49 protein-coding genes, 2 pseudogenes and 1 riboswitch (2 of these 52 running past the window's edge) are annotated in these 57,671 nt (G+C 43.2%); of the genes and pseudogenes, 31 read left to right on the top strand and 20 right to left on the bottom strand.

The window, feature by feature from the left end; translation table 11 throughout:
* The 4 genes and pseudogenes from PYW33_RS07250 to PYW33_RS07235 all read left to right on the top strand — a co-directional run.
* Positions 1–131, top strand: partial view of an IS4 family transposase gene (locus PYW33_RS07250; RefSeq protein WP_004282307.1) — the 3' portion only. It extends 1,174 nt beyond the left edge of the window; 131 of the gene's 1,305 nt are visible here — the last part of the coding sequence; its start codon lies beyond the left edge, outside the window; the stop codon is at positions 129–131.
* A 34-nt stretch (positions 132–165) separates the two neighbouring features.
* Positions 166–319: pseudogene (locus tag PYW33_RS07245) on the top strand (hypothetical protein); the annotation flags it as partial.
* A gap of 357 nt (positions 320–676) precedes the next feature.
* Positions 677–1,442: pseudogene (locus PYW33_RS07240) on the top strand (IS5-like element ISAba31 family transposase).
* Positions 1,443–3,086 (top strand): ATP-dependent nuclease, encoded by a 1,644-nt coding sequence (locus tag PYW33_RS07235; RefSeq protein WP_004647018.1) that lies wholly within the window; start codon positions 1,443–1,445, stop codon positions 3,084–3,086. It begins immediately after the preceding pseudogene.
* Positions 3,087–3,109: 23 nt separating this feature from the next.
* Here the strand turns inward: PYW33_RS07235 and uca are convergent, their stop codons facing one another.
* The 4 genes from uca to PYW33_RS07215 all read right to left on the bottom strand — a co-directional run bounded on the left by uca (position 3,110) and on the right by PYW33_RS07215 (position 9,378).
* Positions 3,110–6,730 carry an urea carboxylase gene (gene uca / locus PYW33_RS07230; protein ID WP_016807119.1) on the bottom strand — a complete coding sequence of 1,207 codons (3,621 nt, stop codon included), beginning with the start codon at positions 6,728–6,730 and terminating at the stop codon, positions 3,110–3,112.
* A 4-nt stretch (positions 6,731–6,734) separates the two neighbouring features.
* Positions 6,735–7,385 carry an urea amidolyase associated protein UAAP2 gene (locus PYW33_RS07225; RefSeq protein WP_004647022.1) on the bottom strand — a complete coding sequence of 217 codons (651 nt, stop codon included), beginning with the start codon at positions 7,383–7,385 and terminating at the stop codon, positions 6,735–6,737.
* 11 nt (positions 7,386–7,396) lie between these two features.
* A complete protein-coding gene (locus PYW33_RS07220; RefSeq protein ID WP_004647023.1) occupies positions 7,397–8,134 on the bottom strand; it encodes an urea amidolyase associated protein UAAP1 in 738 nt (245 codons plus the stop codon).
* A gap of 29 nt (positions 8,135–8,163) precedes the next feature.
* Positions 8,164–8,277, bottom strand: a riboswitch (guanidine-I (ykkC/yxkD leader).
* A gap of 207 nt (positions 8,278–8,484) precedes the next feature.
* On the bottom strand, positions 8,485–9,378 hold the full coding sequence (locus PYW33_RS07215; RefSeq protein ID WP_004647024.1) for a LysR family transcriptional regulator: 894 nt from the start codon (positions 9,376–9,378) through the stop codon (positions 8,485–8,487).
* Between the two features lie 292 nt (positions 9,379–9,670).
* Here PYW33_RS07215 and PYW33_RS07210 point away from each other — a divergent pair, with 292 nt between their 5' ends.
* A complete protein-coding gene (locus PYW33_RS07210; protein WP_004647026.1) occupies positions 9,671–10,381 on the top strand; it encodes an HAD family hydrolase in 711 nt (236 codons plus the stop codon).
* A gap of 81 nt (positions 10,382–10,462) precedes the next feature.
* Here the strand turns inward: PYW33_RS07210 and PYW33_RS07205 are convergent, their stop codons facing one another.
* From PYW33_RS07205 to PYW33_RS07190, 4 genes are all read right to left on the bottom strand, one after another.
* The gene (locus PYW33_RS07205; RefSeq protein WP_004280391.1) at positions 10,463–10,813 is read right to left on the bottom strand and encodes a hypothetical protein; all 351 of its coding nucleotides are present in this window, start codon (positions 10,811–10,813) and stop codon (positions 10,463–10,465) included.
* A gap of 258 nt (positions 10,814–11,071) precedes the next feature.
* A complete protein-coding gene (locus PYW33_RS07200) occupies positions 11,072–12,238 on the bottom strand; it encodes a fatty acid desaturase family protein (protein ID WP_004647028.1) in 1,167 nt (388 codons plus the stop codon).
* Between the two features lie 42 nt (positions 12,239–12,280).
* A complete protein-coding gene (locus PYW33_RS07195) occupies positions 12,281–13,303 on the bottom strand; it encodes a flavin reductase family protein (RefSeq protein ID WP_016807072.1) in 1,023 nt (340 codons plus the stop codon).
* A 298-nt stretch (positions 13,304–13,601) separates the two neighbouring features.
* Entirely contained in the window at positions 13,602–15,239 is a 1,638-nt protein-coding gene (locus PYW33_RS07190; RefSeq protein ID WP_004647030.1) for a long-chain-fatty-acid--CoA ligase, read from the bottom strand.
* A gap of 379 nt (positions 15,240–15,618) precedes the next feature.
* Here PYW33_RS07190 and PYW33_RS07185 point away from each other — a divergent pair, with 379 nt between their 5' ends.
* Positions 15,619–17,040 carry an aminotransferase-like domain-containing protein gene (locus PYW33_RS07185; RefSeq protein WP_004647031.1) on the top strand — a complete coding sequence of 474 codons (1,422 nt, stop codon included), beginning with the start codon at positions 15,619–15,621 and terminating at the stop codon, positions 17,038–17,040.
* A 49-nt stretch (positions 17,041–17,089) separates the two neighbouring features.
* Here the strand turns inward: PYW33_RS07185 and PYW33_RS07180 are convergent, their stop codons facing one another.
* From PYW33_RS07180 to PYW33_RS07170, 3 genes are all read right to left on the bottom strand, one after another.
* Positions 17,090–18,439: a DcaP family trimeric outer membrane transporter gene (locus PYW33_RS07180; protein ID WP_004647032.1), complete on the bottom strand. Its 1,350-nt coding sequence runs from the start codon at positions 18,437–18,439 to the stop codon at positions 17,090–17,092.
* Positions 18,440–18,547: 108 nt separating this feature from the next.
* The gene (locus PYW33_RS07175; RefSeq protein ID WP_004647033.1) at positions 18,548–19,921 is read right to left on the bottom strand and encodes an MFS transporter; all 1,374 of its coding nucleotides are present in this window, start codon (positions 19,919–19,921) and stop codon (positions 18,548–18,550) included.
* Between the two features lie 231 nt (positions 19,922–20,152).
* Complete coding sequence (locus PYW33_RS07170) at positions 20,153–21,064, bottom strand: LysR family transcriptional regulator (RefSeq protein WP_004647034.1); 912 nt, start codon at positions 21,062–21,064, stop codon at positions 20,153–20,155.
* Positions 21,065–21,179: 115 nt separating this feature from the next.
* Here PYW33_RS07170 and PYW33_RS07165 point away from each other — a divergent pair, with 115 nt between their 5' ends.
* The 12 genes from PYW33_RS07165 (at position 21,180) to pcaD (ending at position 32,402) form a co-directional block, all read left to right on the top strand.
* Complete coding sequence (locus tag PYW33_RS07165; RefSeq protein WP_004647035.1) at positions 21,180–22,289, top strand: muconate/chloromuconate family cycloisomerase; 1,110 nt, start codon at positions 21,180–21,182, stop codon at positions 22,287–22,289.
* 13 nt (positions 22,290–22,302) lie between these two features.
* Positions 22,303–22,593 (top strand): muconolactone Delta-isomerase, encoded by a 291-nt coding sequence (gene catC, locus PYW33_RS07160; RefSeq protein WP_004647036.1) that lies wholly within the window; start codon positions 22,303–22,305, stop codon positions 22,591–22,593.
* 154 nt (positions 22,594–22,747) lie between these two features.
* Complete coding sequence (gene catA / locus PYW33_RS07155; RefSeq protein ID WP_004647038.1) at positions 22,748–23,668, top strand: catechol 1,2-dioxygenase; 921 nt, start codon at positions 22,748–22,750, stop codon at positions 23,666–23,668.
* A gap of 71 nt (positions 23,669–23,739) precedes the next feature.
* Positions 23,740–25,128: a benzoate 1,2-dioxygenase large subunit gene (gene benA, locus PYW33_RS07150; protein ID WP_004647039.1), complete on the top strand. Its 1,389-nt coding sequence runs from the start codon at positions 23,740–23,742 to the stop codon at positions 25,126–25,128.
* Positions 25,125–25,616 carry a benzoate 1,2-dioxygenase small subunit gene (gene benB / locus PYW33_RS07145; protein ID WP_004647040.1) on the top strand — a complete coding sequence of 164 codons (492 nt, stop codon included), beginning with the start codon at positions 25,125–25,127 and terminating at the stop codon, positions 25,614–25,616. Before benA ends, benB begins: the two co-directional genes overlap by 4 nt.
* 90 nt (positions 25,617–25,706) lie before the next feature.
* Positions 25,707–26,723 carry a benzoate 1,2-dioxygenase electron transfer component BenC gene (benC, locus tag PYW33_RS07140; protein ID WP_004647041.1) on the top strand — a complete coding sequence of 339 codons (1,017 nt, stop codon included), beginning with the start codon at positions 25,707–25,709 and terminating at the stop codon, positions 26,721–26,723.
* Between the two features lie 17 nt (positions 26,724–26,740).
* Positions 26,741–27,526 carry a benzoate diol dehydrogenase BenD gene (gene benD / locus PYW33_RS07135; protein WP_004647042.1) on the top strand — a complete coding sequence of 262 codons (786 nt, stop codon included), beginning with the start codon at positions 26,741–26,743 and terminating at the stop codon, positions 27,524–27,526.
* 58 nt (positions 27,527–27,584) lie between these two features.
* On the top strand, positions 27,585–28,805 hold the full coding sequence (benE, locus tag PYW33_RS07130) for a benzoate/H(+) symporter BenE (RefSeq protein ID WP_004647043.1): 1,221 nt from the start codon (positions 27,585–27,587) through the stop codon (positions 28,803–28,805).
* Between the two features lie 37 nt (positions 28,806–28,842).
* Positions 28,843–29,514, top strand: coding sequence for a 3-oxoacid CoA-transferase subunit A (locus tag PYW33_RS07125; RefSeq protein ID WP_004647044.1), 672 nt, complete (start codon positions 28,843–28,845; stop codon positions 29,512–29,514).
* A gap of 19 nt (positions 29,515–29,533) precedes the next feature.
* Positions 29,534–30,190 carry a 3-oxoacid CoA-transferase subunit B gene (locus PYW33_RS07120; protein ID WP_004647046.1) on the top strand — a complete coding sequence of 219 codons (657 nt, stop codon included), beginning with the start codon at positions 29,534–29,536 and terminating at the stop codon, positions 30,188–30,190.
* A 133-nt stretch (positions 30,191–30,323) separates the two neighbouring features.
* Complete coding sequence (pcaF, locus tag PYW33_RS07115; RefSeq protein ID WP_004647047.1) at positions 30,324–31,529, top strand: 3-oxoadipyl-CoA thiolase; 1,206 nt, start codon at positions 30,324–30,326, stop codon at positions 31,527–31,529.
* A gap of 93 nt (positions 31,530–31,622) precedes the next feature.
* The gene (pcaD, locus tag PYW33_RS07110; RefSeq protein WP_004647048.1) at positions 31,623–32,402 is read left to right on the top strand and encodes a 3-oxoadipate enol-lactonase; all 780 of its coding nucleotides are present in this window, start codon (positions 31,623–31,625) and stop codon (positions 32,400–32,402) included.
* A 74-nt stretch (positions 32,403–32,476) separates the two neighbouring features.
* Here the strand turns inward: pcaD and PYW33_RS07105 are convergent, their stop codons facing one another.
* Positions 32,477–33,364 (bottom strand): DMT family transporter, encoded by an 888-nt coding sequence (locus PYW33_RS07105; RefSeq protein WP_004647049.1) that lies wholly within the window; start codon positions 33,362–33,364, stop codon positions 32,477–32,479.
* Between the two features lie 145 nt (positions 33,365–33,509).
* Entirely contained in the window at positions 33,510–33,953 is a 444-nt protein-coding gene (locus PYW33_RS07100) for a GNAT family N-acetyltransferase (protein WP_004647050.1), read from the bottom strand.
* 406 nt (positions 33,954–34,359) lie between these two features.
* Between PYW33_RS07100 and PYW33_RS07095 the strand changes: the two genes are divergently transcribed.
* Positions 34,360–35,427, top strand: coding sequence for a zinc-binding metallopeptidase family protein (locus tag PYW33_RS07095; RefSeq protein ID WP_004647052.1), 1,068 nt, complete (start codon positions 34,360–34,362; stop codon positions 35,425–35,427).
* Positions 35,428–35,617: 190 nt separating this feature from the next.
* On the opposite strand, the gene PYW33_RS07090 is transcribed toward PYW33_RS07095, so the two are convergent.
* Together PYW33_RS07090 and PYW33_RS07085 are read right to left on the bottom strand one after the other, a co-directional pair.
* Positions 35,618–36,787, bottom strand: a complete 1,170-nt coding sequence (locus PYW33_RS07090; RefSeq protein WP_026055775.1) for a thiolase family protein — start codon at positions 36,785–36,787, stop codon at positions 35,618–35,620.
* A gap of 83 nt (positions 36,788–36,870) precedes the next feature.
* The gene (locus PYW33_RS07085) at positions 36,871–38,652 is read right to left on the bottom strand and encodes an acyl-CoA dehydrogenase C-terminal domain-containing protein (protein WP_004647054.1); all 1,782 of its coding nucleotides are present in this window, start codon (positions 38,650–38,652) and stop codon (positions 36,871–36,873) included.
* 499 nt (positions 38,653–39,151) lie between these two features.
* On the opposite strand from PYW33_RS07085, the gene PYW33_RS07080 reads away from it, so the two are divergent.
* Entirely contained in the window at positions 39,152–39,757 is a 606-nt protein-coding gene (locus tag PYW33_RS07080) for a TetR/AcrR family transcriptional regulator (RefSeq protein ID WP_004647055.1), read from the top strand.
* 93 nt (positions 39,758–39,850) lie between these two features.
* Here PYW33_RS07080 and PYW33_RS07075 read toward each other — a convergent pair whose 3' ends face one another.
* The 4 genes from PYW33_RS07075 to cysK form a co-directional block, all read right to left on the bottom strand.
* On the bottom strand, positions 39,851–40,045 hold the full coding sequence (locus tag PYW33_RS07075) for a heavy-metal-associated domain-containing protein (protein WP_004647056.1): 195 nt from the start codon (positions 40,043–40,045) through the stop codon (positions 39,851–39,853).
* Between the two features lie 49 nt (positions 40,046–40,094).
* A complete protein-coding gene (gene cueR, locus PYW33_RS07070) occupies positions 40,095–40,502 on the bottom strand; it encodes a Cu(I)-responsive transcriptional regulator (protein WP_026055776.1) in 408 nt (135 codons plus the stop codon).
* The gene (locus tag PYW33_RS07065) at positions 40,502–43,201 is read right to left on the bottom strand and encodes a heavy metal translocating P-type ATPase (RefSeq protein WP_004647059.1); all 2,700 of its coding nucleotides are present in this window, start codon (positions 43,199–43,201) and stop codon (positions 40,502–40,504) included. The genes cueR and PYW33_RS07065 overlap by 1 nt, the downstream gene beginning before the upstream one ends.
* Before the next feature lie 186 nt (positions 43,202–43,387).
* Positions 43,388–44,386: a cysteine synthase A gene (gene cysK / locus PYW33_RS07060; protein WP_004647060.1), complete on the bottom strand. Its 999-nt coding sequence runs from the start codon at positions 44,384–44,386 to the stop codon at positions 43,388–43,390.
* Positions 44,387–44,667: 281 nt separating this feature from the next.
* On the opposite strand from cysK, the gene PYW33_RS07055 reads away from it, so the two are divergent.
* From PYW33_RS07055 to PYW33_RS07005, 11 genes are all read left to right on the top strand, one after another.
* On the top strand, positions 44,668–44,985 hold the full coding sequence (locus PYW33_RS07055) for an ArsR/SmtB family transcription factor (RefSeq protein ID WP_004647061.1): 318 nt from the start codon (positions 44,668–44,670) through the stop codon (positions 44,983–44,985).
* A 214-nt stretch (positions 44,986–45,199) separates the two neighbouring features.
* Positions 45,200–46,948 (top strand): SulP family inorganic anion transporter, encoded by a 1,749-nt coding sequence (locus PYW33_RS07050; protein ID WP_004647062.1) that lies wholly within the window; start codon positions 45,200–45,202, stop codon positions 46,946–46,948.
* A gap of 328 nt (positions 46,949–47,276) precedes the next feature.
* Positions 47,277–48,473: a serine/threonine transporter SstT gene (gene sstT / locus PYW33_RS07045; RefSeq protein WP_004280414.1), complete on the top strand. Its 1,197-nt coding sequence runs from the start codon at positions 47,277–47,279 to the stop codon at positions 48,471–48,473.
* A gap of 42 nt (positions 48,474–48,515) precedes the next feature.
* On the top strand, positions 48,516–49,190 hold the full coding sequence (locus PYW33_RS07040; protein WP_004647063.1) for a YoaK family protein: 675 nt from the start codon (positions 48,516–48,518) through the stop codon (positions 49,188–49,190).
* 15 nt (positions 49,191–49,205) lie between these two features.
* Positions 49,206–49,742, top strand: a complete 537-nt coding sequence (locus PYW33_RS07035) for a DUF2058 domain-containing protein (RefSeq protein WP_004647065.1) — start codon at positions 49,206–49,208, stop codon at positions 49,740–49,742.
* A 165-nt stretch (positions 49,743–49,907) separates the two neighbouring features.
* Positions 49,908–51,182, top strand: coding sequence for a mechanosensitive ion channel family protein (locus PYW33_RS07030; RefSeq protein ID WP_004647066.1), 1,275 nt, complete (start codon positions 49,908–49,910; stop codon positions 51,180–51,182).
* Between the two features lie 226 nt (positions 51,183–51,408).
* Positions 51,409–53,262 (top strand): ABC transporter ATP-binding protein, encoded by a 1,854-nt coding sequence (locus tag PYW33_RS07025; protein WP_004647067.1) that lies wholly within the window; start codon positions 51,409–51,411, stop codon positions 53,260–53,262.
* A gap of 449 nt (positions 53,263–53,711) precedes the next feature.
* Positions 53,712–54,740, top strand: a complete 1,029-nt coding sequence (locus PYW33_RS07020; RefSeq protein WP_004280421.1) for an AraC family transcriptional regulator — start codon at positions 53,712–53,714, stop codon at positions 54,738–54,740.
* An 82-nt stretch (positions 54,741–54,822) separates the two neighbouring features.
* Positions 54,823–55,197 carry a glycine cleavage system protein GcvH gene (gene gcvH / locus PYW33_RS07015; RefSeq protein WP_004647068.1) on the top strand — a complete coding sequence of 125 codons (375 nt, stop codon included), beginning with the start codon at positions 54,823–54,825 and terminating at the stop codon, positions 55,195–55,197.
* A 242-nt stretch (positions 55,198–55,439) separates the two neighbouring features.
* Positions 55,440–56,615: an MFS transporter gene (locus tag PYW33_RS07010; protein ID WP_004647069.1), complete on the top strand. Its 1,176-nt coding sequence runs from the start codon at positions 55,440–55,442 to the stop codon at positions 56,613–56,615.
* 76 nt (positions 56,616–56,691) lie between these two features.
* Positions 56,692–57,456 (top strand): IS5 family transposase, encoded by a 765-nt coding sequence (locus PYW33_RS07005; RefSeq protein ID WP_004645258.1) that lies wholly within the window; start codon positions 56,692–56,694, stop codon positions 57,454–57,456.
* Positions 57,457–57,549: 93 nt separating this feature from the next.
* Here the strand turns inward: PYW33_RS07005 and PYW33_RS07000 are convergent, their stop codons facing one another.
* Positions 57,550–57,671, bottom strand: the 3' portion of a protein-coding gene (locus PYW33_RS07000) for a PilT/PilU family type 4a pilus ATPase (protein ID WP_004647070.1). The gene runs 1,075 nt beyond the window's last position; 122 of the gene's 1,197 nt are visible here — the last part of the coding sequence; the start codon falls outside the window, past its right edge; it ends in the stop codon at positions 57,550–57,552.

Below are 57,671 nucleotides of genomic sequence, written 5' to 3'. Positions count from 1 at the left end.
CCAAACATTTAGCGCAATTATTTGAACAATCTAAAATATTTGTATTACCTGAAAAAAGGCAAAGGCAATGTCCGCGAGTAGTGAAAATTAAAGCACAAAAATATCCAAGAAAATGCCAGTCAATTTCTTAACTGACTGGCATTACCCATATTTGGGGGGCTTTTTATGACAGAAAAATTATATTATTGGGCTGAAAATTTAGATGACTATAGCTCTGACAATGATGTTGAATATGATGAAATTATTGAGATTAAAAGACTAAATTTTTTCATTGGAAAAAATAATGCAGGGAAAAGTAGATTTTTACGTAAATTATTTCAAACAACAATGGATTTTGCAAAATTTCAAAAATATGATTTAACAATAGAAATTAATAATCTCTGTAAATATTTAAATGCAACAAAATTTAGAAGGCCAACTCGACATGGTCAAGACAACTCATGGAGTTCTAATGGTACATCACCTGTAAATGCCAATGAAATATTTCAAATAACCTCAGAAATTCAATTTATTAATAGCTGTAAATTCAATTTTGATTCTGTAAAAGATTTAGTTGCTCAAACTAAATCGAAAATTTCTAATTACAAAGAAGAATCTAGGGTGTGTTGACACTTTTAGCTTAAAAAAATAGCGAAGTAGTAAAATCAAATCGCCAAACCCAATGTTACTATTCGCTATGCCTCGTACCATGCTGACAGATCAACACTGGCAAAAGTTGAAAGTTATTCTGCGTAATTTATCCATTCACCACAACTCAAATTTACGCAATTTTATTGAAGCTATTCTCTATAGAATTAGAACAGGCTGTCCGTGGCGAGATATTCCTTCCTGTTTTGGTCATTCAAACTCTATTTTCAAACGTTTTAATCGTTGGTCAAGCAGCGGTAAGTTACTTAGATTATTCAAATTACTAGCCTCATGCCCCGATATGGAGTGGATTTTTATTGATGGCTCTCATGTACGTGCTCATCAACATTCTGCCGGCATAGCGAATCAATCTATTTCTAAAAGTGCAGGAGGAAACTCCTCAAAAATACATTTGATTGTTGATGCACATGGCAATCCTATTGATTTCATGATTACCGATGGAACCACACATGATGTTAAAGTTGCGCCTGATTTAATATCAACATTAGATTTAAAAGAGACAAAAGTGGTATGTGCAGATAAAGGCTATGATTCAGAACCACTGCGTGAACAGATCAGGAAAACAGGGACTAAAGCGAATATACCAAAGAAAACAAATAGCCAATCAAACAATGACCATATGGACTGGTATTTATATAAAATCAGGCATTTAGTTGAAAATATGTTTTGTAGATTAAAGCAATTTAGAGGAATAGCTACTCGATATGACAAGCTCAAAAGAAATTATCAAAGTTCTGTTGCTTTAGCCTGTATATTTTTATGGCTACCTTTATAGGGTTAATTATGAACAGTAAATGTCAACAGACCCTAGTAATTCTAAAGAAAAATTAGAAGATTTATTTTCGAAAATAGATAATAAAATTGCAAGAATTGAACTACAAGAAAATTTTAAACATGGGAAATTATATATTCCTATATTGAGAGGGATGCGCCCTGTTACCAACCTTGAAAATAAACAACCTTACATTGAGCGTGCCCAAAAAGATTATTTTTCGGATACAACTCAATTTAATTCTGAAAATATTATTACAGGTGAATGTCTATACCATGAACTTAAAATCCATTTGTTAGGCGAGCCTGAACAACGAGATTTAATCAAAAGTTATGAAGAAAAACTAAGCCAATATTTTTTTGATAATGAACTTGTTTCACTCATACCTAAACACGATCAAGATGTTGTGAATATTAAAATTGGAAAAGATAAACAATTTCCTATCTCTCAATTAGGTGACGGCCTGCAACAAGCAATTATTTTGACATATGAAGCCTACATAAAAAGCAAAGATAACGAGGGTTACCCAGAACCGCACGCATTTTTTATAGAAGAACCTGAACTTCACATGCATGCTGGTATGGTTCGTCAATTGATGAATTTCTACTTAAACGAAACACCTCATTATTATTTCTTTACAACGCACTCAAACCACTTACTCGATATGGCTGATGAATCTGATCAAGTCATGATTCAGAAATTTGTAAAGCAACCCAAAGTAGATAATCCAAGTAAATTTGATTTTAAAATTCATCGTTGTGACAGAGATCGTGACTTACTTGCTTCATTAGGTGTACGTCCTTCTTCTATTTATTTGGCTAACTGTACGATTTGGGTGGAAGGCATTACAGATCGACTGTATATCACTAAATATATGCAGAAATATTTAGATGTATTAAAACAAGAAGAAACTTTAGTGGTTGAAGGAAAACCTAATAATTTAGATTTATATAAATTTAGGTCATCAGATATTCAAAGATTAATGCCGAATTACCATTACACATTTGTAGAATATGCTGGTAGCAACTTAACGCATTGGGATTTTAGTGACGAATTTACTGATCATTTAGATGATTGCGGTATGAACGCTCTCTTAACTTCTAGTAGTGTGTTTCTTATAGCTGATGGTGATATTAAAACTAAAAATAAAGGCATGAGAGCTACAAGTTTAGAAGAAAAACTAGGAGAAAAGTTTTTCCTTTTAGAGTGTAAAGAAACTGAAAATACCCTGCCATCAAACATTATTTATCATGCTTGCCGTATTAAATTTTTAGGCTTAAATGGTGCTTTTCAGGATGATGAGACAAAAAGAAATGCTCTTTCCAATCATCTATCCATGGATGGTATGCAAGCAGATACCAAAGAAGGTTTTGATATTGTCACTCTAATAGAAGAACATGATTATTTTCATGCAAAAAATGGTATTGGTAAAATTCTTGATGACCAAATTAGAGTGGGTAATCCTAGAACCACTGATGACAAGCCTAAAAAATGTTTTTCTGATCAATCAGGCACTATTAAAGAAAAACTTAAATTTTGTCGCTTAGTTCTAACGGTTATGGATCATGTTGAATGGGAATTAACCGAATCTGCCAAAGAACTATGTAAAAAAATTTTCGAACACATTATTTCTGAAAACCCTTTACCAAATAAAAAGACCGCTTAAGCGGTCTTTTTATTCCTATCTCATCAAGCCACTGGCGCCAACGTAAACAACACCTGCCCCGTTTTTACCGTCTGCCCTTTTTCAATGGTAATTGCATCCACACGCATACGCTCAGGTGCCATAATTGGTATCTCAATCTTCATCGCTTCAATCACAGCTAAGGTCGCACCTTCTTCCACAATATCGCCTGACTGACATTCAATTTTCCAAATTGAACCTGGCATATGCGATTCCACCGCACAACCACCTTCAGGCACTTCAACACCTTCGCCATCATCCACAGCATCTAGACTTTCAGAGACATATTCCGCAAGACCTGCTTCATGCCAGCGACGGCGCTCTGCATCAAAGTTGGCTTGTTGCACCGCTTTAAATGCCGAAATAGATTCTTGGTTTTCAGTTAAGAAGTCGTTGTATTCTTTTAGATTCAATACACCATCTTCAATGCGTAATTTTAAACGCCCTGCTTTAAAGTCCTCACGCATCTGCATCAGTTCAGCCTCAGACACTTCATAAAACTTAATTTGGTCAAAGAAGCGCAGTAACCACGGCATACCTTGCTCAAAATCAGGGTTTTTACGGTAGCGTGACCACATTTGCGAAGTACGACCGACAAACTGATAGCCACCCGGACCTTCCATACCGTAGACACACATATACGCACCGCCAATACCCACAGCATTTTCAGGTGTCCATGTCCGTGCAGGGTTATATTTGGTGGTGACCAAACGCTGGCGCGGATCAAGTGGCGTTGCCACAGGCGCACCCAAGTACACATCGCCCAAGCCCATGACCAAATAACTGGCGTTATAGACCACATCTTTCACAGCTTGTTTGTCTTTTAAGCCATTAATACGACGGATAAATTCGATATTGTCAGGACACCACGGTGCATCAGGTCGCACAGTTTGCATATAGCGTTCTGTTGCGAGTTGGGTTTGTGAATCTTCCCACGCAAGCGGTAAATACACGGTGCGTGATGGCACTTGCATCTTGGTCACATCAGGCAGTTGTTCTTCTGCGACTTGAAGCATACGCAATAAATCAATTTGATCGAGCTGAGTCGAATCAAAATGAATTTGCAGTGAACGAATACCCGGTGTCAGGTCAATAATGCCTTGAATATTTTGATCTTTGACCCATTGCATCAGCGCATGAATACGGAAACGTAGGTTTAAATCTAAAACCAATTCGCCATATTCAACGAGCATATAGTTATTGCCCGCAGGGCGATACACCACATCAGGAGTGCCATTTTGACCTTTTAACGTATCTAAAATGGCAGATTTCAGTGTGCTGATTTCAGGATAGAACGATTCATCAAAGGTGACTGCTTGTGTATCTTGAGCAGTTAATTGCGCATGATATTTTTCATTCAGCAATTTGGCTTGATGGTAGCTCACAGGCACAAATTTAACTTTATCACCGGCTTTGAGCTGACCCAATTTCCATAATTCAGAATTGATCACCACCGCAGGGCACACGAAACCACCTAGGCTTGGACCATCAGGCCCAAGAATAATTGGCATATCACCAGTGAAATCGATCGCCCCAATGGCATAGGCATTGTCATGAATATTGGATGGATGCAGACCCGCTTCGCCACCGTCCTGACGAGCCCATTCTGGTTTTGGACCAATCAAACGAATTCCGGTACGGCTGGAGTTGAAGTGAATTTCAAACTCGTTGGCAAAGAAGGTATCAATGTCGTTTTTGGTAAAGAAATCAGGCGCACCATGTGGACCGTACATCACCGCAATTTCCCAAGAATTGGAAAATGTTGGGATTTGATCTTCTATTAAGGCTTTCACGTCATCAGATGTAAATGCCGTGATTGGAAGCATATCGCCAATCAGTAAATTACGCCCCGCATGACCGCCAAACTGACCCAAGGTAAAAGTCGCTTGTGAGCCTAAATATTCAGGCACATTCAGACCACCTTTAATGCCGATATAAGTACGGCAACCTGTGGCGATCTTGCCACATTTGAGTACCTGACCTTTGCGCACATTCACAGTCTGCCACATCGGGACAGACACACCATCCAACGTCGATGGCATATCACCACCTGCCAATACAATTTGACTATCACAATGGAATTTTAAGCTTGGGCCTTGCAAGGTACATTCGAGCCCTGCGGTATTTGGTGCATTGCCTAACAGTTGGTTCGCAACATTTAAAGACAGCGGATCAATCGCACCTGATGGCGGAACACCAACATCCCAGTAACCTAAACGTCCTGTCACATCTTGCACGGCGGTTTGAATGCCCGCTTGTAGCACTTCAATTTTTTGAGTTTTCCACTCAAAGGTATTTAAAAAACGTGTGGTTTGCGTACCGGCTTTAAAGACATTGCAGTCGATAATGTTTTGTAGATATTCAAGGTTGGTTTCAATGCCCGCCACTTGGGTTTTAGCGAGCGTAACTGTCATGGCTTGAATTGCAGAATCACGATCATCCGCAGTCACAATAATTTTGGCAATCATCGGGTCATAGAAAGATGAGACGTTTGAACCTGTTTCTACCCAAGTTTCATTACGCGCGTTGGCATCGAACTCAACATGCGTCAAAAGTCCTGCACTTGGTTGGAAGTTTTTGATTGGATCTTCGGCATAAAGACGCACTTGAATCGAATGACCTTGCGACTCAAGTTTTGATGTTGGTGCAACCCAATCGCCACTGCCTAAGGTCACCATCCATTCCACAAGATCGACACCAAAGACTTGTTCAGTAACGCCATGTTCCACTTGTAGACGGGTATTCACTTCCAAAAAGTAGAATTCTTGTGTGTCAGTATCCATCACAAATTCAACCGTACCTGCCGAGCGGTAGTTCACCGACTGCATCAATTGAATCGCGACATTTTGGATATAAGCACGTTGTTCATCATTCAGATGTGGTGCAGGCGTTTCCTCAATCACTTTTTGGTTACGACGTTGTACCGAACAATCACGCTCACCGAGTGCTAAGATTAATCCATTGCCATCACCAAAGATTTGTACTTCGATATGACGGGCATTTTGTACAAATTTCTCGAGATATAAACCTGCATCTTTAAAGTTGGCTTGCGCTAAATAAGACACGGTTGCATAAGCTTCTTTCAGCTCCTCCGCATTCCACACCAAACGCATGCCAATACCACCACCACCTGCGGTACTTTTCAGCATCACAGGATAGCCAATACGTTCAGCTTCAAGCAGGGCTTCAGCTTCATCAGCCAATAATTGGCTACCTGGCAATAACGGTACATTGGCTTGAATCGCCAATTCACGTGCAGTGTGTTTCAGACCAAATGCTTTCATTTGCTCGGCATTTGGGCCCAAGAACACAATGCCTTGTGCTTCACAGAGATTACAGAATTCGGTATTTTCAGACAGGAATCCATAGCCCGGATGAATCGCTTGCGCACCGGTATGTTTGGCCACTTCTAAGATTTTATCGACATTCAGATAGCTTTGGCTTGCAGGTGCATCACCAATAAAGACCGCTTCATCAGCTAAAGTCACATGCAAGGAATCACGATCTGCTTCCGAATACACCGCAACCGATTGGATGCCTAATTTTTTAAGGGTACGGATGACACGACAAGCAATTGCACCACGGTTGGCGATGAGAACTTTATTAAACCCATATTTTAAAGTCATAGTCTTATACCTCGCCTTCACGGACAATCAGTTGAATTTTTGTTGGGTTATAGGCATTACATGGGTTATTCAGTTGTGGGCAGTTTGAGATCAACACAATCAAATCCATCTCAGCTTTAATTTCCACATATTTGCCCGGTGCAGAAATCCCATCATCAAATTTCAGGTGACCATCTGAAGTTACAGGTACATTCATAAAAAAATTAATATTTGGACCGATATGGCGCACATTCAGACCATGCTTTTTCGCAATCGGATGTTGTGACAATGCAATCATGAAATTGTTACGGCAACTGTGCATTGGATATTTATCATGCGCATAACGGACTGTGTTACTTTCACATGAACATGCACCGCCTAAAGTATCGTGGCGACCGCAGTTGTCATCATGAATACTCACAATTTTATTGCCAAAGTTGGTATATAAAGTCGTACCTTTTTCTAGATAAATTTGACGGTTCATCGCCAAAGTATCGGTTGCGCTATAACGCTCTTCAGGGTTATGTGCGGAAATAAACAAAGTATCCACCGCTTGATTACCTTCAAGATCAACAATACGGAAATACTGGCCTTTTTTGACTTCACACATCCATGCTTCACCGGCAGGACAAACTTCGCTAAGTACTGATTTTTCTAGATTTACGAGTGCAGTCATGATCATTCCCCTTAAGCAGTTAAAGCGTAGTAGCGGTTATTATTTTGAAACGCACGCTGATTTTGCGGGCATGAGTCACGGCAGACATCGGTGTCGCCTAAAGGCAGTGCTTTAAAGAGTGAGAGCTGAATATCGGCTGGTGCATATTCATTAGAATTGTCGAGTGCATGTGGTGCGCTGGATAAAAACACCAAACAATCCATTTCAAAGCGTAGTTCAATCACTTGATCGGTATTATCAGATACGACATAAGACAAGTTGCCGTTGTCATCCGGTGCAACTTTTGAAAATAGGTTTAAGGTATTACTCAGATCCGTCGCAGATAAACCAAATTTGGTCATCTCTAAAAGTAGGCTGTCTTTAGCATTGCGGTACATGTCGTTGCGGGCATCCTGGAAGGTCTTCGTACCAAACTGTGCTCCAATTTGCGGTGCGGTACTTGGCGCACAAAAGGCATCATTCCAACCGTGGTCATCTTTGACAATCGAGATCATCGCACGTCCTAAATCAGACGCTAAAATATGCCCTGTACTTAAAAATGCCGTGTGTTGTGCTTTTAAGCTGTCTGGCATGTTATAGGCTTCAAGCTTGTCTTCGCTATTTACACAAAACAGTGAAACATTGGCATTCGCGCCTAAAGATTTGAGTTGTAAAACTGCGCCACGCTGAATGCGTGCTGACCAGTGGTGTCCACCCGGTAAACGTTCAGTCCAGAGGACTTGATCTTCGTGATAAGTTATTGTGCTCATTTGCATCCATCCCAATCTTTTTACGGTTTACCTCCCGGGCTTTTATCCCTCCGTGTAGCTTGGGTTTGAACAAACCTAGCCGTGAACTCTCGGTCGCAGACCTACATGAATGTTCATGTATCGGAACCCTAGATCACTTTATGATGATGTAGATAGATGCAAAGGACGTGCCAAACTGGTAATACTATTTTTTATATTCGTAATACTTTTTTTTGAGATGGAACTGATTACTTCAGGTGCAAGGCTCTGAAAAAGGCATCAAGATGTACCAAAATAAAAAAATCCCGGCTTGTACCGGGAATTGTAAAATCTAGAGATGAGAACTCAATCAAACTATTTAAGCGGTAGAGTTATTTACTTAAAATCTCATGCAGCATATTACGTAACCATTGATGACTGGTTTTATGATGACAAGACATATGCCAATACTGCTTTACGGAATAGGTCGGGAAAGCAATCGGTGCCTCAAAAATCTTGAGATTGCCACGTGATAACAGGACTTCACTCAAATAATAAGGCACGGTCGCAATCGCATCGGTTTCCTGTACCACCAGTCCTACCCCGAGATAACTTGGCAGACGCATTAGAATGTCACGCTTGAGTTCCAGATTCAGCAATTCATTTTCAATATGGTAATGCCCCATCCCGGCATCAATATCAATATGGGTTTCACGTAAATACTCTTCTGTCGTGATGCTGTCACCGGTCAGGCGCGGATGGTCTTTCGCCGCGATCACCACATAATATTGCTCAAACAGTTTCTGCTGATAAAAGCCATTCTCCAGATTTGGCAAGAAGCCCAAAGCCAGATCAATCTCACCATTGGCCATTTGATAACTGGTTTCCGAGGTAATCGGACGCACATTCAGACGGATATGGGATGCATGCTGTTTCAAATACTGGGAAATTTTCGGCAATAACACCAGATGCGATACATCGGTCATCGCCAATGTAAAGCGCTGCTGTGAAGTGACCTGATCAAAATTGATCGTAAAATTATTGATTGCTTCAACTTTGCTCAGTGCTTCGCTGACCAAGGGAAAGAGCTGTTTGGACAGGTCTGTCGGCAGCATTTCATTGCCAATACGTAAAAATAAAGGATCACCATAATGCTGGCGAATTTTATTCAGCAGATTGCTCACCGCAGGCTGGCTCATATCTAAATGATCGGCTGCCTGGGATACGTTTTTAAATTTATAGACATAATAAAAAATACTGAGCAATTTACAGTCAAGTTCAAACACAGAAATACATTTCCTTTAACTTTCTCCTCATTCGGACAGGTCTTTCATCCGCATAAGTCTATTGAGGGTCAGATTAAAATATAACACTTCGCAACTATGTTCAGGATTAAACTCGCTGTAATTTTCCGAAAAAAATACTTTTGCCAGATGAATAAATCCATTAAAAAGTACCTCAACAAGTACCTCAACGCAAAATTTCCAGCCCGGTTTGCTCAGGTCAGTTAAACATTTAAATCGTATGCGATATACTCAGCCACACCCAATAAATGGTAAAAATACAGAGAAATCTTATATGTTTCAGGATAAAAAGCTGGTCTGTTTTGATCTGGATGGTACGTTGATTGATTCTGTAGGCATCTGGAATCAGGTCGATGCAGCCCTGATTGATGAGCTCTCCAACAGAAAAGTCGATTTACATGAGATTCAGCAACAGCGCGATCTTCAACTTACCGCCTTGAGACATAGACCAGATCCTTATCTGGAATATTGTGGATTTTTAAAAGAACAATACGATTTTGAACCAGTTAAAGAAGAAGTAAAAAATCGTCGTTATACAATTTCCCGACATTTTCTGGATCATATCGTCGAGTTAAAACCTCAGGCAGACCTCCTGATTCAGGCTTTAAAACAGCAACAGATATCTCTGGCTTTGACCACCACCACCAGTTTATTCAATGTACAGCGCTATCAGGATAACAATCGAAATATTAATTCTAAAATCAGCTTTGAGGATGATTTTGCCTTGATTCTCACACGTGAAAATGTCCAGAACATTAAGCCGCATCCCGAAGTTTATCTGAATGTTTTGCAAGCCTTTAACCTTCGACCTGAGGAATGTCTAATTATTGAAGACTCTCTAGTCGGTGTAGAAGCAGCAAATCATGCGGGCATCGAGGTAGTGGCAATTTATGACCAGCACTCCGCTCATGAAATAGATTTGATCAAAGCCAAAGCAAATTATTATGTCGAAGATTTTGCTGAATTATTAAGTTTCGTTCCATAAAGCATTCCTAAAAAAAGATGTCATGCTCTGTCCTTTCACATGACATCTTTGATTTTATCTTGTGCGTAAAATTCTCGCTGACTATTTGGCTTTTTTATAGATTGAGCCTGAACCGACCAGATTTCCGGTTTTCTCATCGATTGCGAAATCGACCATACCTGCACCTGCATTCAACTGAAGCATGCCATTTTCGTTCACTGCAGCGGGCATTGGATTCTTTTTCTCGGTTTTACCGGTTTCCTTATCTTTGATCGTATTGGTAATCAGATAATTTTCACCATTTTTAGAAATAACCAGAATATTTTCAAGTTTTGGATTTTCCACGGTGTTTTTCCAATTGCCCTGATAATCTGGTGCTGGCGCTTCAGTGGTGTTACAAGCAGTTAAAAGCACTAATAATGGGATTGCTGAAAAATATTTAAGATGTTTCAAAACTGAGACCTTGAGTGTAACGACGCGGCCATTATAGAGAGAAGCCTTTAGAGCTGAAGCAGGTTGTTGTAGGCAAAGCGTTTCAGCAGTACTGGATCTGTTTTGCTTTCGTCATTTTTTGAAATCTGTATCCATATTTTATTCATAACAGGATTATTCTAATGATATTAAATCTGATAAAACTTAAAAAAAATTCCTCAATAGACCATCCAAATCTATTGAGGAGTACCAAAATGGTGAATAAGTAAAGCTTAAAAATTATGACAATAGTTTCGCTTTAAAGTAGTTGAATACAGATTTGGCAGCATGGGTTTTTTCAACCACCTGCTCAGTCCAGTGATTCGGTAGAGAACATTTAGCCAGACCTACCCACACTGTAGAAAACTGTTTCATGAAGCTGGCTTCGTTATAGTGAATACCATATTCTGCACAGAGCGCTTTGATTTTTGGCGCAACCTGCGCATAGCGATTGGCGGGCATGTCCGGGAATAGATGATGCTCAATCTGATGACTCAAATTACCACTCAAGATATGTAGCCAAGTTGTTCCACTAAAATTGCTCGAACCGCGAATCTGGCGTAAATACCACTCGGCACGGGTTTCATTGTCGGTATTGTCCATTTCAAAGGTTTCAGCATCTTCAGTGAAATGACCGTTAAAAATGACGGCAGAAGCCCATAGACTGCGAATCACATTGGCCACCGCATTTCCGGTAAATACCGGAATGGCATTTGGCCCGGCAATGATCGGAAAAAATACATAATCTTTTAACACCTGACGGCGCATTTTTTGGCGCAAAGGTGCTGCCTCTTCCCAGACTTCTTTCCAGGTCTTTGTTTTATAAGCAATCACATCTTCCAGATGCAGGCGTTGCAAGCCAACATACCATTCGAAAAATACCATTAACTGAATGCCCAGTGGAATATTAAACAGAAAGCGTGGTTCCCACTTTTGCGATTCACTGACCCGAATCAGACCATAACCGACATCATGATCCATTCCGACGATATTGGTATAGGTATGATGAATATAGTTGTGCGTATATTTCCAGTCATCGCCGGTTGAAATCGTATCCCAATCATAGGTCGCACCGTTCAGACTCGGATCGTTCATCCAGTCGAACTGGCCATGCATGACATTGTGACCGAGTTCCATATTTTCCACGATTTTGGAAAGACCGAGCAGACCTGTCCCCGCCAGCCATACCGGTGGCAACCAACCGGCAAACATCAGCATGCCGCGTGAGGCAATTTCGCTATAGCGGACAAAGTTGCGGATTTTATAAATATATTCGGCGTCTTTTTCCCCCAGATCATCCATGACCTCGCGGCGGATCGCATCGACTTTGGCACCGAATTCCTCAATCTGTTCAGGACTAAGAAATTGGCTTTTGCTATGTCGTTTAAAATCAATTTGCATATTCATGGGAGCACCTTCTTATAGTTTAATTAATGGCTTATCAATAGTTTATAAATTAATCACCACAGGACTCACTGCCTGAGAAATGCACAGTTTGATCTGGGTATTATTACCATGATCAATTTCACCGGTCAGGACATTTCGTACCGAACCACTGACCTTGGTACAGGAACAGGTATTGCAGATACCCATTCGGCAGCCATGCGCTGGTCTCAAGCCGGATTTTTCGGCACTTTCCAGTAAGTTGGACTGGGCTTGAAATTCCTGCTGCGATCTTAAAAACCGTACCGGCTGTGCTTTAATTTTTTCATCGACCACAATCTGGAAATATTCCGAATGAAAATTGGATTTCAATTCCAGTTTATCAACGATGCGAAGTGCGGCCTTCATCATCCCGGCGGAGCCACAAGCATAAATTTTTCGTTCTGCAAAGTCTGGCACCAGCTCTTGCAATAAGCTCTGCGTCAGATGCTGCTGGTGTTCCACGGTATTGAAATGGTGATATTTCAAGTTTGGATGCATAAGAGCCAATGTTTTCAGTTCAGCATGAAAGGCATCATCTCGAGTGAAATAAATCAGGTCGATCTGTTCCAGAGACTGAATGACTGCTTTTTGCAGCAAGGAGTAAATGGCGGTAATACCACTACCTGAAGCCAGGAATAAAATCGGCTGGGTGGATTTTTGCAATGTGAACTCACCTTGGGGCTGAGATATTTCAACCACCGCACCAATTTGCATCAGACTTAAGGCACGTGACACTTTACCCTGCTGTTTAACCGCAATGATCAGATCACCATTTTTCAATACCGTCACCACAGAATAATGTCGCTGATGTCGTATGCCATCGAGTCTAACAGTCACTGCAATATTCTGGCCGGCCTGAAATGACTTGGCTTTAAAATTATGATTTGGACGTAAGTGAATTTTGAAAAAGTCAGGGCTGATGGCTTGAATGCCCATAACGGCAGCCTTAACTTTTTTGATTGCCCAAGTTGGATGGATTTTTTCACCAATAAAATCAATGAAATCTTCCCGGATCCAATGCGGCTGATAGGTTGGCATGCTTGTCATTTTTATCCCCTTATCCGCAGACAGTTTCATTAATGTACAACTGTCTAATTATTATATTGCTCAGGATAAAGAATTCTCACATTCAGACCATGTCAATACAGGTCAAATTATGTGCCTAAGCCATATAATATGACTTTTTGTCGGACAATATCATCTAAAAGTATCGATCAAGACTATATGGATTGAGAAAAAGCATTTTTAAACAGACAACGCTGCTTAGCCTGTACATAAAAAAACTGACCTCTATTCGAGATCAGTTTTTTGACTTCATGTAGGGATTTTCAGATTAAATGACGCTTTAACCTGCTGCCTGCTCCAAAAGAATAGTCCCATATAATTCACGCAGATCTTTTTTCAGCATTTTACCAGTACCACTGAGTGGAATCGCATCAACAAATACGACTCGGTCTGGAATCTGCCATTTGGCTACCTTGTCCGCATAATAATCCAGCAGATCAGTTTCACTTAGCTGGCTGTCCGGCTTTTTAATGGCAATCAATACCGGGCGCTCATCCCATTTAGGATGCTGGGCGGCAATCACGGCAGCCATCGCAATTTCCGGATGTCCCATGGCAATATTTTCCAGCTCCACCGATGAAATCCATTCTCCGCCAGACTTGATTAGATCTTTAGAACGGTCACTGAGTTTCATAAAGCCATCCTGATCCAGCGTAGCAATATCGCCGGTATCAAACCAGCCGTCAGCAGTCAGTGCAGACTCTTCTTTGCCGAAATAATGGCTGATGACCCAATGCCCTTTCACTTGTAAATTTCCTGTGGTCTGTCCATCACGTTCAATTTCATGCATCCCTTTTTCTGCATCAGTCAAACGTAGGTCAACCCCGAATGGTGGACGACCTTGGGATAGACGAATCTGTAATTTTTCTTCATCAGACAGATGCAAATGTTTGGTCTTGAGCTGATTCGCTGTACCCAATGGACTGATTTCCGTCATGCCCCAGGCATGGATCGTTTCACAATTAAACTGTTCTTTGAACGCTCTTAGCATCGCCGGTGGGCATGCCGATCCACCCACTACATTTCGTTTTAGGCTTTCCAATTTGGAACCTGACTGGTTTGCGGCGGCAATCAACCCCTGCCAGATGGTTGGTACACCAAGTGCTACCGAAACCTGATAAGTATCAATCAGGTTGACTAGACTGGCACCATCCAGACCCGGTCCAGGAAGAACCAAAGTGCATCCGACCATTGCAGCGGCATACGGAGTGCCCCACGCATTTACATGGAACATCGGCACCACAGGCAACATAATGTCGGCAGCCGAGACATTTAAGGAGTCAGGTAAAATGATGGCATAGCTATGTAATACCGTAGATCGATGGCTAAATAGCACACCTTTGGGATTTCCCGTGGTTCCTGATGTATAACACAGAGAGCTTGCCGAGTTTTCATCAAGTGTTGGCCACTCAAATTCTGCATTTTGGCCGGCAATCAGATCATCATAAAATTGTACTTCTGGAATCGCTTCTCTAACTGCCGGATCAGCTGCATCCAGACAGATAAAATGCTCGACCGAGGTCAACAGCGCTTTCACGGCTTTAATTAAAGGGACAAATGTTTTATCGAACAGCACCACGCGATCCGCAGCATCATTAATAATAAAAATGAGCTGTTCCGGAAATAAGCGCGGGTTAATCGTATGACAGACCAGGCCGCTGCCAGAAATGGCATACCAAGACTCTAAATGGCGATGATTATTCCAGGCAATGGTCGCGACCCGATCTCCCTGCGCCAAGCCGAGTTGTTGTAATGCATTGGCAAAACATTTCGAGTTTTGATGAATTTCTCCCCAATTGGTCACTGTAATACTGGTATCGGTATTTTTGGAAATTACCTCGGTATCGGCATGATAGCGTCCTGCATGTTCAATCATGCTGCTGATCAGTAAAGGCTGAAACATCATATTTCCGAGCATTCTCCACTCCTTTGTGCTTGTTATTGGTCCGTATTTTCGTATCGTTGTAATAGTTGCATGATGGCTCGATCTGAAACCTTAACTTACTTTTTATCATCATGTGGATCGAATTTAGCAAGGAAATCTAACTTTGTAAGTATCGAATTGTGACAAATTAAGCCAAGTGACTGAGGCGTATAAAAATGGGAATACAATTTAGGTATAGATAAAATTTCCCCAGAAAATCTGAGACCTGGTTTTCACTTTAATTGTCGTACATCAAGACTCAAGCTTAAAAAATAGAATGACAATAATCCTATTCCTCCCTTTTGTTATATTAAACACCTTAAAATATGCTATAAATCAAAATAATTAGAACAGTTTTAGTTCAAGAAAGTGTATGTATAAGTCTGAAAAACTGGCACAGAATATTCGTCAGATGATTGAAAACGGCATATGGAAGGTACATGAAAAATTGCCTTCACTTCGCGAACAGACCCAATTATCTGGTTATAGCCTGATGACGGTACTCAATGCTTACCAGGAACTTGAAGCACAAGGTCTGGTCTATGCCAAAGACAAATCGGGCTATTACGTTGCAGAACACACTCAAGCGCTGCTCAATAGCAAACAGTCCGCCCAGATTGGTTTAAATCCTAAAATTCAAATCAATTCGGTGGTATTTAATTATTTAAAATCGACTCAGTCAGCAGAGATTGTGCCTTTTGGTTCTGCCTTTCCCAATGCAGAACTGTTATATAACGCCAAATTTATGCAGATTCTGGCGCAGCAGGCCAAAAGAAAAAGCAGTTATAACAACCAGAATCATATGCCGCCCGGCAATCAGAACTTGCGGCAACTGATTGCTAACCGTTATCAATTACAAGGAGTTACCTGCAATCAAGATGACATTGTCATTACATCCGGCGCACTAGAAGCACTGAATCTGTCTTTACAGGCCTTAACCCAACCCGGTGATTTTATTCTGCTACAGCAAACCATATTTTATGGTGCCTGGCAGGCAGCCGAGCGTCTGGGATTACAGGTGATTACGATTCCGGAACATCCACAGTTTGGCTTTGATCTGGAATCATTTGAACAGGCTTTAAAACAGTATCCGATCAAGGTGTGCTGGCTGATGCTGAATGCCCATAATCCGATTGGCTTTACCGTCAGTTCTGAAATCAAACAAAGAATTGCGGAACTCTTGTATGAATATCAGGTGTATTTAATCGAAGATGATGTTTATCAGGAATTAAATTATGGTTCATCCAAACCGCTACCCGTTAAATATTTTGATCGGCATCAGATGGTTTTGCACTGCGCCTCATTTTCGAAAACGCTGGGGATGGGTGCACGCGTCGGTTGGGTGTATGCCGGCCCATTTTCCGATGCCATTCAGCACTTACAGCTCATGAGCACTTTAACGGTCAGTCCCTTACTTCAAAATGCGCTGGTCGAATTTATTTCACATCATTATTATGAAAAACATTTGCGGCATTTAAGGCAGCATCTGGAAAAATATAAAAAGAAATTTTATCAGGAACTCAAAGCGCGTTTGGGAAGCATCTGTGAAATTTACTATTATTCCAGTGGTTATTTTCTCTGGATTGAGTTGCCTAAAGAAGTCGATGCCCAGCAGCTCTATGAACAATTACTTCAACAACATATTTCAATTGCCCCTGCACTGCTGTTTAAGCCTGAGCCTGCAAGCCAACATTATATTCGCCTGAATTGTTCGTTTGAATGGACAGCCCAGATTGAAGATGCAGTCAATCTGCTGGCAGAAACCATTCTTCAAAATAGCAAAAGCGCGGATTAATTCATCCACGCTTCTGTTACAGATCAGACTATCTTATGCAAAAGAAGTCTTAGAAGTTGTAAATAGCCACCGCATTAATACGGTTATCTTCACCTTTAGTGCTGCCATTCGTGGCTGCACCTAATGCCTCACGTTCACCATATACATATTCCAGACCGAAACTTAAAGGCTTGGTTGGGCTATAGAACACGTTAGCCCAAGCTTGCCATAAGTCTTTATTAGCCTTGGTCGCATTAGATTGTGTCGCATCCGCAGGAGTTGAGGCGATTAGTGCATTAACATAGTCTTGATCATTACTAAAATTCATATAGCCATAACCCAATGTACCGCGCAATTTGTCATTAAACTGCTGGGTTAGGCCAACTGAAATTGAATCAAATTCGCTTTGTAATAAATCGCCATTTGCAGCGGTAATCACACCCGTATTTGCATAAGACACAAAGCTGCTATCGCCTTTAACATGGTAATAGTCAGCTTTGAGCGTTGTACCCGGAACAACATCATACTTGGCACCAAGCCCTACACCCCATGCGGTTTTTTCATCTTCATTGACACGTTTTTCATTCCCCATCGCACGGGCACTGACTGTAAGATTATCAGCAAATTTATGATTTAAACGTGCTGTTAAAGCAGGTAGACGCTGTTTAATACCAGTAATGGTTGCATCTTTAGGATCTTCTACTGCAAATACCAGATTGGTTTCAGGACTGATTGTGCTGGTATAACGAACTTGTGGCGTCCGTTTAATTGAACCGCCAGCGTAAACCAATGCATCTACAGTTTCCGGAATATAATCTGGCACTGCAAAGTTCGACCAGGTTTGACCGATCAACCAGTTGGCATAGCTGATATAAGCATGACGGATACGCAAGTTATCAAAGCTTGCGCCGCCCAGAAAATCCACTTCAACTTTACCGCTTAAAGCTTTATCTCCAGCACCGACTGGTGCTTTAAAATCCATGCCTAAACGGGTTGCAGCCAGAGTAGATTTAAATTCATCACTACGCTCACCGACACCTTCTAAAGGTACAGCGTTAATCTGGTTATACATACGTGCTGCTGAACCACCTTCAGCCTGATAAGAGGCATCGGCACGAATATTTCCATAAAGATTAAATTCGGCACCACTGGCAATTTTCATGACAGGTTTGCTTGCTGGGGCGGGTGTTGCTGCAACATGTGCTGTGACCACGGCCGTCTGTCTTTGCTGTTGCTCAACCAGTGCGCGTAAGGCCTGAACTTCTTGGCGAAGTTGTTCAATTTCCTGCTGATTCGACTGAGCTATGGTTTGTGCTTGAGTCGACAAGCTGATGCCCCCTAAACTCATTGCCATCATGCTCATCAGAACTGTGCGTTTGAATGTGATTGTTGGTTGATTAAATAATTGTGTCGTGTTCATCCTAAACTCGCTTTTTATTATGCGTTTCGATTCTAGCAACAGATCACCACCCGTTACGATGGCGATCTATATCATTGGGAATATTATCTTTATTGATTGAAATCTAACTTAATGTGTCACTTCTTTTGCCAATGGATTCGGCTTCACATCAGGTGTTGCAAGGGCTTGGCCATCTACGGAAGTTTTTAAGTTCACCAGGAAAATTGCCAGCGCAGCGATTACGCCAGGAATCGCAATTGCAAAGAAGTTCATTTGATGCGGTAAATTCATGGTTAATAAAGCACCAGTGAGTACCGGCCCAACAATTGCACCAATACGTCCAATACCTGATGCCCAGCCCATACCGGTAGAACGTACCGTCGATGGATAATACTGCGCCACAAAAGTATAGAGCAGAATTTGTGAGCCAATCGTTGCAGCGCCTGCTACAGTAATCAAGGTATACAACACGAATTGTGGACTGTTAAAACCAAGCAGAATCAATGCAATGGCACCACATAAGAACATAATGGTCAGCACTTTTTTGATATGGAATTTATCTGCGAGATATCCACCACCAATTGCACCTACCATTCCACCAATATTCAGGGCGAACAGGAAGATCATACTTGCACCCAGCGAGTAACCTGCCTGAATCATCAGTTTTGGCAACCAGCTACCCAATGCGTAGACCATCAACAGGCACATAAAGAATGCCAGCCAGAACATAAAGGTACTGAAGCTACGGCCTTGTTGAAAGAGTGCTTTTAATGGCGCCTCATCCCCTTTTTGTACTTCATTCAGTACAAATTGGGTGTCACTGGTGATGACCTGTGTTGGAGAGATCTTTTGAATAATATCGTGTGCTTGAGCCGTCTGTTGTTTGTTGGTCAAGTACATCAGGGATTCTGGCAGATATTTCCATAGAATCGGCAAGATGAGCAATGGAACGCCTGCAAGCAGGAACATGATTTTCCAGCCAAATTGTGGCACCAACCATGCACCCAATAGTGCAGAAGTCATCCCGCCAATGGCATAACCACTAAACATCAGGGCAACCAATGTACTGCGGATGCGTTTAGGCGCATATTCGGTCATCAATGCCACGACGTTAGGCATGACACCGCCAATTCCAAGGCCAGCCAGGAAACGTAAAATCCCGAATTCGACTGGTGATGTAGCAAAGGCACCGATAAAGGTAAATCCACTGAAAATAGCCACACAGATCATGATGGTTTTTTTACGGCCGAGTTTATCGGATAAAGTACCGAAACTCATGGCACCGAACATCATCCCGAATAAGGCAGTACTGGCCAGCATTCCCGCTTGCACTGCACTTAACGACCATTCTTGCATCAGTAGCGGCAATGCCACCCCATAGATGACCAGGTCATAACCGTCAAAGATAATGATCAGCAAACACCAGATCAAAACACCCCAATGAAAGGGTGTGAATTTTGCTTCATCAATCAGCGTATTTATATTCACTTTATTTGTAGACATCTCCACCTCCTAATTGTGAAGTTCAACTTATGCTGCTCACAATGCAGAAAATAGGAAAAAATGTCTAAAACTGAATAGGCATGGCTTTATACCTATAAGGTCTGGGTCAAAATTAAACTATTCAATTAATTAATAAATATATTATTCAATCATGATGTTTTTAAAAACAGCTTGTTTTTATCGCATCCTCATCGGTTTTTAGTGCTATATCATTCACACGATTTTTAGCGATTAAAATACCGATCGATCGTATTTTAGAGCTTCAAGATCATAGACTTGATACACAGCATCAAACAGGTAACGGATGTATTCACTTTCATCCATATTGCGCATGGCCATAAAGACAGGGCTCACCGCAAAAGCATCTGCTAGAGGTACAAAGTTGAGATGGGCCAATTTAATGTTTTGTGCGCTTTCCGGTACGATGCAGACGCCTTCTCCGGCAGCGACAAAGCCCAGTGCCAGCTGTAACTCACGGACAATCCGGATATTTTTCGGCTCCAGACCATACTCGGAAAATATGCCACGCACCTGGGTAGAGAAATTTGCCTTTCCAGTATTCGGATATAAGAACAGATGCTGATCGACCAGTTCAGATAAATGTATATCTTCACGATGAGCCAGTACATGACTTGAATGAGCCGCCACCACTAGGCGTTCTTCACGTAATAACACGCGTTTTATCGCAGGATCCGAGATTCTTAAACGGCCGAAACCGACATCAATTCTTCCTTCTTTCAGCGCCTGAATCTGTTCATAGGTATTCATTTCCATCATCTCGATTTTGAGATAAGGATGCTGCTGCTTAAATAAAAATAAAATCCGTGACAGCAAACCAAACAATAAAGAGCCAACAAAACCGATGGTTATGGTGCGATCAGCAATTCCAATCCGTTTGGTCATCGATTTTATTTCTTCAGCATTAGACAAAAGTTTAACAGCATGCTGATAGAAAAATTGACCGGCTTCGGTGGTTTTTAACGGGCGGCTACCACGCTCAAATAGCTGAATATCGAGCTCTTGCTCTAAATTTTGGATCTGTCGGCTCAAAGGTGGTTGAGCAATAAACAGTTTTTCTGCCGCTTTGGTAAAACTTTGTTCTTCGACGACGGCAACGAAGTAACGTAAATGTCTGAGTTCCATGGCTCTGAATACCTTTAAAGTATAAAAAAATGCTAAATCGATCTTAGACCAATCAACATTATTCTTTTAAGGTATATCAAGTCAAAGCATTAAAGCAAGAATGTGAACCCGTATTATGTATAAGTCAGTTGAAACCTTGCTGGTAGAAATTCCAACCATTCGCCCTCACAAGATGGCAGTGGCGACGATGCAAACCCAGACCCTGGTATTGGTCAAAATCACCACTGAAGATGGTTACATCGGTTGGGGTGAAGCAACAACTATCGGTGGCTTAGGTTATGGTGATGAAAGCCCGGAAAGCGTAAAAGTAAATATTGAAACTTATTTTGCGCCTCTTTTAAAAACATTATCCGGTTTAAATGTTGCACAGACATTACAAGCAATCAAAAAGAATATTAATGGTAACCGTTTTGCTAAATGTGCGATTCAGACTGCACTTTTAGACATTCAGGCACAACGTTTAGGTTTGCCATTAAGCGAAGTCCTCGGTGGCCGCTTACGTGACAGTATTCCAGTTCTTTGGGTATTGGCTTCTGGCAATACCGAAAAAGATATTGCTGAAGCAGAGAAAATGGTTGCGGCAAAACGCCACAACATTTTCAAACTGAAAATCGGTTCTCGTCCGGTAGAAGAAGATGTTGAACATGTGCTGGCAATTAAGAAAGCCTTAGGCAAAGACGTTTCGATCCGTGTCGATGTGAACCGTGCCTGGTCAGAACTGGAAGCGATTAAAGGCATCCAGTTATTGCAAGATGGCGGTGTTGATCTGATCGAACAGCCATGTGCAATTGATAACCTGGACGCTATGCGCCGTCTGACCCGACGTTTTGATGTTGCCATCATGGCAGACGAATCGTTAATGGGCCCGCACTCAGCGTATGAGATTGCCAAACAAAACGGTTCTTCTGTATTTGCAGTCAAAGTTGCCCAGTCGGGTGGCCTGATTGAAGGTTGCGAAGTAGGCAAGATTGCCAAACTTGCAGGTATTGATCTGTATGGCGGCACCATGCTGGAAGGCCCGGTGGGCACGATTGCTTCGGCACATGTGTTCTCTACTTTTGAAAGTCTGGCGTTCGGTACCGAGCTGTTTGGTCCTCTACTGCTGACTGAAGATATTTTGAAAACCCCACTCAACTATCAAAACTTTGAACTTGAGATTCCGAAAGGACCAGGTCTGGGGATTGAGTTGGATGAAAACAAGATTGACAACTTGCGTCGTCAGTAATTAGGAGAAACCCATGCTTTTCCACGTACGTATGGATGTAAACATTCCACGTGATCTGCCAGTTGAACAGGCAAACGAAATTAAGGCTGTTGAAAAGGCTTATTCACAGGAATTGCAGCGTCAAGGCAAATGGCGTCATATCTGGCGCATCACGGGCCAGTACTCAAACATCAGTATTTTTGATGTTGAAAGCAATGAAGAGTTGCACAACCTGTTACAAGGCTTGCCTCTCTATCCTTATATGAACATTGAAGTAATGGCATTAAACCGTCACCCATCTTCAGTTCGAGATGACGACAGTTGATTGAATGAGCGGATTGGGAGTCACCGGATTCCCCTTCCAAATCGAAAACAGAGGGTACCTCAACAAGGATTGTGGCCAGCCAGATTTAGCCAGCCAATGAAAGCTAAAAAAGTGCGCCACTAAAAGATGAAAGACATACTTTAGGAGCAATAGTATGAATCGCCAAGAAATTGATGCATTAGTTAAGCAAATGAACGTTGATACAGCGACAGGTCCTGTAGATGAACGTGTACAACAAGTTGTTGTGCGTTTATTGGGTGACCTTTTCCAGGCTATCGAAGATCTTGATATTTCCCAATCAGAACTGTGGAAAGGCCTGGAATACTTTACTGATGCCGGTCAAGCGAACGAAGTAGGTTTATTGGCTGCAGGTTTGGGTCTGGAGCATTACCTAGATTTACGTGCTGATGAAGCGGATGCTAAAGCAGGCATTACTGGCGGTACGCCACGTACGATTGAAGGTCCACTTTATGTAGCTGGCGCACCTGAAAATGTAAGCTTTGCACGTATGGATGATGGTTCTGAAGAAGGCAAAATCCCGACGCTGATCATTGAAGGTACAGTGACTGATACTGATGGCAACCGTGTTGAAGGTGCCAAAGTTGAAATCTGGCATGCGAACAGCCTGGGCAACTACTCATTCTTTGACAAGTCACAGTCTGACTTTAACTTGCGTCGCAGCATCATTACCGCTGCCGATGGTCAATATACTGCATTGACGACAATGCCAGTGGGTTATGGCTGCCCTCCAGAAGGTACAACTCAGTTTGTACTGGACAAATTAGGCCGTCACGGTAACCGTCCATCACACGTACATTACTTCGTATCTGCACCGGGTTACCGAAAGCTGACTACTCAATTCAACATTGAAGGCGACCAATACCTGTGGGATGACTTTGCATTCGCGACTCGTGAAGGTTTGGTTGCAACTGCGGTTGACGTGACTGATGAAGCTGAAATTACAAAACGTGGTCTGAACGGTCCTTTCAAACACATTCAATTTGATATTGAACTTGTGAAAGAGAAACAAGACGCGCCTTCTACTGAAGTTGATCGTCGCCGCGCTAGCGCTTAATACATTAAGAAGCGGGATATGACTTGAGATATATCCCGCTGACTTCCCCCTTGGAAAGTCGGAGAAAGGACATGCCTCGTATTCCCGTAATTAACACCAGCCATTTAGACCGCATTGACGAATTACTGGTTGATGATTATGAATCTGGTGAATTTAAACTACACCGTTCAGTATTTACAGACCAGGCCCTGTTTGACCTTGAGATGAAATACATCTTTGAAGGCAACTGGGTTTATCTAGCACATGAAAGCCAGATTCCAAACAATAACGACTTCTATACTACCTATATGGGTCGTCAGCCGATCATCATTGCACGTAACCGTCAAGGTGAACTGAATGCCATGATCAATGCCTGTTCGCATCGCGGTGCACAATTGTGCCGCAACAAGAAAGGCAATAAAGCGACTTATACTTGCCCATTCCATGGCTGGACGTTTAATAACTCAGGTAAGTTATTAAAAGTCAAAGATCCGGCTGAAGCGGGTTATTCAGACTGCTTTAACAAAGACGGTTCACATGACCTGAAAAAGGTTGCCCGTTTTGAAAACTATAAAGGTTTCCTGTTCGGTAGCTTGAATCCGGATGTTCCTTCTCTGGAAGAATACCTGGGTGAAGCGACTAAAATCATTGACATGATCGTGGATCAGTCTGAGCAAGGTCTGGAAGTTTTACGTGGTTCTTCGACTTATACCTATGAAGGTAACTGGAAGTTGACTGCTGAAAACGGTGCTGATGGTTATCACGTGTCTGCTGTACACTGGAATTATGCTGCAACGACTCAGCAACGTAAAGAAAAAGAAGCTGGCGACAACATCCGTGCCATGAGCGCAGGTGCATGGGGCAAACAAGGCGGTGGTTCTTACGGCTTTGAACACGGTCACATGCTGCTTTGGACTCAATGGGCTAACCCGGAAGACCGTCCTAACTTTGCCAAGAAAGATGAATACACTGCGCAATATGGCGAAGCTATGGCGAAGTGGATGATCGAACGTTCACGTAACCTGTGTATCTATCCAAACGTTTACTTCATGGATCAGTTCGGTTCACAAATCCGTGTCCTACGCCCGATTTCTGTCGATAAGACTGAAGTGACGATTTACTGTATCGCGCCTGTGGGTGAAGAGCCTGAAGCGCGTACCCGTCGTATCCGTCAGTATGAAGATTTCTTTAACGCTTCAGGTATGGCGACACCAGACGATCTTGAAGAGTTCCGTGCTTGTCAGGCAGGTTATGCCGGTATCGCGCTGGAATGGAACGACATGTGCCGTGGTTCTAAACACTGGATTCAAGGTCCGGATGATGCTGCCAATGAAATCGGTTTAAAACCAAAACTGTCTGGTATTAAAACTGAAGACGAAGGCCTATACCTGTCTCAGCACCAGTACTGGTTAGAATTGATCAAAAAAGGTATTGCGACTGAGAAAGAAATTGCAGCATCAACTGAAGGAGAAAACGCATGAGCGACATCACTTTAGAAAATATTGCTCAGTTCCTGTATCAAGAAGCTCGCTTTTTAGATGATGAACAATGGGATGACTGGTTAACTTGTTATGCCCCTACTGCATCTTTCTGGATGCCAGCTTGGGATGATGATGACAAACTGACCACAGATCCACAGTCTGAAATCTCGTTGATTTACTATCCAGACCGTCAAGGTTTAGAAGACCGCGTGTTCCGGATCAAGACTGAACGTTCATCTGCAACTATGCCGGACACACGTACCTGCCATAACATCAGCAATATTGAAATTGTTGAACGTGATGGCGACAAAGTGACTGTACGTTTTAACTGGAATACTTTGAGCTTCCGTTACAAAACAAGTTACAGCTACTTCGGTATGTCTCGTTATGAAATTGATTTCTCAGGCGATAAACCACAAATTTTAAGCAAATACGTGGTACTGAAAAACGATTACATCAACCAGGTTATCGACATTTATCACCTCTAAGACTGTTTAAACAGCCAGGTTATGCCTTTCGGTCAGATGGAAAATTGGCTGAAAGGCTCAGTTACAAAGATTTATATAGGATATTCAGCCATGTCAAACCACAATGTTGCACTTCAATTTGAAGATGGCGTTACACGTTTTATTTCTGTTTCAGATGGTGAAACACTGTCAGATGCAGCCTACCGTCAAAAGATCAATATTCCTTTGGACTGCCGTGATGGTGCTTGTGGAACGTGTCGTGCGTTTTGTGAATCAGGTTCTTATGACATGCCTGAAGAAACTTATATTGAAGATGCTTTAACACCTGAAGAAGCCGCTGAAGGCTTTATTCTGGCTTGTCAGTGTAAACCAACTTCAGATGCAGTGTTCCAGATTCAGGCATCTTCAGAAGTCTGCAAAACTGAAATTCATGAATTCCAGGGTACTTTGGCTCGTGTCGAAAACCTGTCTGACTCGACTATTACTTTTGACATCCAGTTAGATGAAGGTCAACCGGACATTCACTTCCTTGCTGGTCAATATGTCAATGTAGGAATTCCGGGCACGACCGAAACCCGTTCATATTCATTCAGCTCAAAACCGAGTGACCGTTTAACCGGCTTTGTGGTACGTAACGTACCGAACGGTAAAATGAGTGAGTTCTTGAGTGTCAATGCCAAAGCTGGTGACAAAATGACTTTCACCGGTCCATTTGGTAGCTTCTACCTGCGCCCTGTGACCCGTCCAGTATTGATGCTGGCTGGTGGTACAGGTATTGCACCATTCATGTCGATGCTGCAAGTGCTGGAAGAAAAAAATTCAGAACATCCAGTGCGTTTAGTATTTGGTGTGACCAATGATTTCGACTTGGTAGCGATTGAAAAACTGAACGAACTGCAAGAAAAATTCCCGTGGTTCGAATACCGTACAGTGGTTGCTAACCCTGAATCTGCCCATGAGCGTAAAGGTTATGTAACCGGTCATATCGAAAACGAATGGCTAAATGGTGGTGATGTAGAGGTCTACCTGTGTGGCCCTGTACCAATGGTAGAAGCAGTTCGCGGCTGGCTAGATGCTGAAGGCGTAAAACCTGCAAGCTTCCTGTTTGAAAAATTCTCTGCCAACTAATAGAGGGAATTTGTTCAATGTCTAATCGTCAAAGATTTGAAAATAAAGTCGTAATCGTGACCGGTGCCGCTCAAGGCATTGGTCGCGGTGTCGCGCTGCAAGTGGCGAACGAAGGCGCTCAAGTCGTCATGGCTGACCTTTCCCCTTATGTGGAAGAAGTTCTGGCTGAAATTGAAGCGACTGGCGGTGATGCGATTACCGTCAAAGCCAATCTGGAAACGTTTGCTGGTGCTCAATCAGTCGTTGAAAAAGCCCTTGAGACTTATGGCCGTGTCGATGCGCTAATCAACAACGTCGGTGGCGCGATCTGGATGAAACCTTTCGAGGAGTTTTCTGAAGAGGAAATTATCAAGGAAGTGAACCGTTCATTGTTCCCGACACTGTGGTGCTGCCGCGCAGTTCTTCCGGAAATGATTAAAAATCAGAAAGGTACCATTGTAAACGTATCTTCTATTGCGACACGCGGCATTAACCGTGTGCCATATTCAGCATCCAAAGGTGGTGTGAACGGCCTGACCGCTTCCCTTGCATTTGAACATGCCAAAGACGGCATCCGTGTCAATGCAATCGCGACGGGTGGTACAGAAGCACCGCCACGTAAAGTACCGCGCAATGCCAATCCACTGACTGAGTCTGAAAAACAATGGATGCAGCAAGTGGTTGATCAGACCATTGACCGTACTTTCATGGGACGCTACGGTACGATTCAGGAGCAAGTGAATGCAATTGTATTCTTGGCTTCGGATGAATCATCTTATATGACAGGTACAGTAGTACCGGTCGGTGGTGGTGATCAGGGCTAATCCTGATCATCACGATTTTTAACAGGCTCATGGTTCGACGCAAGGAGGCACATCACCAATGAACACCCTGTTTCAGACATTAAAAAATGATTGGTCCATTTCAGCCACTGTTGCAGGATTTTTAGCAGTCCTGATCTCCTATTCGGGGCCACTGATCATTTTTTTCCAGGCGGCTCAGCAGGCCCAAGTTTCCCCGGACATGATGATTTCATGGATTTGGGGAATTTCTATTGGTGCTGCGCTCGCAGGTATCTTTTTATCAATTAAATACAAAATACCTGTCGTCACCGCCTGGTCTGCGCCCGGAACGGCTTTATTAGTCACGCTGTTTCCCGATATTTCACTCAATGAAGCGGTTGCTGCCTATATCACCTCTGCTGTGGTGATTTTTTTCATTGGGATCACCGGTTATTTCGACAAGTTACTGTCCTGGATTCCTCAGGAAGTGGCTGCCGGGATGATGGCAGGGATTTTACTGCAGTTTGGTTTAGGGCTGTTCACCGCGACCGATACCATGCCCTATATCGTCTTTGGCATGCTGGCGGTATTTTTGCTGGCCAAGCGTTTTAGTCCACGCTATGCCATGGTCTGGGTGCTGATTGCCGGTGTGGTTTTAAGCATGCTGCTGGGCAAGATTAACCCGGTCACGGCAGATTTCAGTCTGGCGATTCCGCAATTTATTGCACCGGAATGGACCTGGAGTTCAACCCTGAATCTGGCCCTCCCGCTCATTCTGGTCAGCCTATCGGGCCAGTTTTTACCGGGAATGGCGATTATCAAACTCAGTGGTTATGACATGCCAGCCAAGCCGATTATCAGTGCAACCAGTATTGCCTCGCTTGCAGTGGCCTGTGTGGGGGGTATCACGATTGTCTTGGCCTCAATCACAGCTGCTTTGTGTTTAGGCAAAGACGCGCACGAGCTGAAAGAAAAGCGTTATATCGCCGGCGTGGCGAATGGGCTTTTTTATATTTTAGGCGGCTTATTTGCCGGCAGCATTGTCATGCTGTTTAGCCTAATGCCCAAAGAATTAATTGCGGCTTTGGCAGGACTGGCATTGCTCGGTGCGATTGCCACCAACATTTCCGTGGCCATGGGCAAAGAGTCACAACGTGATGCAGCGCTTATCACCTTTTTAGCGACTGCTTCCGGCATGCATTTCTTGGGACTGAGTTCAGTCTTTTGGGGAGTTTGCATTGGCCTGGTAGCACATTTTCTGCTGTCACAGAAAAACCGTAACGCAGTTCCGGTTACAGCATCAGATTCAAAACGAGTTTAAAGACATCCATCAGTTTAGGATATGTAAGGACCAGATTATGATAGATAAAAGTTCATTATCATTGAAAGAAGCACTCTCCCAGATCAAGGACGGTTCTACCATCATGATCGGTGGTTTCGGTACAGCGGGTCAGCCTGCTGAACTGATTGATGGTCTGATCGAATTGGGTATTAAAGACCTGATTATTGTCAACAACAATGCCGGTAATGGCGATTATGGTCTGGCGAAACTGCTTAAAGCTGGTGCTGTTCGCAAGATTATTTGTTCTTTCCCACGTCAGTCAGATTCCTGGGTATTTGACGAGCTTTACCGTGCTGGAAAAATTGAACTGGAACTGGTGCCGCAAGGTAATCTGGCTTGCCGTATTCAGGCAGCAGGTATGGGCTTAGGTCCAATCTATACCCCAACCGGTTTTGGTACCTTGCTGGCTGAAGGCAAACCAACCTTGAACTATGAAGGCAAAGATTTTGTCCTGGAAAATCCGATTAAAGCTGACTTTGCTTTAATTAAAGCTTCTAAAGGCGATCGTTGGGGCAATCTGGTCTACCGTAAATCTGCGCGTAACTTTGGCCCGATCATGGCGATGGCGGCTGATGTGACGATTGCTCAAGTTTCTGAAGTGGTTGAACTGGGTGCACTGGATCCGGAACACATCATCACCCCGGGAATTTTTGTTCAACACGTTGTTCAAGTTAAACCTGCACAATAATTGGCATCGGAGATAAATAATGAGCTATAGCAAACTGACCCGTGACCAGATCGCTGAACGTGTGGCACAAGACATTCCTGATGGTGCCTATGTAAACCTCGGTATTGGTTTACCGACCAAGATTTCAAGCTACCTGCCAAGCGATAAAGACATATTCCTGCATTCTGAAAATGGCCTGTTGGCTTTCGGTCCTCCTCCTGCTGAAGAAGACCGCGATCCTGAGCTGATCAATGCCGGTAAAGAATTCGTCACCCTACTTGAAGGCGGTTCATTCTTCCATCATGGTGATTCATTTGCCATGATGCGTGGCGGTCACTTAGATATCGCAGTATTGGGTGCTTTCCAGGTTGCTGAAAATGGCGATCTGGCCAACTGGCATACTGGCGCACCAGATGCAATTCCAGCGGTGGGCGGTGCCATGGATCTGGCTGTTGGCGCGAAGAAAGTCTTTATTACGACCGATCACGTGACCAAAAAAGGCGAGCCAAAAATTGTGGCTGAACTGTCTTATCCTGCGACTGGCCTGAAATGTGTGGATCGTATTTACACCGACCTGTGTGTGATTGATGTGACACCTGAAGGTATGAAAGTGATTGAGAAAGTTGAAGGTCTGTCATTTGAAGAATTGCAGTCAATGACCGGTGCCAAACTGATTGATGCGACTCAATCAAATTAAGGGGAAGTCCCTCCTTTATTAAAGGAGGGATTTAGGGAGGATTTGAGGAATAAAACTACTTCATTAAATCCCTCCCAACCTCCCTTTAAAAAGGGAGGAGTTTTCTTCTTTTAAATATGTGAGCAAATACACAATGAAAAACGCATATATTATCGATGCCATCCGTACCCCATTCGGTCGTTATGCCGGTGGCCTCGCGCCTGTCCGTGCTGATGACTTAGGTGCGCTGCCAATTAAAGCGTTGATGGAACGCAATCCAAGTGTGAACTGGGAACAGGTCGATGACGTGATCTATGGCTGTGCCAATCAGGCCGGTGAAGACAATCGTAACGTCGGTCGTATGTCTTCTCTGCTTGCAGGTTTGCCTTATCAGGTACCAGCGACGACCGTAAATCGCCTATGTGGTTCATCAATGGATGCCGTGGCGATGGCAGCACGTGCAATTAAAGCCGGTGAAGCTCATCTGATTATTGCCGGTGGTGTAGAAAGCATGTCGCGCGCGCCATTTGTCATGGGCAAGTCAGAAACGGCGTATGGCCGTAGCCAGAAGATTGAAGACACCACCATGGGCTGGCGTTTTATCAATCCGAAACTGAAAGAAATGTACGGCGTAGAAACCATGCCGCAAACGGCTGAAAATCTGGCGGAACAGTTCAACATCAACCGTGAAGACCAGGACAAGTTTGCCCTGACCAGCCAGCAACGTACTGCAGCAGCGCAGGCCAAAGGTTTCTATAAAAATGAAATTATTCCTGTGGTGATTCCGCAGCGTAAAGGCGAGCCGATCGTTGTCGATACTGATGAACATCCACGTGCATCTACCACTGCAGAAGCTCTGGCAAAACTGAAGCCTGTGGTGAAAGCAGACGGTACCGTCACGGCGGGTAATGCTTCAGGGATTAACGATGGTGCAGCAGCATTATTGATTGCATCGGATGACGCCATTGCACAATACGGCTTAAAACCGCGTGCCAAAATCATTGGCTCAACCGTGGTCGGTGTTGAACCGCGCATCATGGGCTTTGGTCCTGCGCCTGCCATCAAAAAGCTGCTTGCTCAAACCGGCTTAACGCTGGAGCAAATGGATGTCATTGAGCTGAATGAAGCTTTTGCTGCCCAAGCACTGGCATGTACCCGTGACCTAGGCATTGAAGATGGTTCGGAAAAAGTCAATCCGAACGGCGGTGCGATTGCCTTGGGTCATCCACTCGGTGCATCTGGTGCACGTCTGGTGACAACTGCACTCAACCAGCTAGAACAGACTGGTAGCAAATATGCACTATGCTCTATGTGTATTGGTGTCGGTCAAGGTATCGCTTTGATTATTGAACGCGTCTAACAACCAATTAAAAAGATAAACCTCCTCCCTGAATGTAGATTTAAAGTAATGCTTTGAATCAAATGCAAGAAAGGGAGGTCGGGAGGGATTTCAATGCCAACATTTACATCCAACGATGCCCAGATCAATTACCAGACCTTTGGTGATGCCAGCAAACCTGCCCTGGTTTTTTCTAATTCATTGGGTACTAAATTCAGCATGTGGCAACCACAAATTGAATTTTTCCAGCAAGACTATTTTGTCATTTGCTATGACACTCGTGGTCATGGCGCTTCCTCTGCACCACAAGGTCCGTATAGCCTGGACCAGCTAGGACAGGATGTAGTGAATCTGCTGGATCACCTGAACATCCAGAAAGCCGCTTTCTGTGGTATCTCGATGGGCGGTTTAACCGGTCAATGGTTAGCGATTAACAAGCCTGAACGTTTTAGCCACGTGATTATTTGCAATACTGCTGCCAAGATTGGTCAGGAACAAGCCTGGCTGGAACGTGCCGCGTTGGTGCGTGAACAAGGTCTGGCACCGATTGCATCAACTGCAGCATCACGCTGGTTTACCGATCCCTTTATCCAGAGCAACGCAGCGATAGTTGCAGAACTTTCAAACGACCTGGGAGCTGGCAGCCCGGAAGGTTATGCAAGTTGTTGCGAAGCTTTGGCTAAGGCGGATTTACGTGAACAGATCAAAACGATTTCAGTGCCGGTACTGATTGTGGCCGGTCAGCAAGACCCGGTGACGACAGTTGCAGATGGTCAAGCCATGCAAGCTGAAATTTCACAAAGCCAGCTGTTTGAAATCAATGCCTCGCACATTTCCAATGTGGAGCAACCAGAAGCCTTTAATCAGGCAGTTCAGAAATTTATTGCAGCTTAAATACTAGAGGCAAAGAAAAAGCCACTGTTGATCAGTGGCTTTTTTATGCTTAGATTTAAAAAACTGGTTCTACATCAGGCCCAGATCACTAAAATCGCTGCAATCACTACTAAGCCCAGACCCCAATGCTCGGTACGTGCCAGTTTTTCTTTAAAGAAATATGCCGAAATCAGCATACTAAACAGAATCTCAATTTGTCCTAAGGTTTTCACGACCGGCACACTCATCATGCTCATGGCAGTAAACCAGCCTAGTGATGCCATAAAACTGCACACACTCACTTTAAAAGTTAAGCCCAGACGCTGCCACATGGCCACTAAAGTCTGGCGGCTGAATAGGCTGAGATAGATCAGCATACTGATACACTGAAAACCGATCACTGAGACTAGCACCCATGAAGCACGGTGTATGGTGGGTAGCATCGGTAATTCCAGACTTGCTTCACGCACCAGTAACGAAGTAATGGCGAAACTTAAACCACTGCCAATCCCAATCGCTAAAGTCTTGGTAGACAAGCCTGTCAGCTGACTACCTTTACTTAGCAGGAAAACTGCATAGCCCCCCATCAGCACACCCAGCCAGGCCAGCACAGACAAATGATCAGACAGGAAAATTACCCCGATAATAGCCGCCAGAATGGCTTCACTTTTTGCTAGCCCTACGCCAATTGCATAATTTTTCTGTTTAAACAGCTGCACCATCAGGGCAGTTGCCAGAATCTGGCTGATGCCGGCAATCAGGATGTAGAACCAGTATTTCGGGGTGAAATGCACCACACTTTCAACTGGCTTGAAATAATACAGGCTGCTCAGGTACAGCGCAGCAAATGGCAATCCAAAAATAAAGCGTGCCAGGGTGACTCCCCACACATCAACCGTGGTGCTAAGCTGTTTTTGAAAGGCATTACGCCAAGCCTGCATAAATGCAGCCATTAAAGTAAAAAAAATCCAGCTGAATGCCATCTACTGATCGCTATTACTACAAAAGTGAATTAATTCTATGCCTTAACAAAAGGACTGACTAATTAAAAATAGGATGCAGGCCGATAGCAGAAAGTTTGCCTTAATTTGGAAAGATTCCAGCGGAAAAAACAATTTTATTTTTCTCTTAAAAATCCGGATAATCCTTTTGCATCGGGATAAAACAGATTCCATGTTCTTCCGTATATTTTCCGGTTTCCACAAAACCAAAGCGCTTATAAATATCTAAGGCATAAAGACTGGATTTTACCGTAATACTTGAATGGCCTTGACGGCGGATCTCGCTTTCTAAAAAGCGCCACATTTGCCGGCCATAACCCTGCCCCTGATAGGCCTGATTAAGAAAAAAATGCATGAAGTGTGCAGGTTCCATATAAGCCACGACGCCTATCACCTGATGATCGATTTCTGCCACAAAATAATGAATGTCCGGACGCTCGAAAATGGTCTGGATCATCTCAGGCTGAAAGCGCTGGCGACCTTCTTCCGAACTGATCACGGCATCGACAAAGGGTGCAATCACATCGACAATGGCACGAGTATCCTGAAGATTGGCTTTTCTAATTTTCATGTTTTTTTTAATTCCTCTTTATTAGCTTGCTCACATTAAAAATTTTTTATTCTTAAAAGTTAGCTGTTCTTGAATGGACTTCCCCCAAATTTAAAAACCGGTCGAAATATTTGGTAATATCCTTCAATACGCCTTGTCCGTGTTTTTAAGATGGCAACTCACTCTATTTAAAAATCTATTTATTTAAAAGCTTGTTTAACTATACTTTTTTATTAAAACAAAGATTCAATTGATGTTTCATTTAATATCAAGCAGCCTATATTTACAATTCATCCATATAGAATTTTCAATGAAATTTTTATGATGTTTCTTTATCAGGAAGAAGATTAGGTAGGCATTCTGAACCTTTTTTCGTGTTCATCATCGATAAACATTTTAGGTCGTTCGCTTCCCTACAGGGAGTTTAATGAAACATTTTGAATGTGCCGTCTGCAAGCAACAGCTGTTTTTTTACAAATCAGTTTGTGATCACTGTCTGTCACCGATCGGTTATATCGCTTCGGAAAAAGAGCTATGCGCATTCGAAAAACAGAGTGCTGAGCGATGGGTTCCAATCGCCAAGAACTACCAACATGCCAGTTATAAACCCTGTCACAATTATGTAAATTATCAGGTATGCAACTGGATGATCCCCAGCGATGAAGACGAGGAATTTTGTGAATCCTGTCAGCTTACCCATGTCATTCCTGATCTGGAAAATTCCGAGAACCTGATTTACTGGTTTCGACTGGAAGAAGCCAAACGCCGTTTCCTGTATTTGGCCCAGCGCATGAACATGATGCCACGCCCTAAAAAGTCTGAAGATGATCCATTTGGTCTGCGATTTGATTTTCTCCTGCCTCAAGAAGATAAGCCTGTTTTAATTGGTCATGCTAATGGTGTCATTACCCTAAATGCAATTGAAGCTGATGTTGTTTATCGTGAAACTACACGTGTAAATATGGGTGAAAACTACCGGACTTTATTGGGTCATTTTCGTCATGAAAGTGGCCATTATTATTTTGCGCTCATGCAACATATGCATCCGGAATTGCTAGATGAATTCCGTCAGTATTTTGGCGATGAGCGGCAGGATTATGGCAAGGCACTTGAACGCCATTATAACGAAGGCGCACCAATCAACTGGCAGGAAAAGTATATCAGTGCTTATGCCACCGCCCATCCCTGGGAAGACTGGGCAGAAACCTGGGCACATTATCTGCATATGATGGAAACACTGGAAACTGCCTACTATGGTGGTATGCGTGTCGAAGGAAATGGCAGCTATCTGGCCAGTATGGATTTTAAAGAATGCCCGATTGGTGGACAGGATTTTGAACACATTCTAGAAAATTGGGTCACCTTGACCTTTAATCTGAATGCCTTAAACCGTTGTATGGGCCTGGAAGATGCCTACCCGTTCAAGCTGAGCGAAGCAGTAAAAGACAAGTTACGATTTATTCACCGGCATGTGCTAGAAAAAGTTTTTAAATAATTTAAAAAGTAATTTTTATAGTAAAAATATAGATGGAATCGGATCAGCAAAGTCTGAAAATATGGATTTTATTGTGTATTTTAAAAATTAATATGATTTAAAGAATCCCTGCTCCTGGCGAACCAAGAGCAGCAACTTTTGAATGAATCAGTATTGAGTTTGCTACCTAAATATACGATTTAGGATGGGCTTAAACCAGTTCCACAGCAATCGCAGTCGCTTCCCCACCACCGATACATAAAGATGCAATGCCTTTCTTGCCGCCAGTACGTTTTAAAGCATGAATCAGGGTCACAATGATACGGGAACCAGAAGAACCCAGTGGATGACCAAGTGCACAAGCACCGCCATTAATGTTCACTTTCGCTGGATCAAGTTTAAAGCCATCAATGGCCAACATGGTCACCATGGCAAAAGCTTCATTGATTTCCCAAAGATCGACATCCTGAGCATCCCAACCCGTTTTTTTCAGGATTTTTTCAATCGCACCAACAGGTGCAATAGTAAATTCTGACGGATGCTGCGAATGGTTGGCATAGGCCACAATATTAGCTAACGGTTTTAAGTTGCGCTGTGCAGCAATTTCGCTCGAGGTGATCACCAGTGCTGAAGCACCATCTGAAATTGAACTGGCATTTGCCGCAGTAATGGTGCCGTCTTTTTTGAACGCTGGACGCAAAGTTGGAATTTTGTCAGCCTTGGCATTTAAAGGTTGCTCATCCTGCTCTACTACCACATCACCTTTACGGCTACTTACAGTGACCGGTACGATTTCATCTTTAAAGAAACCTTGCTGAACGGCAGTCACGGCTTTGTTTAATGAACCAATCGCATAGTCATCCTGCTGCTCACGGGTATAGCCTTTTTTATCTGCCATTTCCTGAGCCAAAATTCCCATCGACAGACCTGTTTCAGCATCTTCCAGACCTTCCTGGAACATGTGATCAATGACTTTGCCATGTCCCATGCGGAAACCGGCACGTGCCTTTTCCATTAAATAGGGTGCGTTTGACATCGACTCCATCCCGCCTGCAACCACAATCTCTGCTGAACCAGCCTTGATCGCATCTGCTGCCTGCATCACGGCTTTCATGCCTGAACCACAAATTTTATTGATGGTGGTCGCACCAGTTGAATCCGGTAGACCTGCCTGACGCATGGCCTGACGTGCCGGACCCTGTTTTAAACCGGCTGGCAGTACGCAGCCTATGATCACTTCATCAATATCATTGGCCGCCAATCCTGCACGTGCCACCACTTCTTTAATTGCCACAGCACCCAAATCCGGCGCGGTACAGCTTGACAATGAACCTTGAAAACCGCCCATCGCGGTACGTACTGCATCTACAATTACGATCATTTTAGTTTCATCCTTTTTCATCATTGTTATCAATCCTACATAGCCAAAGCGCTGTAGGGCTGGTCCTTCGCAATCATTGCGGGTTAAGCCTGTGCGGTAAAATAGTCTTCAGGCAACTGCATGACCAGTTCCGCACCGGCCTGAATACGATGGATTCGTGCACTCAAATCCGGAAGTACTTTGGCCACATAGTAATTGCCCAGTACCAGTTTATTCTGGAAGTAGCTGTCGTCTTTGGCTGCAGCGGCTTTGCTAATTCGCGCATACATATAGACAAAGCTGAGCAGCCCAACCGCATGCAGATAATCGACAGCAATCGCGTTAGCGAAATCAGGATTCAGTCTAGACTGCTCGACGATGAATCTGGTGATGTCTTCGAGTTGCTGACAGGTCTCTAATGTCACCGTTTTAATCGTCAATGAATCATCTAGACTTTGTGCAAATTCACGGATTTCAGCAATATATTCCGCGATATAAGAACCATTGCATTTGGTGGTTTTACGCCCAATCAGGTCAATCGCCTGCACGCCATTGGTGCCTTCATAAATCTGTGAAATACGCAGGTCACGAATACACTGTTCCATGCCCCATTCACGGATATAGCCATGACCACCGAAGCACATTTGTGCTTCCAGTGCAGAATCCAGTGCCTTGTCGGTTAAGTAAGCTTTGGCGATTGGCGTCAACAAGGCCACACGGTCAGTCGCTTTACGCACGGCTTCAGGGTTGGTTGAGTATTTGGTAATATCCAGTTGTTGACCCACATACACTGCAAACGCACGCGAAGCTTCATTGTTGGCTCGTACATTGAGCAGCATACGGCGTACATCGCCATGCACCAGAATCGAATCGGCTGGTTTTTCTGGAGATTTTGCACCAGTTGATGCACGGCCCTGTAAACGGTCCGTCGCATATTGTGCCGCATTCTGGTAGGCAAATTCTGCTGCACCAATGCCCTGAATTCCCATAGACAAACGTTCGTAGTTCATCATCACGAACATGCCGGCCAGACCTTCATTTTCATTGCCAACCATATAGCCCTTGGCGCCGTCAAAGTTCATGACGCAGGTCGCCGAGCCTTTAATTCCCATTTTATGTTCGATTGAACCGGCAGATACTGCATTACGCTCACCCAGTGATCCATCTGCATTGACCAGGAATTTCGGCACAATAAATAATGAAATACCACGTGAACCTGCTGGTGCATTCGGAGTTTTTGCCAGCACCAGATGAATGATATTTTCACTCAGATCATGCTCGCCGCTGGTAATAAAAATTTTGGTACCGGTAATATTATATGAACCATCTTCATTCGGTTCAGCTTTGGTCTTGATAATGCCAAGATCTGTGCCGGAATGTGGTTCAGTCAGACACATGGTGCCCGACCATTCACCCGTATAGAATTTTGGTAAATAAGTTTCTTTCTGTTCCTGTGAGGCGCGGTCATTGATGGCCATACCTGCACCCACAGTGAGTAGTGGATAAAGCATAAAAGATGGATTGGTGCTCCAGATCATTTCATCCGCCAGAACCGTGAGCATCTTCGGCATGTTTTGTCCGCCCCATTCTTCAGGAGCACCCAAGCCTACCCAGCCACCTTCGGCAAACTGTTTAAAGGCTTCCTTGAAACCAGCCGGCGTAGTCACCTCACCGTTTTTAAACTGAGCACCACCTTCTTCATCAGCAGGACGATTCAGGTCAAGAATAACATTCTTGGAAAATTTGGCCATCTCTTCCAGAATTGCATTTGCCGTCGCCATATCTAAATGTGCAAGATTTTCATTACGTTGCCAAAATTGTTCCGCTTGGAATACATCATTTAAAATAAATTCCATGTCTTTTAGCGGCGCATTATAAATCGGCATTTTTAAATTCCTTAAAGGGTGATACTCAATCCTGTTGCTAAATATTTTCTAATTTTCATTAGAATACAAACAAGCCATTTTAAAATTGTGATATCCAATTCTTGCAGTATTAAATCTATATCTAGATTCATAAAGTTGCATTGAAAATCACGTCTTCATGTTCAGTATGAGTAACTGAATATACCAGCTTAATATTGATCTACTTTCCGTACTAAACCCTGATGAATATGTGTTTAAAACAGTCAAAGGATTTAGCTTCGTGCGCTGAAACAATAAAATAATTATACTGAAAATGGAATTTTATTTAGCAAAGTTGATCTCTAGGGTTCAGTTTTCTTGACAATATTTCTGGCTGCTCAGCATCGCTATTTTTATTTGTCAGCAGTTGCTGCATAAATATACAAAATGAGATAAATATCACGACCTTAGTTTTATAGCCATCGCGTGCAAAATTGCATATTCTTGAAAGGTTCTTTTTCGAAAAGTATGGACCAAGAAGATGACGACTGTAAGACAGCAGAACTTCCTTCTTCGTAAAGAGAAGATCCTCAGCATGGCGGAAAGCCTGCTACTGGATAATAATCAGGACATTACCCTGAGTGAGCTGGCCAGTGAACTGGACATCGCAAAAGGAACCATCTACAAACATTTTAAAAGCAAGAACCAGTTATATTTAGAACTGATTATTCTGAATGAAAAAAGAATTCTAGAAATATCAAAAAAGCATAATAACGATATTAAAAGTTATGTTTCACAATATATGCTCTATCACATGCTCAATTCAAACCGAACCATCCTGTTGCATGTCATTGAAGAGCGTTTAACCAATAACGAAAAAAATCTGAAAGAGTTATTTCAGGAGCTTTATCGGATTCGTGAAGAACGGATTATCCGGATTAAAGACATCACCCATGATTATCTGGTGGCTTTAGAAAGTGCCATGTCGATTCGCGATTATTTGTCTTATATCTGGACAGTCACCTATGGCGCTTCGCTGTTATTAAATTCGACCAATTACCAAAAAGCGATTGGATCACGCGAACGTTTGATTAAGCTGTATATTAATCAGGCGCTGATGACGCCAGATAAAATCTCATCGGTATGATCACTAGAATAAAAAATGCCTGATTCAATCAGGCATTTTTTATTTGGCTGTATGAGTGCATAAGATCACTTTCGCAATCTAACTCGACAATGATCAGGCTGCCACAGGCGGGAAACCATCTTCGGTTAAAGCTGCCACAATCTCAGACTCATTGACTGTCGATTCAACTTCAACTAGCTTAGTCGCCACATCAATATTCACAGTGGCATTTTCATCCAGATCTTTAATCGTAGCCGTGACACTGCGCGCGCAGCCACCACAAGTCATATTTTCAATACGGAATTTCATGTTTAGCTCCATAGGATCGGTTTAAAAATTGATGTGAATACAGCGCATGTCAGTGCTGTTCAGTTCCGACACCCTGTTCAATCTGTTTTAAAATCTGGCAATCAGACTGTTCATTGCCGGCACACTGCTCAACCGATTGCTGTAAAATTAATAGCATATGCTGCATATCGGCAATTTTCTGTTGTAAAAACTGGATATGTTTTTGTGCCAGCTGTTTGACCTCACTACTCTGGCGTGAGCTGTTCAGCCACAGGCCGAGTAACTCTTTCATCTGCTCTGAAGAAAATCCAAGTTCACGTGCATGCTGAATAAAACTTAATGTTTTAATGTCCGCATCACTATAAATCCGATAACCTGTATCACTGCGTTTCGGAGCCGGCAACAAGCCGATTTCTTCATAATATCGGATCATTTTTGCAGAGATGCCGGACCGTTTTGCGGCCTGACCAATATTCATCATACTAACTCCTTAAACTGCACCGGTTGATAAGCTTTTAATCTCAAGGCATTACTAACCACAAACACAGAGGATAGTGCCATCGCGCCTGCGGCAAACATTGGTGATAACAGAATGCCCCAAAACGGATACAGTACACCTGCGGCAATCGGAATTAAGGCAATATTATAGACAAAGGCCCAAAACAGGTTCTGTTTGATATTGCGCATGGTCGCCTGACTCAAGCCGATGCCTGTCGCCACATGCTGTAAATTGCCTGACATCAACACCACATCGGCTGCTTCAATCGCGACATCAGTGCCGGTACCAATCGCCATACCGACATCGGCCTGTGCCAGTGCCGGCGCATCATTGATTCCATCCCCGACAAAAGTGAGCACGCCGTATTGCTGCTGGAGTTGTCGTACGGCATCGACTTTTTCATGCGGCAAGACTTCCGCAATCACCTGATCGATTTTCAGCTGTTTGGCAATCGCCTGCGCAGTATGCTGATTATCACCCGTAATCATCGCTACTTTGAGGCCTTGTTCATGCAAGGCCTGAATCGCGCTATAAGTAGTCGGTTTAATCGGGTCAGCGACAGCAATAATCGCAGCCAGCTTTTGATTAATCGCTACATATAAAGGACTGCTGCCCTGATCACCGAGCTTTTGTGCAGTGGCTCTAAACAGATCGACATTTAAGCCCAAGTCCTGCATCAGACGCTCCGCACCAATATGCAGCTGCTGACCGGACACCTGTGCTTTGACCCCAGCACCGGTAATCGAATCAAAATCCGTCACTTCACTCAGTTGCAGTTCTTGCTCACGGGCAGCCTGAACAATAGCGTGGGCAATCGGATGTTCAGATTTAGCCTCCACTGAAGCGACTAGCTGTAATACCTCTTGCTGATTAAAATCTGCTGTAACTTCAAAGTCGGTCAGAAGCGGTTTTCCTTCAGTCAAGGTTCCAGTTTTATCCAGCGCGACGACTTTGGTTTGCTGCAATAACTGCAATGCTTCGCCCTTACGGAATAGCACGCCCAGTTCTGCTGCACGGCCAGTTCCGACCATAATTGAGGTAGGAGTCGCCAGTCCCATCGCACATGGACAGGCAATAATCAGTACGGCGACTGCATTTACCAAGGCGTAGGTCAGATTCGGCTCAGGCCCAAACAGGAACCAGACCATAAAGGTCAGGGCCGCCAGTGCCATAACAGCCGGCACAAACCATAAAGTCACTTTATCGACCACCGCCTGAATTGGCAGTTTTGAGCCTTGTGCCTGTTCTACCATCTGAATAATCTGCGCCAGTACCGAATCTTGGCCGACCTTAGTCGCCTTGATTTGCAAGGTTCCGTTCTGGTTTACCGTACCGCCGACCACCTGATCACCGGCCTGTTTGGCCACGGGTAAAGGCTCACCGCTAATCATCGCTTCATCAATATAACTTTGTCCGGCAACGACTTCACCATCGACAGCGACTTTTTCACCCGGACGGATTTCAATCAACATTCCTTGTTGCACATCGGAAATTGCCAGATCAACCCAGTGATCATTCTGTTCTACCCGTGCCGTTTTCGGTTGCAAGCCCACCAGATACTGAATCGCTTCCGAGGTTTTACCTTTGGCTTTGGCTTCCAGATAACGCCCCAGTAAAATCAGCGCGACAATAACGGCGGCCGCTTCAAAGTACACATGCACAGTGGACTGCGGTAACAGCTCCGGAAAAAAGGTCGCAATACAGGAAAAGCCATATGCGGCAATGGTTCCAACGGCCACCAGCGAGTTCATATCCGGTGCCAGACGCAATAGTGCCGGAATCCCATGCTGATAAAAACGCCGTCCCGGAATAATCAGCACCAAAGTGGTCAGTACAAACTGCAGATACCAGCTGTTCTGGGTTCCCAGCGTATGGGCAATAAAATGATGAAATGCCGGAATCAGATGCGAGCCCATTTCCAGAATAAATACAGGCGCTGTCAGAATGACTGCAAGCCATAAATCTCGTTTCAGTTGTGCCGTTTCATTGGCTTTCTTTTCCTGAAAAGCACCATGACTATCTGCCGACATATCCGTACCGGATTTTACTGTAGCCTGATAACCGGCTTTCTCCACAGCAGCAATCAAGGCCGGAATCTGGGCATGCGAGGCTTTCACCCAGGCCGTTTCGGTGGCCAGATTGACCTGTGCTTCGCTGACACCTTCTACTTTCAATAAAGCTTTTTCCACACGTGCCACACATGAAGCGCAAGTCATGCCTTCAATAGCCAGTTCAATGCGATCGCTCTGAATATCAAAACCGGCTTTTTGCACGGCTTGAGTCAGCTTGGACAATGGCACAGAATTGATCGCACTCACATGCGCCTTTTCAGTGGCCAGATTCACTTGTGCATCCAGCACGCCCTCCACTTTTTTTAGGGCTTTTTCTACGCGAGCCACACAGGATGCACAGGTCATGCCTTCAATGTTCAAATCAAACTGTTGCGTCGGTACATCGAAACCGGATTTTTCAATTGCTTGAACCAGCGCAGCGGCAGCAATCGGCTGCTGGCTTTTAATAAAAGCTTTTTCAGTCGATAGATTGACAGACGCCTCGACCACGCCTTCAATTTTTTTCAAGGCTTTTTCCACGCGAGCGACACAGGAGGCACAGGTCATACCGCCAATCTGCACCTGCTGCTCATATAAGCGGTTGCTATCTTGTTCTGCCATACCCATCTCCATGCCTCAACTCACTGTTGATGTTATAGCTTAAACATTCCCATCATGGTAAGGTCAAGTGCTTCATCTGACTATTTTAAAAATAATGCAGCGTCCTGCTGCGATTTAAAATTACCCAATAAAAAAGCCCGAAGATGACTTCGGGCTTGTATGGCAGTATTTAAAATATAAAATGCATCAATGTTATTCGGCAGAAATATCTTCAAACAAGATCGAAGACAGGTAACGTTCACCACCGTCTGGCAAAATCACCACAATATTTTTACTGGCATTTTCAGGGCGAGCCGCCAATTGGGCTGCTGCTGCCATAGCCGCGCCACTTGAAATACCGACTAGGATACCTTCCTGAGCTGCCGTTTTACGTGCCCACTCGACTGCATCTGCGCTATTAATGGCAATCACTTCATCAACGAGTTCTAGGTCCAGATTGCCTGGAATGAAGTTGGCACCAATCCCCTGAATTTTGTGTGGTCCAGGTGTAATGTCTTCACCACGTTTGGCCTGACCAATAATCGCAGACTCAGCAGGTTCCACCGCCACCGAATATAGAGGCTTATTTTTAACTTTCTCAAAGTAACGCGAAATACCGGTAATGGTTCCGCCTGTTCCGACACCTGCGACCAGAATATCGACGTTACCCGCCGTAGCTTCCCAGATTTCTGGGCCGGTGGTTTCTTCATGAATTTTAGGATTGGCTGGGTTTTCAAACTGTTGTGGCAGGAAATACTTCTCCGGGTTCTCATTCAACAGACTCTCGGCTGCTTCAATCGCCCCTTTCATGCCTTTGGCCGGATCGGTCAAGACCAGATTGGCTCCTAAAGCTTTGACTACTTTACGGCGTTCAATACTCATGCTTGAAGGCATGGTGAGCGTCAGTTCATAACCTTTAGCGGCTGCCACAAAGGCCAATGCAATGCCGGTATTGCCACTGGTGGGTTCAACGATGTGCATACCGGGTTTGAGTTTTCCAGATTTTTCAGCATCATTAATCAACGCTGCACCTATACGACACTTGACTGAAAATGCCGGATTACGGCTTTCAATTTTCGCAAGTACAGTGGCAGGATCGGAAATCACACGATTAATACGAACAAGCGGTGTATTTCCAATCGCGTCTGCATTATTACTATAAACCGCTATACCTAAATTATTCGGTGTTGGAAAAGCTGAATCTGTACTCATGATGATATCCCTAATGTTATTGGTTCAAGTCGCTTAAACATCATACAAGCATTTTTTTGCTTTGTAGATGTTTGATGAAACTTGCACTTCATTGCACGAATGTGAACTAAAATACTTTCTACACTATGCAATAAATTTATCTTATCTATCAATATTTAAAATATAATTTTAATTGATAATTCAATTCATTAAAAACCATAAAACTTAACTGTTTTTAGCAAGGTATTACGGGCTAAGACCCGTATAATTAGCGGGCTGTAACTTTATAATGGACATATTGAATGAAAACCGATTTTGAAATCACGACTATGCGCGATTCAGCAGAACAGGTCGTCGGCATTTTAAAATCTCTGGCCAATACCGACCGTCTTCTCATTTTATGTCATCTGTCTCAAGCGGAACTGAATGTTTCAGAAATTGAGGAAATAACTGAGATTAAACAGCCGACTCTTTCTCAGCAGCTCATGATGCTGCGTAAAAGCGATGTAGTAGACACCCGACGCGACGGCAAACAGATTTATTATTCAATTAAAGATCAAAATTTGATTGTAGTCTTAAACACTCTTTATCGATTGTATTGCGGCAATCCAGCTAAATAAAGAATCTTTCTTTTTTCAGTGATCAAGATGAATTTCTTTAAACTCTTATTGATGTCGTTTTAAATCATTAAGATCACGATCATAAGTTTTCGAATGATACGTGACTGACCCAGATGATTCATTTTAAACATGAATCATCAAGAAGCTAGATCAGCTAAGACTTCTTAGCAGAATTTGTGCATAATATATCTATATTTGTGATTTAGACCTTTTTATGCCAAATTCCAAGTCTAAACTTCTGCATAAACTGCCTGCCTGGGCATGGTTAAGCCCCTACACGCCGGTCAAATTTAAATCCGATGTGTTGGCTGCCCTGATTGTGGTGGCAATGCTGGTGCCTCAAGGGATGGCCTATGCCATGCTGGCAGGATTGCCGCCGATCATGGGTTTATATGCGAGCATCCTGCCGATGATCATTTATGCCCTGCTCGGTGGGAGTTCGACTTTATCGATTGGCCCCGTGGCCATCATTTCCATGATGACTTTTGCTACGCTCAATCCACTTTTTGAAGTCGGCTCACCGGTCTATATCGAAGCTGCGACCTTATTGGCACTGATGGTCGGGATTATTTCCCTGCTTTTGGGATTATTTCGTTTTGGTTTTATGATCCAGTTGATTAGTCATCCGGTGATCCAAAGCTTTATTATTGCCTCTGCCTTATTGATTGCTTTTGGACAGTTAAAGTTTTTGGTCGATCTTCCCTTAAAAGCCAATAACATTCCGGAGTTCGCCAGCAGTCTGCTGCAATATTTCCCGCTACTGCACGTGCCGAGCCTGATTTTCGGCCTGCTCTCTATCGGTCTACTGATCTATCTGCCCAAGTTATTAAAATCTCAGGCTGTACAAAGCCGGATCGGCTCTACAGATTTTTTAGTCCGTGCGGTGCCCCTGATTCTGGTGTGTCTCGGCATTGCAGCAATTGTATTTCTGGATTTAAAGCTTCAGGGCATTAAAACGGTCGGTGCAATTCCGTCTGGTTTCCCGCCCTTGTCCTTTCCACACTGGAACTGGGAACTGGTGATGACCTTGTTACCGGGTGCCAGCATGATCGCCATGATCAGCTTTGTGGAGTCACTATCGATTGCTCAAGCCACGGCCTTACAGCAACGCAGTCATTTAAACAGTAATCAGGAACTGATTGCGCTCGGTCTGGCCAATATCAGTGCAGGCGTGAGTTCAGCTTTTCCGGTAACGGGCAGCCTGTCGCGGACGGTGGTGAATGCCGATGCCGGTGCCAAATCACCTATGGCCGGTGTTTTATCCTCGATTCTGATTATTTTTGTGAGCCTGTTCTTTACCGGATTTTTTGAAGATCTGCCGCTGACCATTCTGGCCGCGACGATTATTGTTTCCATCTGGAAGCTGGTTAATTTCCAGCCATTTTTTGATGCCTGGCGTTATTCCAAGGCAGATGGCCTTGCCATGTGGATTACCTTTCTCGGCGTGGTCCTGATTGATATTTCCACCGGTTTGATTATTGGAATCGTGTCGACCTTTGTGCTGATGCTATGGCGAATCAGCCGGCCGCATATTGCGGTTGTCGGTCTGGTGGAAGGCACCCAGCATTTTCGCAATATTCAGCGGCATCAGGTCAGTACCTCCGATCGGGTGCTGTCACTGCGGATTGATGAGAATCTGACGTTTCTGAATGCCAATAGCTTTAAAGGTTATCTAATCAATGAGATCAGCCTGAATGACCAGCTACAACATGTGATTATCAACTGTTCCAGCATCAGTGCGATTGATCTGAGTGCCTTGGAAATGCTGGAAGATTTAAATGCGGAACTGGCCAAACTGGATATTCGCCTGCATTTTGCCGAAGTCAAAGGTCCGGTTATGGACAAGCTGCAAGCTTCTAAATTGATGACGCATTTGAGCGGGCGTATTTATCTGACGCATTTTCAGGCAATTCAGGATCTGGCGCCAGAGATCTTTGAGCAGCATAAAGATTATACGATTTAGAACAGCAGATATTTGAACTTATGGCCGGAGATTCCGACCGGTCATAAGTGCAGTCTTTTCTGAATTTTCAAATATAATTTGAATTTATCTATTTAACTTTGATATTTATTTCATGAATACAATTTTAAAAGCGCTGATTTATTCATCATTTTAAGAAGTTTTTCTTCAATATAAGCGCTGTTTTAAACCAATTAATTTTAGAATAAATTAATAATATCAATATCTTGGTTTTTATATGAAAATATATTTTAAGCCTTGTTTAAATTAAGTATAAAATAGCGCAACTTTTTCCCAAATTTAGCCCTCGTAATTTTCACAAGGCAACCTTATGTTTTCTGCCCTTATGCGCATGAGCCTAGTCTCTCGAATCATCATCGCCATTATTTTAGGTGTGGGTGTGGCTGTGGTATTTCCCGAAGCTACTCCCTCATTAAGCCTATTGGGCGACCTGTTTATTAAAGCCTTGAAGTCTGTTGCACCGATTCTGGTTTTCATTTTAGTTTTAGCTTCTATCGCGAATTTTAAAGTGGGCCAATCCAACGCCGCCATCAAACCGATTATGCTGATGTATGCGGTCGGTATGTTCCTTGCTGCACTGAGCGCTGTGGTTTCAAGTATCTTATTCCCAAGTACGCTGTTCCTGGATATTGCTGCACAAGCTGACTTGCAGCCACCGGGTAGTCTGGTAGAAATCCTGAAGAATTTGCTGCTCAGCTTTGTCGCCAACCCGGTTGTTGCAATTGCTGAAGCAAACTTTATTGGTATTCTGGCCTGGTCAGTGGCATTAGGCATCGCTTTCCGTCATGCATCGGATAGCACCAAGACACTTTTGAATGATGCCGCCTTTGCAGTGAACTATGTGATTCGTTTAGTGATCAGCTTTGCACCTTTGGGTATTTTTGGTCTGGTTGCAGTGACTTTTGCTGAATCTGGTCTGGATACACTGACCAGTTATGCACATTTACTTGCTGTGTTGCTCGGAACGATGGTTTTTGTGGCACTGGTGATTAATCCGCTTCTGGTTGCCTTAATGACGCGTAACAACCCGTATCCACTGGTGTTCACCTGTTTGCGCGAAAGTGGCATTACCGCTTTCTTTACCCGTAGTTCAGCAGCCAACATTCCAGTCAATCTGGATCTGGCAAAACGTCTGGGTGTTAAAGAATCGACTTCAAGTATCGCAATTCCTCTGGGTGCTACGATCAACATGGCAGGTGCTTCTGTGACCATTACTGTATTGTCATTGGCGGCTGTAAATACTTTGGGGATTAGCGTCGATTTCAGCACTATGCTCATTCTTTCTGTGGTGGCAACCGTTTCGGCATGTGGCGCTTCAGGGGTTGCAGGCGGTTCATTGTTACTGATTCCAGTTGCATGTGGCCTGTTTGGGATTTCTTCGGATATTGCCATGCAAGTCGTTGCGATTGGTATGGTCATCAGCGTATTGCAGGATTCTACTGAAACCGCGCTAAATTCATCGACCGATGTTTTATTTACTACAGCAGTGGACCGCGCATCAAATTGATTTTATATTGATTAATCAATATGTTTAGCCAATGATGTTGTTATGCCATTACAGCGTTTACCTACCTGGGTACAATTAGGGGCGTTTTTTCTTGCGGTCAATGCCGGCATGATTAACGTCCTGGGTCTGGTGACGGTACTTCACCAGTCTGTTTCACATATGACCGGTAATGTCAGTATGCTGGCCATGGCCCTGCTAAACTGGCAACCAGAACAGATGTTGTATCTCTTTCTGGTCACACTCTGCTATGTCATTGGTTCATCCTATAGCGGACTGATTCTTGGAAATAGCCACTTTCGCTTGGGGCAGCTTTATGGTTACCCTTTAAGCCTGGTGGCTATTTTTATTTTGATCTGCTGGTTATTATTGCCCTATTTCCCGCGTTATGCCTTGTTATGGGCCTGTGTTGCCATGGGTGTGCAAAATGCCATGGTCAGTCATTATAAAGGTGCCATTATTCGCACCACGCATTTATCTGGCGTACTGACTGACCTCGGCTTAGCGATGGGCTACCGGTTGCGCGGTTTGGAGGTAGAATCACGACGCGTGGTTTTGCATCTGCTTATTTTGCTCGGTTTTTTAAGCGGCGGCATTCTTGCCAGCTGGCTATATCCTTATTTAAAATTAAATGCATTCCTGATCCCGGCAGTGCTGAGTCTGGTTCTCAGTCTCACGTATTGGGTGATTTATTTACGTTATCGACATCAACACGACTAATATCTGGACATTCTCATGGTTAAAAATGCATTGCAGGCACAATTGTTAAAGGCAGGATTGGTCGATAATAAAAAAGCCAAAAAACTGTCTAAACAGGCTGTGCATGAAAAACGCACCGGTGACGGTACCGAGGCTGAAATCAAGGCCAAGATTGAACAAGACAAACAGCAAAAAATGGCCAAAGATCAGGCGATTGAGCAAGAGAAAAAAGCAGCTTTGCAGGAAAAAGAACTGAAAGCCGCAATCATGCAAATGATTAATCAGCACAAAATCCGTAATACTGACGGCGATGCGGTGTATCAGTTTATTGATGACAGCAAAGTCAAAAAGGTCTATTTAAACCAGCAGATCTATAATGCGTTGGTGGCAGGCAGTCTGGTGATTGCACGTGAAAATGATAGCTACGCGTTTTTGCCTAAAGCTCTGGCAGATCGTATTAATGCGAAAATGCAGGGCTTTATCATTGTGAATAATTCAGAGAAAAATGAAGAAACCACCGATGAAGAAGATCCATATGCTGCTTATGTTATTCCTGATGATTTGATGTGGTAAGAATCGCGTTATCATTACTGAAATCTTGAAGATCAGAAACCGGCGAATTCGCCGGTTTTTTAGTTGTAGGCACTTTTATTGAATGATTTGCACCAATAGATATGTTTTAAAAAGTTATCCAATATTAAAAAATCTGATCCAAAACTATAAACTTGATCTAAATTTTTGATTGAAGAGAAAGATCGTTTGGAACAGTTTAATTTTATTCGGAATATTCAAGAATGGGCAGATCAGTACCCATGGCTGGAAATGCTATCTTCACTGAGTATTGTGATCTTACTGGCGATTCTTGCCAATCTATTTGCCAAACAGATTGTGGTACGCGGAATACGTCAACTGATTTCCAGAATGCCTTTTGCCAATAATCAGATTTTTGCTGAGCATAGCGTGATTCGCCGGATTGCCAATATTGTTCCCGCAGTCGTGATCATGAACGGGATTACCACGGTACCGCATTTATCTGACAAGGTTGAGTCCTTTGTGCAAATGGGGGCACAGGCTTTTATTTTCCTGACGATTGCCTTAGCTCTTGGTGAATTACTGAATATTTTTAACCTGGTCTATCAGCGTAATCCCAAGTCACGTAACAAACCGATTAAAGGTTATTTGCAGCTGGTCAAGCTGATTATCTTTATTGTCTGTGGCCTGATGATTCTCGGCACTTTCCTGAAAAAGGATGTCTTTACCTTGCTGGCTGGCTTCGGTGCCATGGCCGCGGTGTTGATGCTGGTCTTTCAAAATACCATTTTGTCGCTGGTGGCGTCGGTTCAGATTTCATCCTATGACATGGTGCGTATTGGCGACTGGATCGAAATGCCCTCGCTGAACGCGGATGGCGATGTCATTGATATGTCATTACATACCATTACGGTACAGAACTTTGATAAAACAGTGACCACGATTCCGACCAATAAACTGGTGACGGATACCTTTAAAAACTGGCGTGGTATGCAGGAAGCCGGTGCGCGCCGGATCAAGCGCTCGATTCATATTGATCAAAGCAGCGTACATTTTATGTCGGCTGAAGAACAGAATAAGCTGAAAAATTTTATTTTGCTGGATCAATACCTGAATACCAAATCAGAGGAACTGGAACAATTTAACCTGCAACTGAGCCATCATTCGCAATATAACCAGCGCCGTCTTACCAATTTAGGAACCTTTCGTGCTTATGTAGAGTTTTATCTGCAACAGCATTCGGGCATTAGTAAAAATCATTCCCTGATGGTGCGCCAATTGCAGCCAACCAGTGAGGGTTTACCGCTAGAGATTTATGCCTTTACCAATACCACCGCCTGGGTGGAGTATGAAAATATCCAGTCTGATATCATGGATCATCTGCTGGCGATTATTCCGGAATTTGGTTTAAAAGTGTATCAAGCGCCTTCAGGTCTTGATTTAAAGGAAGCATTTACTCAACCGTCTTCTATTATTACTTAAACACAAGTCATCCAATCTCAAGCCTGAGGTGCCGCTGCATTTCAGGCTTTTTTATTTCCTCATCTATTTAAAACCTGACTGGCATAAATCTGGCTTTAGTTTAATTTTTATAATCCAAGTTTTAATTGAGTGAATCATTTTGTGGCAATTTCACCCAATTACGGGCTTAAAAAAACAGAATCCTTTATAATTCCCGAAAAGCAAAATGCATGATAAGAGTACGATAATGTTTCGATGGCTTGAAAGACTGGTTGACCCCTATCCCACCAAAAATCTGAACCAACCTTTACCGACCAAGTTTTTTCCATTTGTCTGGCAGGCAGCCTATGGAGTCCGCCGTTATTTGCTGATTCTGGTACTGTGTACTGCCGGTGCTGCCAGCTTCGAAGCTTTTCTGTATTCAAAAATTGGTGAGCTGGTGAACTGGCTCAGTAAAAGCCAGCCCGATACTTTTCTGGAACAGCATGCTAGCAATTTAACCTTACTGAGTATTGTTCTTCTGGCCAATATTTTTTTCGCTAGCGCCCAATCCCTAATTAAGCATCAGATTTTGTATAGCAATTTCCCGATGCGTTTACGCTGGCGCTTTCATAATCTGCTCATGAAACAAAGCCTAGATTTTTTCCACAATGATTTTGCCGGACGATTATCGGCCAAAGTTATGCAAACCGCTCTGGCAGTACGCGAATTCTGGGTCATTCTGGGTGACATGCTGGCTTATGTGCTGATTTATTTCATCACCATCAATATTGTTTTGGGTGCAATTTCACCCTTGCTGATCATTCCATTGATGGTCTGGCTAGCCTTGTTTATCTGTGCAGCGTGTTATTTCATTCCACGTTTGAGCAAAATTTCCAATGCTCAGGCGGATGCCCGTGCCGTCATGACCGGGCGTATCACGGATGCCTATACCAATATTCAGACTGTCAAGCTGTTTGCTCATGCCGGTCGTGAAAGCCAGTATGCCAAGACCTCTATGCAGGAATTTATGGTAACGGTATATAAACAGATGCGTCTGGGTGCCCAATACGAAATCAGTATTTTACTGCTGAGTGTAGTGTTATATGGCGGCGTACTGGGTACTGCGATCTGGTTGTGGATGGAAGGTCAGGCCGAGCTGGGCATTATTGCTGCAACTACAGCAATGGTACTGAAACTGAACAGTATTGCCGAATTTATGATGTGGCAGACCTCTGCCCTGTTTGAAAATGTCGGTACCATTCAGGATGGTATGAAAACTTTAGGCCGAAAAATTGCCATTGAAGATAAACCGGGTGCCAAAGAGCTACAGCTCAATCACGGTGAAATTAAATTCGAAAATGTCAGCTTTGCCTATAATGATAAAAACGTGATTGATCAGTTTAATCTGACCATTCGCCCAGGTGAAAAAATTGGTATTGTCGGCCGTTCAGGTGCCGGAAAATCTACCCTGATTCAACTGTTGCTGCACTTTTATCATATCAATCAGGGTCGTATCTTAATCGATGGTCAGGATATTGACGATGTGACTCAGGACAGTTTGCGCAAGAACATTGCATTAGTAACTCAAGATACTTCGTTGCTGCATCGCACTGTCGCGGAAAACATTAAATATGGTCGTCCGGATGCGACTGATGAAGAAATGTTTGAAGCCGTGCGTAAAGCCAAAGCGGAAGAGTTTATTCCTAATTTGACCGATTTGCGTGGCAAAAAAGGCTATGAAGCCTATGTCGGTGAACGTGGTGTGAAGCTTTCTGGTGGTCAGCGTCAGCGAATTGCCATTGCACGTGTATTCCTGAAAGATGCGCCGATTCTGATTCTGGATGAAGCGACTAGTGCGCTGGATTCTGAAGTCGAAGCCGCCATTCAGAACAGTCTGGACGACTTGATGCAAGGTAAAACTGTGATTGCCATTGCGCATCGCTTGTCGACCATTGCCCAAATGGATCGTCTGATTGTACTGGATCAGGGTCGAATCGCCGAGCAAGGCACGCATGATGAACTGGTGGCATTGAATGGTATCTATGCCCAGCTTTGGCAGCGTCAAACTGGCGGCATGCTGATTCAGCAACAGGTCAAAGCATCAAAAGATCATGAATAATATGATCTGTAGAAGATTTCAAAACTTCTGATCATTTGCTCGTCCTTAATATTGAACAGGTCTGGAAAAAGGAAAACTTTGCCAGACCTCTCTTTTTAAAATTTTCTCTACAGATGAACAGCAAGTTGCCATCTATCTGGTATTTTAATGAAATGACATAACTCTCTAGTTCTGAAAGCTCTCTGAAGAAGTCCTATTCAATGCTTAAGCAATTTCCTTGTCCTTAGTCAGCCAATGCAGAGATGTGTCCGGTTCAATAAAATAATTTTAATTTCATCAATAAAATTATGTGGTTTAAATTGATTTTAATGCTGAATTCAGGCTAATCTGCCAGTGGCAGAGTCACAATCGCCAAAATTTTGTCCAACAATTTTAATGAAAAATTTGGCGGCTTCATGCCAATATCTATTTATAAATAAAAAAATTTGAATGAGTGCAACGGATCGCGCATGAAAACAATTGCTCCACGCCAAGACCAAGGAATTCCAGGTGTTTACGGTCTCCTGCTTCTCGATGTCATTTCCCGCTGGGGTTATAACAATGAATCGCTTTTCCAACCTTTTAGCCTGACCAGTGAACAGTTGGCAGATCCTGATTTTCGTATTCCAACCCCTGTCGCCAACGAACTGGTCAAATATGCCCTGAAACTGACCGGAGAGCCGACCTTGGGTTATCATCTCGGCACACAGATGCGGATCTCGATTCATGGCTTTATTGGCTATGCGATTATGACGGCGAATAATATTACCGATGCGCTGGTACTGGCGAATCGATTTATTCAACTTCGTTTACCCTTCCTGCAACTGTTTTTCTCGACTTTTGGTGCTAAAGCCACGGTACAGCTGCAAACCGATATTCAGCTTGAACCGCTGCGCACCGAAATTTCCATTGCCTTGATGATTGGTCTGATCAGTATGGCCAAAGCCATTACAGGCGTTACCGATGCCACGGGAGAAATCGACTTCGATTTTAAGAAGCCGGAAGGTTTTGAACGCTTTATGGCGAAGTTTCCAACGCATCAGTTCCGTTTTGAACAACCGCATTTAATTCTGAGCTTTGATAAAAGTTACCTGATGAATAAGCTGGTGCACGCCGATCCGATTGCCAGCCAGATTGCGATTAACCAGTGTGAAACGGAACTTTCTGCCTTGGGCGAACGGCATCGGATTGCGATGCGCGTCCGAGATATCTTGACCCATGCCGAGCAGCATTATCTGAGTATTGAAAGTGTGGCGGATCGCTTACACATGTCTGACCGCACCTTAAAACGTCAACTCGCCGCTGAAGGCACCTCATTTTCTACCCTGGTCGATGAAGTGCGTTACCGGCATGCCACCTCGTTATTGTCCCGGACAGATTTCACTCTGGAACAGATTGCCGATGAACTGGGCTATAGTGATGTCGCCAATTTTAGCCGGGCGTTTAAACGCTGGAGTGGTCGCAGCCCGAGCAACTGGCGCAAAGATCCTTATTTATAAGGGAGCATAAGCCTTTTGTTTTTCTTAAAAAGAATGTATAAAACATGTCAAAAATGATCTTAAGATTTTTAAGGAGTTATCAATGAATCATCCTGCAGAATTAAAGTACGCAAGTACACATGAATGGGTGCGCATTGAGGGTGATCTTGTTGTGACCGGTATTTCCGACCATGCACAGGATGCGTTAGGTGATTTGGTTTATGTAGAAGCACCAGATCTTGATTCACATATCACTGCGGGCGAACAAGCTGGCGTGGTTGAATCAGTTAAAACAGCTTCCGATATTCATGCACCGGTGTCTGGCGTAGTGGTTGAAATCAATCCTGATCTTGAAGATGATCCTGATTTTATTAATGATGACCCATACGGCAAAGGCTGGATCTATAAAATCAAGCCAGACAATATAGCAGATGTCGAAAAGCTGCTTTCCAATACAGAATATGAAGCTGGCCTATAAGCCATTTTAACTTGAAAAAAAATCAGCCTCCGGGCTGATTTTTTATTGTAGATCCGTCGTTGCATTTTCCAGTTCAAATTAAATTTCATGTATTTATCATGAAATATCATTGTATTTTTCACTTATTTTCCCTAAAGTCTTGCTCATATCTGCTTCGCTCCTGAATAGGTCGCGCTTATTTATAACAATAATTTCCCCCATGCTGAGCCCAGCGTCTCACAGCATATCATTTTAGGAAAATCATGAATGCCATTGCAGCGCCACTATGGACCAAGTCATTTATCCTTTGTCTGGCCAACAACCTGTTTTTATTTATTTTCTATTTTGCGCAAACCACAATTTTGCCGATTTATATCTTAAAAGAATTAGGCGGCAACCTGACCCAGGCGGGGCTGGCCATGACTTTGTTTATGGTCTCTGCCATTGCAGTGCGACCTTTTAGCGGTTTAATTATCGAAAAATTTGGGGTACGTAGAACCCTGATTATTTCAGAAGTGTTTTTTAGCCTGTTTTCACTTACTTATCTGCTGGCAGATCAGCTCACGATTCTGTTTATCATCCGTTTCTTCCAGGGCATCTGGTTCAGTATATTGACTACAGTTTGCGTGCCTGTGGTGAACCAATTTATTCCGGAGCAGCGTAAAGGCGAAGGCATGGGCTATTTTGTCATGTCGGTAAATCTGGGGATTGTCTTGGGTCCTTTAATTGGTCTGAGCCTGATGGAATACTGGTCTTATTTTCAGGTCAGTACGCTATTGATCGCCTTAGTTTTTATCGGATTTGCCTTCTGTTTTTTGATTCCGGTCAAAGAACCTGAAAAAATCATCAAAAATACCAATAAGAAAACCTCGCTTGAGCTGACAGATTTTGTGGAAAAGAAAGTGCTGCCTGTCGCAGTATTGGCCATGCTGATTTCTTTTTCTTATGCGAGCATCATGTCTTTTATCGCACCCTTCGCAGCCAGCAAGGATTTAATGGCCTATGCAGGTTTATTCTTTGTGGTTTTTGCGATTTCCATGATGAGCTTACGGCCGATCACCGGAAAGATTTATGATCGTAAAGGCCCGCAATATGTGATTTATCCGGCATTGCTGGCTTTTAGTTCGGGTTTATTTTTACTGAGCCAGATTCAGAGCTTATGGGGATTTATGCTGGCTGCAGTCATGGTTGGTGTGGGCTTTGGTAGTGTGCAGCCGTGTATTCAAACTTTGGCGATTCAATGTGCGCCCAAGCATCGAATTGGCTATGCAACTTCAACTTTTTATACGTTTTATGACCTGGGTATTGCCATCGGTTCACTACTGATTGGTGCCATCATTGCAGCTTACAGTTATCAGTTTGCTTTTATGCTATGCGGTATTTTAACCTTAAGCAGTATTATTTATTTTAAGCTGGTGGTGCAACGTAAAACCGTCTAGGGTCTGTTGACATTTACTGTTCAAAAAAATAGCGAGAAAGTAAAATTTAATCGCCAAACTAAATTTACTTCTCGCTATGCCTCGTACAATGCTGAATGATCAACACTGGTCTAAGTTACTTTCTATTTTCCGAAATTTTGATATCTATTTCAAATCTAATTTGAGAAATTTTGTCGAAGCAATACTTTATAGAATAAGAACAGGCTGCCCATGGCGTGATTTGCCTAAAGAATTTGGTTCGTATAACTCAATCTTTAAAAAATATAATCGTTGGTGTAAAAATGATAAGTTAATGAAAATATTTAAATTAATTTCTTCAAGTGCTGATATGGAATGGGTTTTTATTGATGGTAGTCATGTTCGGGCACACCAACATTCTGCTGGAATAAAAGATCAGGATATTTCTAAAAGCATTGGTGGAAATAGTTCTAAAATACACTTAGCTGTTGATGCGGATGGCAATCCAATCGAAATTATTATCTCCGATGGAACGATACATGATGTCAAGATTGCTCCCAAAATGATTGAAAAACTTGATTTGAGTGAAACGGAAGTATGTTGTGCAGACAAAGGATATGACTCTGAATCATTAAGAGAACAAATATCTGCGAAAAAAACTAAAGCGAATATTCCAAGAAAATCAAATACTCAGTCAAATAATGATCATATGGATTGGTATTTATATAAAATCAGACACTTAGTTGAGAATGCATTTTGTAGGTTAAAGCAGTTCAGAGGAATAGCAACACGATATGATAAGCTAAAGTGTAGCTATGAGGGGGCAGTTGCATTAGCTTGTATATTTATTTGGCTACCTTTATCGGGTAAATTCTATACTTGAAATGTCAACAGACCCTAGTTTTATGGATTGAATAATAAATAAGATAAATAAAAACAGGCAGAAAATTCTGCCTGTGATTTTTTGAGCAAATATTTATTCTGACACCGAAGTATTCTCTGCTTGTTTCTCTTCCGCTTTTGGCTCTTGCATCATGGTGAATTGGGTTGCCTCTGTGGCTACGGTAGTGTCCTGTCGGTTACTTTTCAGCTTGATTT

Source organism: Acinetobacter lwoffii, from assembly GCF_029024105.1.
Taxonomy (GTDB): Bacteria; Pseudomonadota; Gammaproteobacteria; order Pseudomonadales; family Moraxellaceae; genus Acinetobacter; species Acinetobacter lwoffii.
This window is presented reverse-complemented; position numbering and strand designations above follow the sequence as displayed.

Bases quoted from the DNA above. Each gene is read 5' to 3' on its own strand.
- PYW33_RS07005 (WP_004645258.1), top strand. From the start codon at position 56,692: ATGCCTCGTACAATGCTGAATGATCAACACTGGTCTAAGTTACTTTCT.
- PYW33_RS07180 (WP_004647032.1), bottom strand. From the start codon at position 18,439: ATGAACACGACACAATTATTTAATCAACCAACAATCACATTCAAACGC.
- PYW33_RS07235 (WP_004647018.1), top strand. From the start codon at position 1,443: ATGTCAACAGACCCTAGTAATTCTAAAGAAAAATTAGAAGATTTATTT.
- PYW33_RS07055 (WP_004647061.1), top strand. From the start codon at position 44,668: ATGAAAACCGATTTTGAAATCACGACTATGCGCGATTCAGCAGAACAG.
- PYW33_RS07195 (WP_016807072.1), bottom strand. From the start codon at position 13,303: ATGACAAGCATGCCAACCTATCAGCCGCATTGGATCCGGGAAGATTTC.
- PYW33_RS07035 (WP_004647065.1), top strand. From the start codon at position 49,206: ATGGTTAAAAATGCATTGCAGGCACAATTGTTAAAGGCAGGATTGGTC.
- PYW33_RS07165 (WP_004647035.1), top strand. From the start codon at position 21,180: ATGTATAAGTCAGTTGAAACCTTGCTGGTAGAAATTCCAACCATTCGC.
- PYW33_RS07125 (WP_004647044.1), top strand. From the start codon at position 28,843: ATGATAGATAAAAGTTCATTATCATTGAAAGAAGCACTCTCCCAGATC.
- PYW33_RS07200 (WP_004647028.1), bottom strand. From the start codon at position 12,238: ATGAATATGCAAATTGATTTTAAACGACATAGCAAAAGCCAATTTCTT.
- PYW33_RS07190 (WP_004647030.1), bottom strand. From the start codon at position 15,239: ATGCTCGGAAATATGATGTTTCAGCCTTTACTGATCAGCAGCATGATT.
- uca (WP_016807119.1), bottom strand. From the start codon at position 6,730: ATGACTTTAAAATATGGGTTTAATAAAGTTCTCATCGCCAACCGTGGT.
- pcaD (WP_004647048.1), top strand. From the start codon at position 31,623: ATGCCAACATTTACATCCAACGATGCCCAGATCAATTACCAGACCTTT.
- catA (WP_004647038.1), top strand. From the start codon at position 22,748: ATGAATCGCCAAGAAATTGATGCATTAGTTAAGCAAATGAACGTTGAT.
- PYW33_RS07050 (WP_004647062.1), top strand. From the start codon at position 45,200: ATGCCAAATTCCAAGTCTAAACTTCTGCATAAACTGCCTGCCTGGGCA.
- benB (WP_004647040.1), top strand. From the start codon at position 25,125: ATGAGCGACATCACTTTAGAAAATATTGCTCAGTTCCTGTATCAAGAA.
- PYW33_RS07080 (WP_004647055.1), top strand. From the start codon at position 39,152: ATGACGACTGTAAGACAGCAGAACTTCCTTCTTCGTAAAGAGAAGATC.
- sstT (WP_004280414.1), top strand. From the start codon at position 47,277: ATGTTTTCTGCCCTTATGCGCATGAGCCTAGTCTCTCGAATCATCATC.
- PYW33_RS07075 (WP_004647056.1), bottom strand. From the start codon at position 40,045: ATGAAATTCCGTATTGAAAATATGACTTGTGGTGGCTGCGCGCGCAGT.
- cueR (WP_026055776.1), bottom strand. From the start codon at position 40,502: ATGAATATTGGTCAGGCCGCAAAACGGTCCGGCATCTCTGCAAAAATG.
- catC (WP_004647036.1), top strand. From the start codon at position 22,303: ATGCTTTTCCACGTACGTATGGATGTAAACATTCCACGTGATCTGCCA.
- PYW33_RS07210 (WP_004647026.1), top strand. From the start codon at position 9,671: ATGTTTCAGGATAAAAAGCTGGTCTGTTTTGATCTGGATGGTACGTTG.
- PYW33_RS07170 (WP_004647034.1), bottom strand. From the start codon at position 21,064: ATGGAACTCAGACATTTACGTTACTTCGTTGCCGTCGTCGAAGAACAA.
- benA (WP_004647039.1), top strand. From the start codon at position 23,740: ATGCCTCGTATTCCCGTAATTAACACCAGCCATTTAGACCGCATTGAC.
- pcaF (WP_004647047.1), top strand. From the start codon at position 30,324: ATGAAAAACGCATATATTATCGATGCCATCCGTACCCCATTCGGTCGT.
- PYW33_RS07220 (WP_004647023.1), bottom strand. From the start codon at position 8,134: ATGAGCACAATAACTTATCACGAAGATCAAGTCCTCTGGACTGAACGT.
- PYW33_RS07095 (WP_004647052.1), top strand. From the start codon at position 34,360: ATGAAACATTTTGAATGTGCCGTCTGCAAGCAACAGCTGTTTTTTTAC.
- PYW33_RS07065 (WP_004647059.1), bottom strand. From the start codon at position 43,201: ATGGGTATGGCAGAACAAGATAGCAACCGCTTATATGAGCAGCAGGTG.
- benC (WP_004647041.1), top strand. From the start codon at position 25,707: ATGTCAAACCACAATGTTGCACTTCAATTTGAAGATGGCGTTACACGT.
- PYW33_RS07100 (WP_004647050.1), bottom strand. From the start codon at position 33,953: ATGAAAATTAGAAAAGCCAATCTTCAGGATACTCGTGCCATTGTCGAT.
- PYW33_RS07020 (WP_004280421.1), top strand. From the start codon at position 53,712: ATGAAAACAATTGCTCCACGCCAAGACCAAGGAATTCCAGGTGTTTAC.
- PYW33_RS07185 (WP_004647031.1), top strand. From the start codon at position 15,619: ATGTATAAGTCTGAAAAACTGGCACAGAATATTCGTCAGATGATTGAA.
- PYW33_RS07040 (WP_004647063.1), top strand. From the start codon at position 48,516: ATGCCATTACAGCGTTTACCTACCTGGGTACAATTAGGGGCGTTTTTT.
- PYW33_RS07025 (WP_004647067.1), top strand. From the start codon at position 51,409: ATGTTTCGATGGCTTGAAAGACTGGTTGACCCCTATCCCACCAAAAAT.
- benD (WP_004647042.1), top strand. From the start codon at position 26,741: ATGTCTAATCGTCAAAGATTTGAAAATAAAGTCGTAATCGTGACCGGT.
- gcvH (WP_004647068.1), top strand. From the start codon at position 54,823: ATGAATCATCCTGCAGAATTAAAGTACGCAAGTACACATGAATGGGTG.
- PYW33_RS07225 (WP_004647022.1), bottom strand. From the start codon at position 7,385: ATGACTGCACTCGTAAATCTAGAAAAATCAGTACTTAGCGAAGTTTGT.
- benE (WP_004647043.1), top strand. From the start codon at position 27,585: ATGAACACCCTGTTTCAGACATTAAAAAATGATTGGTCCATTTCAGCC.
- PYW33_RS07120 (WP_004647046.1), top strand. From the start codon at position 29,534: ATGAGCTATAGCAAACTGACCCGTGACCAGATCGCTGAACGTGTGGCA.
- PYW33_RS07175 (WP_004647033.1), bottom strand. From the start codon at position 19,921: ATGTCTACAAATAAAGTGAATATAAATACGCTGATTGATGAAGCAAAA.
- PYW33_RS07105 (WP_004647049.1), bottom strand. From the start codon at position 33,364: ATGGCATTCAGCTGGATTTTTTTTACTTTAATGGCTGCATTTATGCAG.
- cysK (WP_004647060.1), bottom strand. From the start codon at position 44,386: ATGAGTACAGATTCAGCTTTTCCAACACCGAATAATTTAGGTATAGCG.
- PYW33_RS07010 (WP_004647069.1), top strand. From the start codon at position 55,440: ATGAATGCCATTGCAGCGCCACTATGGACCAAGTCATTTATCCTTTGT.
- PYW33_RS07085 (WP_004647054.1), bottom strand. From the start codon at position 38,652: ATGCCGATTTATAATGCGCCGCTAAAAGACATGGAATTTATTTTAAAT.
- PYW33_RS07090 (WP_026055775.1), bottom strand. From the start codon at position 36,787: ATGATCGTAATTGTAGATGCAGTACGTACCGCGATGGGCGGTTTTCAA.